General features: G+C 61.0%; 52 protein-coding genes (2 of these 52 cut by a window edge). 27 read left to right on the forward strand and 25 right to left on the reverse strand.

Translation table 11 applies throughout. The annotated features are described in order from the left end of the window. The 3 genes from hrpB to ACQY1L_RS14780 form a co-directional block, all read left to right on the forward strand. Window positions 1-2447, forward strand: partial view of an ATP-dependent helicase HrpB gene (gene hrpB, locus ACQY1L_RS14770; RefSeq protein WP_430241469.1) — the 3' portion only. 52 nt of this gene lie to the left of the window's left edge; only the last 2447 of its 2499 coding nucleotides appear in the window; its start codon lies off the left edge, out of view; its stop codon occupies window positions 2445-2447. 96 nt (window positions 2448-2543) lie between these two features. Further along, window positions 2544-3899: an ActS/PrrB/RegB family redox-sensitive histidine kinase gene (locus tag ACQY1L_RS14775; RefSeq protein ID WP_430241472.1), complete on the forward strand. Its 1356-nt coding sequence runs from the start codon at window positions 2544-2546 to the stop codon at window positions 3897-3899. 67 nt (window positions 3900-3966) lie between these two features. Further along, complete coding sequence (locus ACQY1L_RS14780; RefSeq protein WP_430241476.1) at window positions 3967-4542, forward strand: ActR/PrrA/RegA family redox response regulator transcription factor; 576 nt, start codon at window positions 3967-3969, stop codon at window positions 4540-4542. A gap of 10 nt (window positions 4543-4552) precedes the next feature. Here ACQY1L_RS14780 and ACQY1L_RS14785 read toward each other — a convergent pair whose 3' ends face one another. Continuing rightward, window positions 4553-5041: an MmcB family DNA repair protein gene (locus ACQY1L_RS14785; protein ID WP_113109942.1), complete on the reverse strand. Its 489-nt coding sequence runs from the start codon at window positions 5039-5041 to the stop codon at window positions 4553-4555. A 188-nt stretch (window positions 5042-5229) separates the two neighbouring features. On the opposite strand from ACQY1L_RS14785, the gene ACQY1L_RS14790 reads away from it, so the two are divergent. Then, window positions 5230-5913, forward strand: coding sequence for a L,D-transpeptidase (locus ACQY1L_RS14790; RefSeq protein ID WP_062577163.1), 684 nt, complete (start codon window positions 5230-5232; stop codon window positions 5911-5913). Window positions 5914-5989: 76 nt separating this feature from the next. Here the strand turns inward: ACQY1L_RS14790 and ACQY1L_RS14795 are convergent, their stop codons facing one another. From ACQY1L_RS14795 to hslV, 5 genes are all read right to left on the reverse strand, one after another. Beyond that, entirely contained in the window at window positions 5990-8164 is a 2175-nt protein-coding gene (locus tag ACQY1L_RS14795; protein WP_430241479.1) for a malate synthase G, read from the reverse strand. A gap of 124 nt (window positions 8165-8288) precedes the next feature. After that, window positions 8289-9692, reverse strand: a complete 1404-nt coding sequence (locus ACQY1L_RS14800) for a cytochrome P450 (protein ID WP_430241482.1) — start codon at window positions 9690-9692, stop codon at window positions 8289-8291. A 43-nt stretch (window positions 9693-9735) separates the two neighbouring features. Continuing rightward, the gene (locus ACQY1L_RS14805) at window positions 9736-10671 is read right to left on the reverse strand and encodes a DUF1402 family protein (RefSeq protein WP_062463019.1); all 936 of its coding nucleotides are present in this window, start codon (window positions 10669-10671) and stop codon (window positions 9736-9738) included. Window positions 10672-10870: 199 nt separating this feature from the next. Further along, a complete protein-coding gene (gene hslU, locus ACQY1L_RS14810; protein ID WP_430241484.1) occupies window positions 10871-12178 on the reverse strand; it encodes an ATP-dependent protease ATPase subunit HslU in 1308 nt (435 codons plus the stop codon). A 74-nt stretch (window positions 12179-12252) separates the two neighbouring features. After that, entirely contained in the window at window positions 12253-12780 is a 528-nt protein-coding gene (gene hslV, locus ACQY1L_RS14815; protein ID WP_062463013.1) for an ATP-dependent protease subunit HslV, read from the reverse strand. A gap of 213 nt (window positions 12781-12993) precedes the next feature. Between hslV and hisB the strand changes: the two genes are divergently transcribed. From hisB to coaA, 7 genes are read left to right on the forward strand one after another with little or no spacing between them, the layout of a single operon-like run. After that, a complete protein-coding gene (gene hisB / locus ACQY1L_RS14820; RefSeq protein ID WP_113110002.1) occupies window positions 12994-13602 on the forward strand; it encodes an imidazoleglycerol-phosphate dehydratase HisB in 609 nt (202 codons plus the stop codon). Between the two features lie 20 nt (window positions 13603-13622). Continuing rightward, window positions 13623-14111, forward strand: a complete 489-nt coding sequence (locus ACQY1L_RS14825) for a DUF2628 domain-containing protein (protein WP_430241486.1) — start codon at window positions 13623-13625, stop codon at window positions 14109-14111. Beyond that, on the forward strand, window positions 14111-14761 hold the full coding sequence (gene hisH / locus ACQY1L_RS14830; RefSeq protein WP_062463007.1) for an imidazole glycerol phosphate synthase subunit HisH: 651 nt from the start codon (window positions 14111-14113) through the stop codon (window positions 14759-14761). The genes ACQY1L_RS14825 and hisH overlap by 1 nt, the downstream gene beginning before the upstream one ends. Window positions 14762-14763: 2 nt before the next feature. Continuing rightward, complete coding sequence (gene hisA / locus ACQY1L_RS14835) at window positions 14764-15507, forward strand: 1-(5-phosphoribosyl)-5-[(5-phosphoribosylamino)methylideneamino]imidazole-4-carboxamide isomerase (RefSeq protein WP_430241488.1); 744 nt, start codon at window positions 14764-14766, stop codon at window positions 15505-15507. Then, window positions 15504-16280, forward strand: a complete 777-nt coding sequence (gene hisF, locus ACQY1L_RS14840) for an imidazole glycerol phosphate synthase subunit HisF (protein ID WP_430241489.1) — start codon at window positions 15504-15506, stop codon at window positions 16278-16280. Before hisA ends, hisF begins: the two co-directional genes overlap by 4 nt. Before the next feature lie 24 nt (window positions 16281-16304). Continuing rightward, window positions 16305-16628, forward strand: a complete 324-nt coding sequence (locus ACQY1L_RS14845) for a phosphoribosyl-ATP diphosphatase (RefSeq protein ID WP_062577150.1) — start codon at window positions 16305-16307, stop codon at window positions 16626-16628. Beyond that, window positions 16625-17626 (forward strand): type I pantothenate kinase, encoded by a 1002-nt coding sequence (coaA, locus tag ACQY1L_RS14850; RefSeq protein WP_062577147.1) that lies wholly within the window; start codon window positions 16625-16627, stop codon window positions 17624-17626. Before ACQY1L_RS14845 ends, coaA begins: the two co-directional genes overlap by 4 nt. A 40-nt stretch (window positions 17627-17666) precedes the next feature. Here coaA and ACQY1L_RS14855 read toward each other — a convergent pair whose 3' ends face one another. The 3 genes from ACQY1L_RS14855 to ACQY1L_RS14865 all read right to left on the reverse strand — a co-directional run bounded on the left by ACQY1L_RS14855 (window position 17667) and on the right by ACQY1L_RS14865 (window position 20456). Continuing rightward, entirely contained in the window at window positions 17667-18278 is a 612-nt protein-coding gene (locus ACQY1L_RS14855; RefSeq protein ID WP_430241491.1) for an alpha-ketoglutarate-dependent dioxygenase AlkB, read from the reverse strand. A gap of 26 nt (window positions 18279-18304) precedes the next feature. Beyond that, window positions 18305-18739, reverse strand: a complete 435-nt coding sequence (gene arfB, locus ACQY1L_RS14860) for an alternative ribosome rescue aminoacyl-tRNA hydrolase ArfB (protein ID WP_430241493.1) — start codon at window positions 18737-18739, stop codon at window positions 18305-18307. 106 nt (window positions 18740-18845) lie between these two features. Further along, complete coding sequence (locus tag ACQY1L_RS14865) at window positions 18846-20456, reverse strand: phosphoenolpyruvate carboxykinase (protein ID WP_430241495.1); 1611 nt, start codon at window positions 20454-20456, stop codon at window positions 18846-18848. A gap of 347 nt (window positions 20457-20803) precedes the next feature. On the opposite strand from ACQY1L_RS14865, the gene ACQY1L_RS14870 reads away from it, so the two are divergent. The 12 genes from ACQY1L_RS14870 (at window position 20804) to trxA (ending at window position 38532) form a co-directional block, all read left to right on the forward strand. Continuing rightward, window positions 20804-21529 (forward strand): response regulator transcription factor, encoded by a 726-nt coding sequence (locus ACQY1L_RS14870; RefSeq protein ID WP_092665285.1) that lies wholly within the window; start codon window positions 20804-20806, stop codon window positions 21527-21529. A 112-nt stretch (window positions 21530-21641) separates the two neighbouring features. Beyond that, window positions 21642-23432 carry a stimulus-sensing domain-containing protein gene (locus ACQY1L_RS14875; RefSeq protein ID WP_430241497.1) on the forward strand — a complete coding sequence of 597 codons (1791 nt, stop codon included), beginning with the start codon at window positions 21642-21644 and terminating at the stop codon, window positions 23430-23432. Continuing rightward, window positions 23429-23896: an HPr kinase/phosphorylase gene (locus ACQY1L_RS14880; protein ID WP_430241499.1), complete on the forward strand. Its 468-nt coding sequence runs from the start codon at window positions 23429-23431 to the stop codon at window positions 23894-23896. The genes ACQY1L_RS14875 and ACQY1L_RS14880 overlap by 4 nt, the downstream gene beginning before the upstream one ends. 127 nt (window positions 23897-24023) lie before the next feature. Beyond that, window positions 24024-24425: a PTS sugar transporter subunit IIA gene (locus ACQY1L_RS14885; RefSeq protein ID WP_062462977.1), complete on the forward strand. Its 402-nt coding sequence runs from the start codon at window positions 24024-24026 to the stop codon at window positions 24423-24425. Between the two features lie 17 nt (window positions 24426-24442). Then, window positions 24443-24721 carry an HPr family phosphocarrier protein gene (locus ACQY1L_RS14890; RefSeq protein WP_430241501.1) on the forward strand — a complete coding sequence of 93 codons (279 nt, stop codon included), beginning with the start codon at window positions 24443-24445 and terminating at the stop codon, window positions 24719-24721. A gap of 160 nt (window positions 24722-24881) precedes the next feature. Further along, the gene (gene ahcY, locus ACQY1L_RS14895; RefSeq protein WP_062462971.1) at window positions 24882-26282 is read left to right on the forward strand and encodes an adenosylhomocysteinase; all 1401 of its coding nucleotides are present in this window, start codon (window positions 24882-24884) and stop codon (window positions 26280-26282) included. Between the two features lie 207 nt (window positions 26283-26489). Continuing rightward, window positions 26490-29081, forward strand: a complete 2592-nt coding sequence (locus tag ACQY1L_RS14900) for an ATP-binding protein (protein WP_430241502.1) — start codon at window positions 26490-26492, stop codon at window positions 29079-29081. Continuing rightward, the gene (tsaE, locus tag ACQY1L_RS14905) at window positions 29078-30595 is read left to right on the forward strand and encodes a tRNA (adenosine(37)-N6)-threonylcarbamoyltransferase complex ATPase subunit type 1 TsaE (RefSeq protein ID WP_430241504.1); all 1518 of its coding nucleotides are present in this window, start codon (window positions 29078-29080) and stop codon (window positions 30593-30595) included. The genes ACQY1L_RS14900 and tsaE overlap by 4 nt, the downstream gene beginning before the upstream one ends. 16 nt (window positions 30596-30611) lie before the next feature. Beyond that, window positions 30612-31352 (forward strand): nucleotidyltransferase family protein, encoded by a 741-nt coding sequence (locus ACQY1L_RS14910; RefSeq protein WP_430241506.1) that lies wholly within the window; start codon window positions 30612-30614, stop codon window positions 31350-31352. A 3-nt stretch (window positions 31353-31355) separates the two neighbouring features. Then, window positions 31356-34559 (forward strand): double-strand break repair protein AddB, encoded by a 3204-nt coding sequence (gene addB, locus ACQY1L_RS14915; protein WP_430261880.1) that lies wholly within the window; start codon window positions 31356-31358, stop codon window positions 34557-34559. After that, a complete protein-coding gene (gene addA / locus ACQY1L_RS14920; protein ID WP_430241509.1) occupies window positions 34552-38142 on the forward strand; it encodes a double-strand break repair helicase AddA in 3591 nt (1196 codons plus the stop codon). Before addB ends, addA begins: the two co-directional genes overlap by 8 nt. A gap of 69 nt (window positions 38143-38211) precedes the next feature. Beyond that, a complete protein-coding gene (gene trxA / locus ACQY1L_RS14925) occupies window positions 38212-38532 on the forward strand; it encodes a thioredoxin (RefSeq protein ID WP_062462956.1) in 321 nt (106 codons plus the stop codon). An 85-nt stretch (window positions 38533-38617) separates the two neighbouring features. Here the strand turns inward: trxA and ACQY1L_RS14930 are convergent, their stop codons facing one another. Genes ACQY1L_RS14930 through ACQY1L_RS14950 form a run of 5 tightly spaced genes read right to left on the reverse strand, consistent with a single transcriptional unit; the run spans window position 38618 to window position 43678 of the window. Next, window positions 38618-39970, reverse strand: a complete 1353-nt coding sequence (locus ACQY1L_RS14930; protein WP_430241511.1) for a bifunctional folylpolyglutamate synthase/dihydrofolate synthase — start codon at window positions 39968-39970, stop codon at window positions 38618-38620. A 42-nt stretch (window positions 39971-40012) separates the two neighbouring features. Next, window positions 40013-40909: an acetyl-CoA carboxylase, carboxyltransferase subunit beta gene (gene accD, locus ACQY1L_RS14935; RefSeq protein ID WP_062462950.1), complete on the reverse strand. Its 897-nt coding sequence runs from the start codon at window positions 40907-40909 to the stop codon at window positions 40013-40015. A gap of 44 nt (window positions 40910-40953) precedes the next feature. Next, window positions 40954-41793, reverse strand: a complete 840-nt coding sequence (gene trpA, locus ACQY1L_RS14940) for a tryptophan synthase subunit alpha (RefSeq protein ID WP_062462946.1) — start codon at window positions 41791-41793, stop codon at window positions 40954-40956. 2 nt (window positions 41794-41795) lie between these two features. After that, complete coding sequence (trpB, locus tag ACQY1L_RS14945) at window positions 41796-43016, reverse strand: tryptophan synthase subunit beta (protein ID WP_092665274.1); 1221 nt, start codon at window positions 43014-43016, stop codon at window positions 41796-41798. Window positions 43017-43027: 11 nt separating this feature from the next. After that, a complete protein-coding gene (locus tag ACQY1L_RS14950) occupies window positions 43028-43678 on the reverse strand; it encodes a phosphoribosylanthranilate isomerase (protein WP_062462942.1) in 651 nt (216 codons plus the stop codon). 306 nt (window positions 43679-43984) lie between these two features. On the opposite strand from ACQY1L_RS14950, the gene ACQY1L_RS14955 reads away from it, so the two are divergent. Then, on the forward strand, window positions 43985-44962 hold the full coding sequence (locus ACQY1L_RS14955; protein WP_430241514.1) for a cell wall hydrolase: 978 nt from the start codon (window positions 43985-43987) through the stop codon (window positions 44960-44962). A 36-nt stretch (window positions 44963-44998) separates the two neighbouring features. Here ACQY1L_RS14955 and ACQY1L_RS14960 read toward each other — a convergent pair whose 3' ends face one another. The 4 genes from ACQY1L_RS14960 to ACQY1L_RS14975 all read right to left on the reverse strand — a co-directional run bounded on the left by ACQY1L_RS14960 (window position 44999) and on the right by ACQY1L_RS14975 (window position 48770). Further along, window positions 44999-45760 (reverse strand): M48 family metallopeptidase, encoded by a 762-nt coding sequence (locus ACQY1L_RS14960; RefSeq protein ID WP_430241516.1) that lies wholly within the window; start codon window positions 45758-45760, stop codon window positions 44999-45001. A 98-nt stretch (window positions 45761-45858) separates the two neighbouring features. Then, a complete protein-coding gene (locus tag ACQY1L_RS14965) occupies window positions 45859-46299 on the reverse strand; it encodes a DUF2852 domain-containing protein (protein WP_092665207.1) in 441 nt (146 codons plus the stop codon). 163 nt (window positions 46300-46462) lie between these two features. Continuing rightward, window positions 46463-47755: a polyhydroxyalkanoate depolymerase gene (locus tag ACQY1L_RS14970; RefSeq protein ID WP_430241518.1), complete on the reverse strand. Its 1293-nt coding sequence runs from the start codon at window positions 47753-47755 to the stop codon at window positions 46463-46465. A gap of 172 nt (window positions 47756-47927) precedes the next feature. Then, a complete protein-coding gene (locus ACQY1L_RS14975) occupies window positions 47928-48770 on the reverse strand; it encodes a fumarylacetoacetate hydrolase family protein (protein WP_192088318.1) in 843 nt (280 codons plus the stop codon). 140 nt (window positions 48771-48910) lie between these two features. On the opposite strand from ACQY1L_RS14975, the gene ACQY1L_RS14980 reads away from it, so the two are divergent. Beyond that, on the forward strand, window positions 48911-49510 hold the full coding sequence (locus ACQY1L_RS14980; RefSeq protein WP_092665198.1) for a nitroreductase family protein: 600 nt from the start codon (window positions 48911-48913) through the stop codon (window positions 49508-49510). A gap of 114 nt (window positions 49511-49624) precedes the next feature. On the opposite strand, the gene gyrB is transcribed toward ACQY1L_RS14980, so the two are convergent. The 5 genes from gyrB to ACQY1L_RS15005 all read right to left on the reverse strand — a co-directional run bounded on the left by gyrB (window position 49625) and on the right by ACQY1L_RS15005 (window position 54980). Then, the gene (gene gyrB / locus ACQY1L_RS14985; RefSeq protein ID WP_062577110.1) at window positions 49625-52060 is read right to left on the reverse strand and encodes a DNA topoisomerase (ATP-hydrolyzing) subunit B; all 2436 of its coding nucleotides are present in this window, start codon (window positions 52058-52060) and stop codon (window positions 49625-49627) included. 146 nt (window positions 52061-52206) lie between these two features. Continuing rightward, window positions 52207-52560 carry a helix-turn-helix domain-containing protein gene (locus ACQY1L_RS14990; protein ID WP_092665195.1) on the reverse strand — a complete coding sequence of 118 codons (354 nt, stop codon included), beginning with the start codon at window positions 52558-52560 and terminating at the stop codon, window positions 52207-52209. Continuing rightward, window positions 52557-53138, reverse strand: a complete 582-nt coding sequence (locus ACQY1L_RS14995) for a Smr/MutS family protein (RefSeq protein WP_430241521.1) — start codon at window positions 53136-53138, stop codon at window positions 52557-52559. The genes ACQY1L_RS14990 and ACQY1L_RS14995 overlap by 4 nt, the downstream gene beginning before the upstream one ends. 10 nt (window positions 53139-53148) lie before the next feature. Further along, on the reverse strand, window positions 53149-54285 hold the full coding sequence (mltA, locus tag ACQY1L_RS15000; protein WP_430241523.1) for a murein transglycosylase A: 1137 nt from the start codon (window positions 54283-54285) through the stop codon (window positions 53149-53151). Further along, complete coding sequence (locus ACQY1L_RS15005; protein WP_062462907.1) at window positions 54282-54980, reverse strand: Tim44/TimA family putative adaptor protein; 699 nt, start codon at window positions 54978-54980, stop codon at window positions 54282-54284. Before ACQY1L_RS15005 ends, mltA begins: the two co-directional genes overlap by 4 nt. A gap of 123 nt (window positions 54981-55103) precedes the next feature. Here ACQY1L_RS15005 and ACQY1L_RS15010 point away from each other — a divergent pair, with 123 nt between their 5' ends. Continuing rightward, window positions 55104-55643 (forward strand): FxsA family protein, encoded by a 540-nt coding sequence (locus tag ACQY1L_RS15010; protein WP_430241525.1) that lies wholly within the window; start codon window positions 55104-55106, stop codon window positions 55641-55643. 92 nt (window positions 55644-55735) lie between these two features. Further along, the gene (secB, locus tag ACQY1L_RS15015; protein WP_062462904.1) at window positions 55736-56212 is read left to right on the forward strand and encodes a protein-export chaperone SecB; all 477 of its coding nucleotides are present in this window, start codon (window positions 55736-55738) and stop codon (window positions 56210-56212) included. Between the two features lie 71 nt (window positions 56213-56283). On the opposite strand, the gene dnaQ is transcribed toward secB, so the two are convergent. Together dnaQ and coaE are read right to left on the reverse strand one after the other, a co-directional pair. Next, window positions 56284-56988, reverse strand: coding sequence for a DNA polymerase III subunit epsilon (gene dnaQ / locus ACQY1L_RS15020; protein WP_174197317.1), 705 nt, complete (start codon window positions 56986-56988; stop codon window positions 56284-56286). Then, window positions 56981-57468, reverse strand: partial view of a dephospho-CoA kinase gene (coaE, locus tag ACQY1L_RS15025; RefSeq protein WP_430241527.1) — the 3' portion only. Its footprint extends 121 nt past the window's final position; 488 of the gene's 609 nt are visible here — the last part of the coding sequence; its start codon lies off the right edge, out of view; it ends in the stop codon at window positions 56981-56983. Before coaE ends, dnaQ begins: the two co-directional genes overlap by 8 nt.

Raw genomic sequence — 57468 nt, forward strand, 5'->3', positions numbered from 1 at the left:
TGCCGAAGCTTCCGGTCTCGGATGTGCTTCCTCAGATCCTGTCGGCGCTGCGTGACGGCAACCGGGCCGTGATTTCCGCGCCACCCGGCGCCGGCAAGACGACACTGGTGCCGCTCGCACTTCTCTTTGAACCGTGGTGCGGGGGCAAGATCATCCTGCTAGAACCGCGGCGGCTTGCGGCGCGCGCCGCAGCAGCGCGGATGGCGTCTCTTATAGGAGAAGACGTGGGCTCGCGGGTCGGCTACCGGATGCGTCTCGACAACCGGGTTTCCGCGACAACCCGGATCGAGGTGGTCACCGAAGGCGTGTTCGCGCGCATGGTGCTCGACGATCCCGAACTTGCTGGCGTCTCCGCTGTCATCTTCGACGAATTCCACGAACGGTCGCTGGATGCGGATTTTGGTCTGGCTCTGGCGCTCGATGTCCAGTCGGCGCTGCGGGAAGACCTTCGTATTCTCGTGATGTCGGCGACGCTCGATGTCGAGCGCGTTGCCGGACTGCTTTCCGATCCGCCTGTTATCGTCAGCGAGGGACGAGGCCATCCGATCGAGATACGCCATCAAGACAGGCCGGCGGGCGAGCGGATCGAGGATACGGTCTCGCGCGCGATCATTGAAGCGCACCGATCGGAAACCGGCTCCATCCTTGTCTTTCTGCCGGGCCAAGGGGAAATCCTGCGCACGGCTGAGCGGCTGCAGGGTCGTTTCGGCCCGGAAACGCTGGTCGTGCCGCTCTACGGCAATCTTTCGCAGCGGGATCAGGATCTGGCGATCCGGCCCTGCCCGGCCGGTCAGCGCAAGATCGTTCTCGCGACCTCGATCGCCGAGACGTCGATCACCATCGACGGCGTGCGGATCGTGATCGACAGCGGTTTGCAGCGGCTTCCGGTGTTCGAGCCCTCGACCGGGATTACCCGACTGGAAACCGTGCGGGCCTCGCGCGCCTCGGCGGATCAGCGGGCCGGACGCGCCGGGCGAACCGAACCGGGTATCGCCATTCGTCTGTGGCATCCCGGCCAGACGGCGGCCCTGCCGGCATTCACGCCACCGCAGATCCTTGCGAGCGATCTCTCTAGCCTCGTCCTCGACCTTGCCCATTGGGGCGTGGAGCATCCGGCATCGCTGGCGTTTCTCGATCCGCCGCCCGCCGCTGCCTTCAAGGAGGCGAAAAGCCTTCTCACCCAGCTCGGCGCCTTCAATGAGCAGGGGCGGCTGACAGCGCGGGGCAAGACCATGCGCGACATGGCGCTGCCGCCGCGTCTTGCGGCGATGACGATTTCGGCGGCGGACGACGGCCACGGAAGGCAGGCCTGTCTGCTGGCCGTATTGCTGACCGAACAGGGACTGGGCGGATCGGATGTGGATCTCGACGAGAGGCTGAGACGGTTTCGCAATGAGAAAGGCGAGCGCGCCGACGCCGCAAGGCGGCTTGCGGAGCGGATCGCCTCAGGCCTGCCCCGCAAGACGCAACCGGGTTTGCCAGCGACAGCCGGCCAGCTTCTGCTGCATGCCTATCCGGACCGGGTGGCGATCCAGCGGGGCGGGCGCGGGCGGTTCGTGATGGCGAACGGCCGCGGGGCGGAACTGCCTGAAACCGATCGGCTTGCCGGTGCATCCATGCTTGTTATTGCCGATCTTTCCGGGCGGGCCGTCAAAGCCCGGATCCTTGCGGCAGCAGAAACCAGTCGTGCCGAGATCGAGGCCGAGCTCGACGATCTGATCATCCGCCAGGATGAGACGGTGTTCGACCGCCAGAGCCTGAAGCTGCGGGCTCGCAAGGTGACGCGGCTTGGCGCGATCGTGTTCGAGGAAAAGCCCCTGCCCCGCAAGACGGGCGAAGCCGCTGCCCTGGCACTTGCCGAGGGCGTGCGGGAGCTGGGCCTTCAGGTTCTGCCGTTTTCCAAGGATGGCGCGCAGCTGCGCGAGAGGCTGGGCTTTCTCTACCGGACGATCGGTGCGCCGTGGCCTGACATGGATGATGCAGCACTGCTCGATCGGCTTGCCGAATGGTTCGTTCCGTTTCAGGGCCAGGCCTCCGGCATCGATGCGATCCAGTCCGGCAGTCTTTCCGAAGGGCTGCGCTCGCTTGTTCCCTACGACATCCTGCAGGATCTGGGACGTCTGGCGCCGACGCATTTCGAGGCGCCGACCGGGCAGCGGCATCCGATACGCTACGACGGCGACGAGCCGACCCTGTCGATCCGGGTGCAGGAACTGTTCGGGCTGAAGACCCACCCTGCCGTGGCCGGCGGGCGCCTGCCGCTGCTGCTCGAACTGACATCGCCGGCGCACCGGCCGATCCAGACGACAAGAGACCTGCCCGGTTTCTGGTCCGGATCGTGGAAGGATGTGCGCGCCGACATGCGCGGACGCTATCCGAAACATCCCTGGCCGGAGGATCCGGCAGAGGCTCTGCCCACAGCGCGGGCGAAACCGCGCGGGACATGATAGGCAGACGTGACAGAATGCCGCCTGCGACCAGGAGCTGCGGCGCGCTATGAAAAGTGTCGTGACAGTCGAAGCGGAAAGCGGGACATAGAAGATATGGCGACCAGAGACATGTCCGGCGACGAGTTGGCGACCAGCGAGAACGACGTGATCGCTCTTTCCGATGCGGTGCGCAGCCGATCCAGCCGACGGATGCGCCTGCAGACGCTGGTGCGGCTGCGCTGGCTTGCGGTCGCCGGACAGACGGCGACGGTGGTGATCGTCGCGTTAGTGCTGCAGTTCCCGCTGCCCCTGATGGAGGCGGCAATCCTGATCGCGGCGCTTGCCGTGGCGAACCTTACCCTCTCGGCCTGGTTTCCAGCGACGCATCGGCTGGGACCGCGGTCCGTCATTGCGCTTCTGGGCTTCGATCTTCTGCAGATGGCCTCGCTGCTGTTTATCACCGGTGGCCTTGCCAATCCCTTCGCGCCGCTGATCTGCGTGCCGGTGATCATTTCGTTTGCCTCGCAACCCTTGCGCCATTCGATCATGCTGATCGTGTTTGCCCTGATCTGCACCACCACCATCGCCTTTTCGCCCTTCGACGTGCCCTGGTATGCGGGCCAGACGCTGGAGACGCAGCCGGTGATGCAGATCGGCGTCTGGTGCGCGATCGCCTCGATGATGATGTTTGCCGCCTTTTATGCCTACCGCGTCTCGAGCGAGGCGGCGCTTCTGGCGGATGCGCTGGCCGCAACCGAACTGGTGCTGGAGCGGGAAAAGCACCTGTCGCAGCTCGACGGACTGGCGGCCGCGGCCGCGCACGAGCTTGGAACGCCGCTTGCCACGATCAGCGTCGTTGCCAAGGAAATGCTGCGCGACCTGCGCGAAGACGACCGGTTTCGCGAAGACGTGCTTTTGCTGCGCAGCCAGAGCGAACGCTGCCGCGATATCCTGCGCCGGCTGACATCGCTGTCGACCGAGAGCGAGGAGCATATGCGCCGTCTGCCGCTGTCGTCGCTGATCGAGGAGGTGATTGCGCCGCATCGGCAATTCGGCATCGATGTGGAACTCGTCGAAAAAAGCGACATTGCCGGCGAGCCGGTCGGCAATCGCAACCCGGCAATTCTCTATGGTCTCGGCAACCTTGTCGAGAATGCCGTCGATTATGCCAGAGAGAAGGTCACGGTGACCACCGAACACACCGCGTCGCGGGTCGCCATCACGATCGAGGATGACGGGCCGGGTTATGCGCCGGATATACTCGCCCATATCGGCGAGCCCTATATGACCACGCGGTCTCGCGAAGACGAAAGCGCGGGTGGGCTCGGGCTCGGGCTCTTCATCGCCAAGACGCTGCTGGAGCGATCGGGGGCATCGCTCAAGTTCGGCAACCGCGATGCCGGCAAGGCAGGCGCCCGGATCCGGATCGAATGGCCGCGCAGCCTGATGGACCGGCCGGCGATAAAATGAGTGGCCGCTTTGCCAACGCGACCCATATTGAAGTGCAGCAACGGACCGTTGTCCGTGGAGACAGACGATGGATACGAATTCTGAAAACATGCCCGCCCTCGACGATGCCCAGCTCGGAGACGATCCTTTCCTGCTGCTCGTCGATGACGATGGCCCGTTCCTGCGGCGTCTGGCGCGCGCCATGGAAAGCCGCGGCTTTATCGTGGATGCAGCGGAATCGGTCGCCGAAGGGATCGCCAAGGCCGAAGCCCGGCCGCCGAAATATGCCGTGGTCGATTTGCGGCTGGGTGACGGCAACGGTCTCGACGTGATCGAAGCCATCCAGAAGTCCGGTTCGGACACCAAGATCGTGGTGCTGACCGGCTACGGCAATATCGCGACCGCGGTGACGGCTGTTAAGCTTGGAGCGCTCGACTATCTGTCCAAGCCTGCGGATGCGGACGATGTGTTCAACGCCTTGATGCAGCGCCCGGGCGAAAAGGCGGATGTGCCCGAGAACCCGATGTCTGCCGATCGGGTGCGCTGGGAACATATCCAGCGCGTCTACGAGGCATGCGATCGCAATGTTTCGGAAACCGCAAGGCGGCTGAACATGCACCGGCGCACGCTGCAGCGGATACTTGCCAAGCGCGCACCGAAGTAAGTCTCGCCGGTCAGATGTCGTCGAAGCTTTTGCCGGTCGCCCATTCGGCCAGCATCAGCCTTCGCGCGGCGAGACGGGAGAAATTCAGCATGATCGATTTGCGCGATGCGGGCGCCAGCTTGTGTTCCGGTGCCTCGCGCATCTGGTGGGCGCCGTAGCCATCGGACAGGAACAGGCCGCAATCCTCCGGGAAGATATCGAGCGGAACGTCCTTGTGGGTGGCGAAGAACAGCCGGTCGCAGGAGGCGCGGTAATCTGGCCATTTGCGATCGACCCGGAAGTCCTCGATGGACGTCTTGATCTCGATGATCCAGATCTCGCCCTTCTCCGACACTGTAATCAGATCGGCGCGGCGACCATTTGAAAGCGCCATTTCCGGAAGAATGGCATGCCGCATGTCATGGAGCAGGATCTGCATGCCCCGGCGGACCATCATGGCCCGCGACGACTGACGGCCGTCGACCAGCGGGTTATTATTGGCAATATTCAATATCGTCATGCACTTGACCTGTCACAGCCCCTCCGGGGGGTTACGGATGTTGCAAAAAGGACATTGCCTTTTGCATTCGTGGAAGCGCGATCCCCTGGCTCACTGCTATCGCTTGCCAAGCGCTGCGCTATGGAAAATAACGGGTCCGAAGGCGCCTGAGCGCCCATTTCAATCGATTCGTACATCAAGAGACATCCATGCGCTTTCGCAACAGCATGCTCGCACTCGGCCTGTTGGCAACCTCTGCCCTGGCCGGCTGCTCCACCACGTCCGACACACCCCGGACGGTCGCCCAGGCCGATGCTCCGGTCCGTATCGAGACGGCGCAGATCTTTACCGATTCGTATGGGTCGATCACCGATGCAGGTTACACCCTGCCGGCGATCCCGATCAACCGGGTGAAGCCTCAGTTCGTTCGCCAGGTCGTCAATTACGAGACGAACGAACGCCCGGGCACGGTCATCGTCAATACCCGCGAACGTCATCTCTATTTCATCCTGCCGGGTGGTCGTGCGATGCGCTATGGTATCGGCGTCGGGAAGCAGGGCTTTGCATGGTCGGGCACAGCCTATGTTGCCTGGAAGCAGGAATGGCCGAACTGGCATCCGCCGAAGGAAATGGCAGTGCGCAAGCCGGACATCGCCCGTTATGTCGAAAACGGCATGGGCCCCGGTCTGTCGAACCCGCTTGGTGCACGCGCCATGTATCTGTTCAACGAAAAGGGCCAGGACACACTGTTCCGCCTGCATGGAACGCCGGAATGGGCCTCGATTGGCACCGCCGCTTCGTCGGGCTGCATCCGTCTGATGAACCAGGACGTGATCGACCTCTACAGCCGCGTCCGTCCGGGCCGCAACACCAAGGTCGTCGTGATCCAGTAAGGGTTCAACGCCTGAAAATGCAAAAGCCGCCGAGGATTTCCCGGCGGCTTTTTTGTTGTCTGAGCGACGGGCCGGATTAACCGGCCTTTGCCTTGAGTTCCAGCCGGCGGCGATGCAGGACCGGTTCGGTATAGCCGTTCGGCTGTTCGCGACCCTTGAGCACCAGTTCGAGCGCTGCCTGAAAGGCGACCGAGGCTTCGAAGTTAGCTGCCATCGGCGTATAGAGCGGATCGCCTTCGTTCTGGCCATCGACCACAGCCGCCATCCGCTTCAGCGTCTCGACGATCTGCTCTTCGGTGACGAGCTTGTGGTGCAGCCAGTTGGCCATATGCTGCGACGAGATACGCAATGTCGCCCGGTCTTCCATCAGCGCGATGTCGTTGATATCGGGGACCTTGGAGCAACCGACGCCCTGGTCGATCCAGCGCACGACGTAGCCCAGAATGCCCTGCGCGTTGTTGTCGAGTTCGCGCTGGATTTCTTCCGGCGTCCAATTCGGCCGCGAGGCGACGGGCACCGACAGGATATCGGAGAGTTTAGCACGGGTGCGAGTCTTCAGCCCCTTCTGGACTTCGGCGACATCGACTGTGTGATAGTGGGTGGCATGCAAAGTGGCGGCCGTCGGTGACGGGACCCAGGCGGTGTTCGCGCCCGCTTTCGGGTGACCGATCTTCTGCTCCAGCATCGCCGCCATCAGATCCGGCATCGCCCACATGCCCTTGCCGATCTGTGCATGGCCGGACAGCCCGCAGGCGAGACCGATATCGACATTCCAGTTCTCATAGGCCGCAATCCAAGCCGCCTGCTTCATGTCGCCCTTGCGGATCATCGGGCCGGCTTCCATCGAGGTGTGGATCTCGTCGCCGGTGCGGTCGAGGAAGCCGGTGTTGATAAACACGACGCGCTCCTTTGCGGCGCGGATCGCCTCCTTGAGGTTGATCGTGGTGCGGCGTTCCTCGTCCATGATACCCATCTTCATGGCATTGTCGGCGAGACCGAGCGCCTGTTCGACGCGCGTGAAGATCTCGGCTGCGAAGGCCACTTCTTCCGGCCCGTGCATCTTCGGCTTGACCACATACATGGAGCCGAGCTTCGAATTCTTGCGGCGGCCGGTGATGCCGCCATCCTTGCGACCGATGTCGTGGATGGCGATCAGCGCCGTGACGACAGCATCCATGATGCCTTCGGGCACTTCATGGCTGTCGCGATCGAGGATGGCCGGGTTGGTCATGAGGTGGCCGACATTGCGGATCAGCATCAGCGAGCGGGCCTTCACCTCGACGGTTGCGCCATTGGGCGCCGTATAGTCGAAATCCGGGTTGAGCGTGCGCAGGAAGCTCTTGCCGCCCTTTGCAACCTCCTCCGAGAGATCGCCCTTCATCAGGCCGAGCCAGTTGCGATAAACGGCGACCTTATCCTCGGCGTCGACAGCCGCGACCGAATCTTCGCAGTCCATGATCGTGGTGATCGCCGATTCGATTCGCACATCGGAAATATGGGCCGGATCGTCCTTGCCGATGGCCGTTGCCGGATCGATGACGATTTCGACATGGAGGTTGTTTCTGACGAGCAGGATCCGGTTCGGCTCGCCCAGATAGCCGGCAAGCTGCGTCGGATCGGTCAGGCCTGTCACCTCGCCGTTCGACAGCGTCACGAACAGGGCCGAATCTTCCACCTTGAAGGAGGCTGCATCCTTCCAGCTGGCGCCGGAAAGCGGAGCCGACTGATCGAGGAAGTCGCGCACCCAGGCAATCACCTGTTTGCCGCGGACCGGATTGTAGCCCTTGCCCTTATCGGCACCATTGGCTTCCGGGATGGCGTCCGTGCCATAAAGCGCATCATAGAGCGAACCCCAGCGGGCATTGGCGGCGTTCAATGCATAGCGTGCATTCATCACGGGGACGACGAGCTGCGGGCCGGCGATGCCGGCAATTTCCGGATCGACGTTTTCCGTCGAGACCTGGAAATCGGGTCCTTCGGGAAGAAGATAGCCGATCTCGCGCAGGAATTCCTCGTAGGCAGCCAGGTCGTTCGGTGCACCGTGCTTGCGGTACCACTCGTCGATCTCGAGCTGAAACGCATCGCGCCTGGACAGAAGCGCCCGGTTCTTCGGCGCAAGGTCGTGAACGATCGCGGAAAACTCGGCGAAGAAATGGTCGGCATCAATACCGGTCTCGGGAAGCGCTTCCGTAACCAGAAAGTCGTGCAGCTTCTGATCGATCTGCAGTCCGTTTTTTTCGATGCGAGTCATGCCGCGCCTCCCGTATGATTTTTTGGTGACATGCAGATTGCCCGCAAGACTTTGTCTGTCAATCGCCGACGATGCCATCGACCATGAAATCATGGGCCGATATGGACCACCCTCAAGAGGTGTTTCACGTGGAGCGCCGACGGACCACCTTCATGGGTATTCCGTCCTGCGGCTGGGTGGTGAGCTTCTGCACCGGCCAGACTTTGGTGCCCGGCACCACATCGAACCGGTAGCGCTTCATCAACACGGCAAGCGCGATCACCGCCTCCTGCATGGCAAAGACGGCACCGATGCAAGTGCGCGGGCCCGCTCCGAACGGCAGGTACTGGAAGCGATTGATATTGCCACGGTTTTCCGGAAGGAAGCGTTCGGGCATAAAGGCGCGCGGCTTTTCCCAGTAGAGTTCATGCCGATGCAGTGTCCATGGCATGACGAGAACCGTGACGCCCGCATCGATGGTCACGGTCTCGCCTGTCGGGCTGGTCCAGCGATCGCCACGGATTGCCGCGCGGTTGATGGAGGGCGCCGGCGGATAGAGCCGCAGCGCTTCCTCGAAAGCGGCCCTCACCCAGGGCATTCTCTCCAGCCAGTCGACCGGTTCGGCCCCTTCGCCCAAGACCTGATCGATCTCCGTTTCCATCGCATCGCGCACATGCGGCGACTGGCCAACGCAATACAGCGTCCAGGCGAGCGCCCTCGCCGTCGTTTCGTGGCCGGCGCCGATGAAGGTCAGGATATTGTCTTCGATTTCGGCCATCGTCAGGCCGTCGGGCCCTTCGAGCTGCAGCAGCAATGTCAGAAAATCCTGCGGTACGGCATCCGGCGTCTCGCGGATCCGCTTCTGGCGCTGGATCATGGTATCGGCGACGACCTTGCGGAACTTGTCCAGCACGCGCTGGCCACCGATCCGCGTCACGCGCGGTACCCAAGGAGGGGCGCGCAGAAGATCCATCGGATCGACACGGCCCATGCGATGCAGCAGGCTGTCGACGTCATCGGAAAATTTCTCGCTCTCGGTGACGATCTCGCCGGAAAACAGTGTCTCGGAAAGGATGGCGAACGCAAGTTCCGTCATGTCGACCGAGATGTCGTGGACCGCGCCCGAAGGATGGTCGGCCGCATACTTCTCGACATACTCCTCCGACTTCGCCAGCATCTGGCCGGCAAAACCGCGGGAGTGGCGCGGCGTGAACACCGGTGCCATCGCCTTGCGCGAGCGCTTCCACACGGGCCCTTCCGCCGTCAGCAACCCGTCACGCAGGATCGGCCGCAGGATGAGCTGACGGATCTCCGACATCTCGTAATTGGCGGAATTATCGACAAGAATGTGCCGGATAAGGCCCGGATCGTTGACGATGAGGGTGCGTTCTTTCAGGAACTTCGTCTCGATCCAGGGAAGCGTGTAGGACGGCTTTCCCCACAGTTCGAGCGGATTGCGCATCACGGTGCGGATGACTTCCAGCCGCGACGGCGGGACGGTGCGCGGCTCCGGTGCCGGTGGCACGAAAGGTTCGGGGCGCATGTCCATATGAAGGGTCCTCATCTTTAAGAGATGAAGAACATATCAGAACTCAGAAGAGCGATTTCAACTCGGCGATCTTATCGTTGACCAGCCAGCCGTAATAATTCTCTTCCGGCAAACCGCCGCGCGCCCTCAAGGCTGCCGCCCGTTGTGCCGAGCCGCCGGTGTTATAAAGCGTGGCAGTGATGCCGGGATTGCGGGAGATATCGACATTCGCAATCGTCTTGTAGTCGTCGATCGAACGGCGGATGTTCGCCGCCATGTAGGCGAGCGACTTGTCCGGGTCCATGATCGCGTCATAGACTTCCGATGCCTTGTTCTCGTCCAGCTTCGGGTAACCGGAAACGCGGGCGACGGTGTCTGAAAACATCATCGCCGTCAGCGGATTGAGCTGGCCGAGGCCGAAGGTCTGGCCGGCATAGAAGGGCTGGAAGAAGACCGCGCTGAAACGATTGTCCGGAAACGCCTTGCCATCGACCTTGCGTCCCCGGAAAGCGTCTTCCCAGACATTTTCCCGGCAGGTCCAGAGACGGTAGGAGTCGAGCCCCGTGCTGCATTTTGCAAATTGCGGGCGGTCGAGAAAATCCTTGATCGATTCGTCGTCGTAGCCGAAGCGGAAACTGTTGCCGGCATAGGCGGCGGCCTTGATGTAATAGGTCTGCAACCGGTCATAGGCATCGACATTATAGGTGTGCTCGCCAACGATCGCGCCGACGATATGGATCGGATCGAAGCCGTAGGCCGCTGCCGCAGATCTGATCTTGCCGATCAGTTTCTTGTCGGTTGCGAGCAGATCGCGGATCTTTTCATACTTGTCGTCGAACGTGGTGCGGCCGGCGCGGGTTCGGCGCACGGAGGCACCCGGCACTTTCGGCTGCACCGTATTGCGGTTGCCTTCCGGCACGATGGTCACCGCGGCCGCGTAGGTCGTGGAAGCGGCCGTCCATGCGACGGTCATCAGAAATGCAAGCAGGAGGCGTTTCAAAATTGTCGTGTCCCAATTACGGTCTGCACTGATAACGCTCCAGACGCCGAAACAGTCAGGCGGGGGAGAGCGGCGCATCACGAAAGCGCGTCACCCTTACGTGAAGAGATGCTGTAATGTCGAGAGAGTGGCATTCAAAATAGCGTCACTGCCAAGGCGAGCAGCAGCCGGTCGTTGCCCGGCTGCCACGAATTCAAGGTCAGAGGATGTAACGCGACAGGTCGGTATCGTTGGCGAGATCGCCGACATGCTTGCGGACATATTCGGCATCGATCGTGATCGCCGTGCCGCCCTGATCGGGCGCGGTGAAGGAAATCTCGTCCAGCACGCGCTCCATCACCGTCTGCAACCGGCGAGCACCGATATTCTCGACGGTGGAGTTGAGATGCACCGCGACATCGGCCAGCGCGTCGAGCGCGTCATCGGTAAAGTCGAGCGCCAGATCTTCCGTGCCCATCAGCGCCTTGTACTGCCGGATCAGGCTTGCCTCGGTTTCCGTCAGGATGCGGCGGAAGTCTTCCTTGGTCAGCGGCTTCAGCTCGACGCGGATCGGCAGGCGGCCCTGCAGTTCCGGCAAAAGGTCCGATGGCTTCGACACATGGAAGGCACCGGAGGCGATGAACAGGATATGATCGGTCTTTACCGGTCCGTATTTGGTCGAGACCGTGGTGCCTTCGACGAGCGGCAACAGGTCGCGCTGCACGCCTTCACGTGAAACACCGGCACCCATGCCGCCGTCGCGGGCAGCGATCTTGTCGATCTCGTCGAGGAACACGATGCCATCATTCTCGACCGAACGCACCGCTTCGCGCTGAATCACCTCGTTGTCGATCAGCTTGTCGGATTCGTCGCGCACCAGTTCGCCGTAGGACTTGGCAACGGTGGTTTTCACCTTCTTGGTGCGCCCACCCATCGCCTTGCCGAACATGTCGGAGAGGTTGAGAACGCCGATATTGCCGCCCGGCATGCCGGGAATGTCAAAGCCGGGCATGCCCGAGCTGGTGTCGGCCACCTCGATCTCGATTTCCTTGTCGTCAAGCTCGCCGCTGCGCAGGCGCTTGCGGAAACTGTCGCGGGTGGCGGGAGAGGCCGTCGATCCGACGAGCGCATCGAGCACGCGCTCCTCGGCGCTTGCCTGCGCCTTTGCCTGCACTTCGGTGCGTTTCTTTTCGCGGATCAGGCCGATGCCGATCTCGACGAGATCGCGGATGATCTGTTCAACGTCACGCCCGACATAGCCGACCTCGGTGAACTTGGTGGCTTCGACCTTGATGAAGGGAGCGCCCGCAAGCTTTGCCACGCGACGGGAGATTTCCGTCTTGCCGACGCCGGTCGGTCCGATCATCAGGATGTTCTTCGGCATGACTTCGTCACGCAGGCTTTCGTCCAGCTGGTGACGGCGCCAGCGGTTTCGAAGCGCGATGGCAACGGCGCGCTTGGCATCGTGCTGGCCGATGATGTGGCGATCGAGCTCGGAAACGATTTCCCGGGGAGAAAAATTTGTCATGAGTTCCTCTTGGCGTCCCGCTTCGACCGTCCTTTGAGGCCCGGCCCTTGAGAGATCCTTTGGCTGGAATTGGGTTATTCGGCGTCGAGCGTTTCGACGACGAGATTGTGATTGGTGTAGACGCAGATATCGGCCGCGATATCGAGCCCCTTGCGGGCAACCTCTTCGGCCGACATGTCCGTGTCCATCAGCGCGCGGGCCGCCGCATAGGCATAGTTTCCGCCAGAACCGATGGCGATCGTCCCGTGTTCGGGCTCCAGCACATCGCCGTTGCCGGTGACGGCGAGCGTGATCGACTTGTCGGCCACCAGCATCATCGCTTCGAGATTGCGCAGATACTTGTCGGTGCGCCAGTCCTTGGCAAGTTCGACGGCGGCGCGCATCAGCTGGCCGGGATACTGTTCGAGTTTCTTTTCGAGGCGGTCGAGAAGTGTGAAGGCATCGGCCGTGGCGCCGGCGAAACCGGCAATCACATCGCCGGTCTTGCCGATGCGGCGCACCTTGCGGGCATTGCCCTTCATCACTGTCTGGCCGAGGCTCACCTGACCGTCACCGGCCATCACCACCTTGCCGCCCTTTCGGACCGTAATAATCGTTGTCATTTCATCTACCTCTAAAAGCCCCTGGAGGGCGCCTTCGATTGCGAGCCCCAGCGACGTTCATGGCGGCTCCGTTGTGACCTATGTAAGTGGGCATCCGCCGAATACAATCTTGCCGAAACAGCACAGCGTACCGGCCGCGCTTCGGCCGTGCTTTTGCTGGATATTTGATCTGCCGCCTGATATGGAGCGCGCAGAATAAGCATGGGTGACATGATGGTCGATACGACAGCCACACGCACGGGAAGCGTTTCCCGCAAGACCAACGAGACTTCCGTTTCGGTTTCCGTCAATCTTGACGGCACCGGCACGTCAAAGATTTCGACGGGCGTCGGGTTTTTCGACCATATGCTGGACCAGCTGTCGCGCCATTCGTTGATCGACATGGAGATCGACGTGAAGGGCGACCTGCATGTCGACGATCACCATACGGTGGAAGATACAGGCATCGCGATTGGCCAGGCCATTTCCAAGGCGCTCGGCGACAGGCGCGGCATTGCCCGCTATGCCTCGCTCGATCTCGCCATGGACGAAACGATGACGAAGGCTGCGGTCGACGTATCGGGCCGGCCTTTCCTGGTCTGGAACGTCTCGTTCTCGGCTCCGAAGATCGGCACGTTCGATACGGAACTGGTGCGGGAATTCTTCAACGCGCTGGCCCAGAATGCCGGGATCACGCTGCATATCCTCAACCATTACGGCGCCAACAACCATCATATCGCCGAGACCTGCTTCAAATCCGTGGCGCGCGTGTTGCGCATCGCGACAGAAATCGATCCGCGGCAGGCCAATCGCGTTCCTTCGACCAAGGGTACGCTTGCCTGACGCTTCCAGGAGTTTCATCCTTGAGAAGCTATCTCGTTCTGACGCCGAAAAATGGCCCCGACAGGGAGCACCGTACCACCATCATCATGACGGACGGATTTTCCTGGCCGGCATTTCTGCTCTCTTGGATCTGGCTGTTCTGGCACCGGATGTGGATTGCGGGCGCGATTGCACTCGCGATCCAGATCGGCAGCGGCGTTCTTTCGACCATGCCGGGCTTTGCGATCGGTGGCTGGCTGCTCGGCTTTGCAATGAACCTGATCGTTGCGCTGGAAGGCCGGCATCTCTATTCGCAGTCGCTGCAGCGCCGGGGCTACACGCTCGAAACCGTCGTGTTTGCGCAGGACAGAAGCACGGCCGAGGAGATGTATTTCTCCAATCTGCCGAAGCCTGAACCGAGCGCAATGCCTACTCTTTCCGAATGGGCGCCACAGACGAACACCCCTTCCCCCGCCGCTGCCGGATGGCAGAGTTCCGGCGCCGGACTTTTCGATCACGGAGCACGCTGATGCGCGTCGCAATCATCGACTACGGATCGGGCAATCTCCGATCCGCCACCAAGGCTTTCGAACGCGCCGCCCGCGAGGCCGGCATCGACGCTGAAATCGACCTTACCGACAAGCCTGACGCCGTCGCCTCGGCTGACCGCGTCGTTCTTCCAGGCGTTGGCGCCTATGCCGATTGCCGGGCGGGGCTTGATGCCGTTTCGGGGATGCACGAGGCGCTGATCGAAGCCGTCGAGACAAAGGCGCGGCCCTTCCTCGGGGTCTGCGTCGGCATGCAGTTGATGTCCTCGCGCGGGCTCGAAAAGACCACCAGCGAAGGGTTCGGCTGGATCAAGGGCGACGTCGTCGAGATGACGCCGTCCGATCCCGGCTTGAAGATCCCGCAGATCGGCTGGAACACGCTGGAGCTCGTCAACCCGCATCCTCTGTTCGATGGCATTCCGACCGGACCGGACGGGCTGCACGCCTATTTCGTGCACTCCTACCATCTGGCCGCCGCCAACCCTTCCGACGTGATTGCCACAACCGAATACGGTGGCGCGATGACGGCATTCGTCGGACGCGACAACATGGTGGGGGCGCAATTCCATCCGGAAAAGAGCCAGACACTTGGCCTCGCCCTGATTTCCAACTTCCTGCGCTGGAAGCCCTGAACATGATTCTTTTCCCGGCTATCGATCTCAAGGACGGCCAGTGCGTGCGCCTCAAGCTTGGCGACATGGAGCAGGCAACCGTCTACAATCCGGACCCTGCGGACCAGGCCAAGGCCTTTGAGGACCAGGGTTTCGAGTGGCTGCACGTAGTGGACCTCAACGGCGCCTTTGCCGGCGAAAGCGTCAATGGCGCGGCCGTCGATGCGATCCTGAAGGCAACGAAGAACCCGGTGCAGCTCGGCGGCGGCATCCGGACGCTCGAGCATATCGAAGCGTGGCTTAGCCGCGGATTGGCGCGTGTCATTCTCGGCACTGTTGCGGTGCGCGATCCTGCCCTCGTCATCGAGGCATGCGAGAAGTTTCCGGGCCAGGTCGCCGTCGGCATCGATGCCAAGGGTGGCAAAGTGGCGGTGGAAGGCTGGGCTGAAGCGTCCGAGCTTGGCGTCATCGAGCTTGCGAAGAAATTCGAAGGCGCGGGTGTTTCGGCAATCATTTATACCGATATCGACCGCGACGGGATCCTGGCCGGCATCAACTGGGCATCGACGCTGGAACTGGCGGATGCAGTTTCCATTCCCGTCATCGCGTCGGGCGGTCTTGCCTCGATGGACGATATCCACCGCATGCTGCAGGCGGACGCGACCCGTCTCGAAGGCGCGATTTCCGGGCGGGCGCTCTATGACGGCCGTATCGATCCTGACGAAGCGCTGTCGCTGATTCGCGCCGCGAGAGGAGAAGCCGCATGACGCTCAAAGCCCGTGTCATTCCCTGTCTCGACGTGAAGGACGGCCGCGTCGTCAAGGGCGTCAACTTCATCGACCTGATCGATGCCGGCGATCCGGTCGAGGCCGCAAAGGCCTATGATGCCGCCGGTGCCGACGAGCTCTGTTTCCTCGACATCACCGCTTCGTCAGACAATCGCGACACGATCTTCGACGTCGTCGCCCGCACCGCCGAACACTGTTTCATGCCGCTTACCGTCGGCGGCGGCGTTCGCGCCATTGCCGATATTCGCAAGCTGCTGCTGGCCGGGGCCGACAAGGTGTCGATCAACTCCGCTGCCGTGAACAATCCCGATTTCGTCTACGAAGCTGCCAACAAGTTTGGCAACCAGTGCATCGTCGTGTCGATCGATGCGAAGCGGGTGTCCTCCGCCGGCGAGAGCGACCGCTGGGAGATCTTCACCCATGGCGGCCGCACCGCGACCGGCATCGATGCCGTCGAGTTTGCGCGAAAGATGGTCGAGCGCGGCGCCGGCGAGTTGCTCGTGACCTCAATGGACCGCGACGGCACGAAGATCGGCTACGATCTGGCGCTGACCCGCACGATTGCCGATTCGGTTCGCGTTCCCGTCATCGCGTCGGGCGGCGTCGGCACGCTGGACGATCTCGTCGCGGGCGTGAAAGAGGGCCATGCAACCGCCGTTCTTGCCGCTTCGATTTTCCACTTCGGGACCTATTCGATTGGCGAGGCAAAGCGCTATATGGCCGACCATGGCATCGCCATGCGGCTCGACTAATATTCGGGACGGGAGGAGACGGTTTTGAGTGAATTCACCCTCGGCGATCTCGAGAGGATCGTTGCGCAGCGCGCGAAAGCCCCGCCTGAGGAATCCTGGACCGCCAAGCTCGTGGCGGCCGGGCAGACCAAGGCTGCCAAGAAGCTAGGCGAAGAGGCGGTGGAAACCGTGATCGCCGCGGTGGCGCAGGACCGGCACGATCTCGTGTCTGAAAGTGCGGACCTTCTCTATCATCTTATGGTCGTATTGAACATTGCCGACATCCCGTTGCAGGATGTGCTCGCCGAACTTCAGCGCAGGACAGGCCAGACAGGCCTGCAGGAAAAGGCGAGCCGAGCTCCTTCATGAACATCGTTTCGACGCCTGAAAAGCATGATGTGGATATCCCGGAGAGCGGTGTGAACGCGGAATACTACTCGCCCTACCACCACTTCACCGCCGAGGAATGGGCGAAGTTTCGGGCCGACACGCCACTGACGCTGAAGGCCGAGGAAATCGCCCGGCTGCGCTCGCTGGACGATCCGATCAACATCGACGAGGTCCGGCGCATCTATCTGTCGCTGTCGCGCCTTCTTTCGACCCATGTCGAGGCCTCGCAACGGCTTTACCGGCAGCGCAACCGCTTTTTGACCCTTCCGGATGTGTCAAAGACCCCGTTCATCATCGGCGTTGCCGGCTCGGTCGCGGTCGGCAAGTCGACCACCGCACGCGTGCTGAAGGAACTGCTTGCGCGCTGGCCGGCAAGTCCGAAGGTCGATCTCATCACGACCGACGGATTTCTTTATCCCAACGCGGTTCTCCAACGTGAAAACCTGATGCAGCGCAAGGGTTTTCCGGAGAGCTACGATATCGGCCAGATCCTGCGGTTTCTTTCGGCGATCAAGGCCGGCGAGAAAAACGTCAAGGCGCCGCGCTACTCGCATCTGACCTATGACGTGCTGCCCGGCGAATATACGCTGGTCGACCGTCCCGACATCCTAATCTTCGAAGGCATCAATGTGCTGCAGTCGCGCGCATTGCCTGTTGACGGCAAGATCGTGCCGATCGTGTCTGACTTCTTCGACTTCTCGATCTATATCGACGCCGACGAGGAGCAGATCCACCAGTGGTATGTCCAGCGGTTCATGAAACTGCGGCAGACGGCCTTTCGTGAGCCGACATCCTTCTTCAACAAGTATGCGGCGATCAGCGAAGCGGAGGCGATGGCCGTCGCAGAAGGGCTTTGGGAAAACATCAACCTCAAGAACCTGCGCCAGAACATCATCCCGACGCGGCCGCGTGCGGATATCATTCTTCGCAAGGGTCGCGACCACTTCATCGAGACGGTGGCTTTGAGAAAACTGTAGGCTGTCGATCGATACCCATCACGCGATGGATCTTCGATCGTCAGCTATTGACCCTTCGCAGTGTCAGATTGATGCGACCACCGTTCTTGAGAAGCGTCGACGTGCCGGGATAGATCCGGTCGACCCCGTGAAACGCCAGCCGCCCTTCCCCACCCAGCACCACGATATCGCCGCTTGAGAGCTTGAAGGAGCCCGTCGGATCCTTCCGGTCGACCCCGCCGACCCGGAACAGGCAGGTATTGCCGAGCGAGATGGAAAGGACCGGCGCCTTCAGGTCTGATTCGTCCTTGTCCTGATGCAGGCCCATTTTTGCGTCGTCTGAATAGAAATTGACCAGGCATGCCTCCGGCGGCTTGTCGTAGCCGGCGAGGTTTTCCCAGAGGTCCGCCAGTTCCGAGGGAATGGCGGGCCATGGACGGCCGGTCTGCGGATGGGTCTCCTGGTAGCGGTAGCCACGCTCCTTGTCCGTCACCCAGCCAAGCGCGCCGCAATTGGTCATCCGGACCGACATGGGTTTTCCGGTGCCGGGCATGGCCGGGACGTAGAGCGGGGCCTCGGCGACGATGCCGCGGATGACCTCGACCAGACGTTCCTGGGCGGCACGGTTCAGATGGTCAGGCAGATGCCGGATACCGTTTGCCAAAGTCGCCATATCGATCCTCCATTGGGCCTGCGCGGTCAGTCGCCGCTGGGCTTACCACGCATCTTCTTCACATCGGAGCGGCCGGATTTTGCCTTGAGCCGCCGCTCGACCGAGCCTTTGGTGGGCTTGGTCTTGCGGCGCGGCGGTGGTGGCGGTTCGGCGGCCTTGAGGATGAGTTCCTTCAGCCGGTGGCGCGCATCCTCGCGGTTGCGCTCTTGGCTGCGAAACCGGTTGGCCTCGATCATCAGCACGCCGTCCTTGGATACCTTTCGACCGGCAAGCTTGATCGCGGCTTCCTTAATCCGCTCGGGCAGCGACGGGGAATTGACGAGATCGAAGAACAGCTGGACCGCCGTCGAGACCTTGTTGACGTTCTGGCCGCCCGGACCGCCCGCCAGCACGAACTGCTCGGTGAGCTCCCATCCGGCGATGGTGATGCGGGTGTTGATCTCGAGAGGATTGCTGGCCATGGCCGTATTTCCCACAAACCGGAGCAAAAGAAAACCGCCGGCTCAAGGAGAGCCGACGGCTATAATGTTCCACGTGAATCCTTAAGGTCCAGCTGGGACCAAAGGATTACTCGGCGGCGATCTTCAGGCCAGGTGCTGCGTCGCGGACCTTGCTATCGACATGGTCTTCGAACTTCTCAAAGCTCTTGATGAACATCGAGACAAGCTTGGCTGCCTGGTTGTCGTAGGCCAGTCCATCGGACCAGGTCGAACGCGGATCTAGAATGGACGTTTCGACGCCATCGACGGAAACCGGAACGGCAAAGCCGAAATTGGCATCCGTGCGGAACTCGACATCCTTGAGGCTGCCGTTCAGGGCTGCGGCCAGAAGCGCGCGGGTGGCCTTGATCGGCATACGACGACCGGTGCCGTAGGCGCCGCCCGTCCAGCCGGTGTTGACCAGCCAGCAATCGACGCCATGCTTGGCGATCAGGTCCTTCAGGAGGTTGCCGTATTCAGCTGGATGGCGGGGCATGAATGGCGCGCCAAAGCAGGTCGAGAACGTCGCTTCGGGCTCCGTCACACCCTTTTCCGTACCGGCCACCTTGGCGGTGTAACCGGACAGGAAGTGGTACATGGCCTGTTCCGGGGTCAGCCTGGCAATCGGCGGCATCACGCCGAACGCATCTGCCGTCAGCATGATGATCGTCTTCGGGTGCGGCGCGAGACCGGTTTCCGATGCGTTCGGAATGAAATGCAGCGGATAGGCACTGCGGGTGTTTTCCGTCAGCGAATTGTCGTCGAAATCGGGAACGCGGTTGTCGTCGAGCACGACGTTTTCCAGGACCGTGCCGAAACGGCGGGTTGCCGCGTAGATTTCGGGCTCGGCTTCGGCGGAAAGCTTGATCGCCTTGGCGTAACAGCCGCCTTCGAAGTTGAAGACGCCGTTTTCGCCCCAGCCATGCTCGTCGTCACCGATCAGCGTGCGGGTCGGGTCGGCCGAAAGCGTGGTCTTGCCGGTGCCCGAGAGACCGAAGAACACGGCGGTATCGCCCTCGCTGCCAACATTGGCGGAGCAATGCATCGGCATCACGCCCTTGGCCGGCAGGAGATAGTTGAGAACGGTAAAGACCGACTTCTTGTTTTCGCCGGCATAGGACGTGCCGCCGATCAGCACGAGACCGTTTTCCAGATCGCAGGCGATCACGGTTTCGGAGCGGCAGCCGTGACGGACCGGATCGGCCTTGAAGCTCGGCAGATTGATGATCGTCAGCTTCTGTTCGAAACCTTCCAACGTATCGCGCTTGGGGCGGATGAGGAGGTTGCGGATGAACAGCGCATGCCAGGCAAGCTCTGTGACGACGCGGGTCGGAAGCGCGTTTGCTTCATCGGCGCCGCCGATCAGATCCTGGACGAACAGGGTCTTGCCGCTGGCATGGGCCAGCATGTCAGCCTTCAGCACGGCAAAGTGCTCGGGCGACATCGGCTTGTTGTTGTCCCACCAGATCTTGTCTTCGGTACCCGCGTCGCGGACGACGAATTTGTCCTTGGGCGACCGGCCGGTATGCTGTCCGGTGCGAGCCCTCAACGCGCCGTCGATCGTCAGATCGGCTTCGCCCCGGCGAATCGCTTCTTCGTAAAGCTCGACTTCGCTGAGATTGTAATTCACACGCGATGCATTGCCGAGACCGATGTCTGCGAGCCCGTTCGATGGGTTGTGAAGTCCAAACTGCTCCATACGCGCGCTCCTTTTTGTGGATTGAACCTGCGCGGAACCTAGAGCGGGTTTTTAAAAAGGGCAAGATAATTCTGAAATAGCGTAATAATATCAGTTATTTAATCGATTTAAAAAATTTTATTCTCGATTAAATCGGTTTACGAGGGTTTTCTGTTCGCCGTTTCTGGGGGTCTTTCACGACCTGCAGACTGTGTTTGGATCATTGGGACAAAGGTCCCTACCGACCGTGCGCCTCTTGGCGTTGCCACAATTTGTTCCACCTTTATACTGAAGAAGCGCATGGCTTTCGCCAATTCTGGCTGGGGACATCCAGGAGATGCGCCTATATGACGATGGAGACGGAGAGAATGCAGACAATCGCGCTCGTAGATGACGACCGCAATATCCTGACTTCAGTGTCGATTGCACTGGAAGCCGAAGGGTATAAGGTCGAAACCTATACCGATGGCGCCTCCGCGCTCGACGGGCTGATCGCCCGCCCCCCGCACCTGGCCATCTTCGATATCAAAATGCCGCGCATGGACGGAATGGAGCTGTTGCGACGCCTGCGACAGAAATCCGATCTGCCTGTGATCTTCCTCACCTCCAAGGATGAAGAGATCGACGAGCTGTTCGGGCTCAAGATGGGCGCAGACGATTTCATCACCAAGCCGTTCTCGCAGCGATTGCTGGTCGAGCGCGTAAAGGCGATCCTGCGCCGTTCCAGCGCACGCGAAGCCCAGCAGGCAAGTGGTGGCGTCAAGCCGACCCCGGACCAGTTGGCGGCCCGCACACTGGAACGCGGCCAGCTGGCGATGGACCAGGAACGCCACACCTGCACCTGGAAGGGCGAAGCGGTAACCCTGACGGTCACGGAATTCCTGATCCTGCATTCGCTGGCGCAGCGCCCGGGCGTGGTGAAAAGCCGCGACGCGCTGATGGATGCCGCCTATGACGAACAGGTCTATGTGGACGACCGCACCATCGACAGCCACATCAAACGCCTGCGCAAGAAGTTCAAGATGGTTGACACGGATTTCGACATGATCGAGACGCTGTACGGCGTTGGCTACCGATTCCGCGAGGCTGCGTAACGGTTGCCAGCTCCGAGACCCGGGAGCCTCTAAAAATTCGATCGTGCGGATGCGTAACTTGAAGCCACCGCGGCACAGGGCTTAGACTGTAAGCTCTCTGGAAGGACTGCACGTGGCAGACCGATTGCATGAAACCGGAACGACCAGACCCGCGAGTGCCGGAATACGCCGCGCCTCACGGCGCTTCTGGTCGCGACCGTTCACGCTCATTCGCCGGGTGTTCGGCCACGCGGTGTTTTCCAGCCTCACCCGCCGCATTCTGTTCTTCAACATCGCGGCGACCGTCGTTCTCGTCGCCGGCATCCTCTATCTCAACCAGTTTCGCGAGGGGTTGATCGATGCCCGCGTCGAGAGCCTGCTGACCCAGGGCGAAATCATTGCCGGCGCGATCTCCGCATCCGCCTCCGTCGATACCAATTCGATCACCATCGATCCGCAGAAGCTTCTCGAACTGCAGGCGGGCCAGAGCATCACGCCGGTGCCGAACGACGAGGACCTCGATTTCCCGATCGACCCCGAACGCGTGGCGCCCGTGCTGCGGCGGCTGATCTCGCCGACCCGCACCCGTGCCCGGCTATTCGATGCGGACGCAAATCTGCTGCTGGATTCCCGCCACCTCTATTCGCGCGGCCAGGTGCTGCGCTTCGATCTGCCGCCGGTTGAAGACCAGTCGCAGACCTGGAGCGAATGGGTTGCCGGCCTGTTCAACCGCATGCTGCAGCCCGGCAACCTGCCGACCTACAAGGAAGCGCCCGGCGGTGACGGCTCGATCTATCCGGAAGTGATGAACGCGCTGACCGGCGTGCGCGGGGCCGTGGTGCGCATTACCGATCGCGGCGAACTGATCGTGTCCGTCGCGGTTCCTGTCCAGAGGTTCCGCGCCGTGCTGGGCGTCCTGCTTCTCTCGACCCAGGCCGGCGACATCGACAAGATCGTGCATGCGGAGCGGCTGGCGATCATGCGCGTCTTCGGCGTGGCGACCCTCGTCAACATTCTGCTATCGCTGCTTCTGTCGTCCACAATCGCCAATCCGCTGCGCCGGCTCGCTGCCGCTGCCGTTCGGGTGCGTCGCGGCGCCAAGCAGCGTGAAGAGATCCCGGACTTCTCCTACCGCCAAGACGAGATCGGCAACCTTTCGATCGCGGTGCGCGACATGACCAACGCGCTCTACGACCGCATCGACGCGATCGAAAGCTTCGCGGCCGACGTGAGCCACGAGCTGAAGAACCCGCTGACCTCGCTGCGCAGCGCCGTCGAGACGCTGCCGCTCGCCAAGTCCGAAGCCTCGAAACAGAAACTGACCGATATCATTTTCCACGACGTCCGCCGCCTCGACCGGCTGATCAGCGATATCTCCGATGCATCCCGGCTCGACGCGGAGCTTGCCCGGACCGATTCGGCACCTGTCGGCATGGATACGCTGCTCGGCAACCTCGTCGATATTTCCAGACAGATCCGCACCGGCCGCAAACCGGTCGAGATCGATCTGGTCATCGATGCGAAGGGCGGGCAGAAACCAAACTACCTCGTCAACGGCCACGATCTGCGGCTTGGCCAGATCATCACCAACCTTATCGAAAATGCCCGCTCCTTCGTGCCGGAAAAAGGCGGTCGCATTGCCATCCGCCTCGCCCGGGTCAAGGACAAGGTGGTCGTCACCGTGGATGACAACGGTCCGGGCATTCAGGCCGAAAACATCGATCGCATCTTCGAGCGGTTCTACACCGATCGCCCCGATGGCGAGAGCTTCGGCCAGAATTCGGGCCTAGGACTGTCGATCAGCCGTCAGATCGCCGTGGCGCATGGCGGCTCCCTGCAGGCGGAAAACCTTGTCGATCCGCAGACGGAGACGCTTAAGGGCGCGCGCTTCATGCTGTCGCTTCCTTCAGGCGAAGAGCCATGAGCGACACGCAACGGGTCAATATCCATGCCACGGCGATCGTCGTCGGGACCCGCGGCATCCTCTTCACCGGTCCTTCCGGCAGCGGCAAATCCATGCTGGCGTTTGCCTGTCTGAGTGCCGCCAGACGCCAGGGCGTCTTTTCGGCGCTGGTGGCCGACGACCAAGTGTTTGTCTCGCGCGAGAATGATCGCCTCGTCGCACGCCGGCCGCAGACGATCGCCGGCCTCATCGAATTGCGCGGCAGTGGCATTATCGAAGTAGACTCCGCCCCGTCAGCTGCCCTCGATCTTGCCGTGCGCGTCCTGTCGTCTCCGAACGACGAACGGTATCCGCCGGACAACGAACGCTTCGCGCTTTCGGGTCTCGGAGACATTCCACTGGTGAGATTATGGTCGCTCTTTCCGGAGCCACTTTCCGCGCTTTCCGGCCTTTTCCCGGCATTTCGAGGGGAGCGACCCTTCTGACCCGATCCGGCTCGCGATTTTTTAACTTGAACTTGATGCGGACATGGCGAAGATGGCTCCCCACCGCTGGACGCCTGTATTGCGTTGCGATATTGGCCGCAAGTTTCCATAGCAGGGGGCAGTTTTCATGATCGGAATTGTGCTTGTCACTCATGGCAAGCTGGCTGAGGAATTTCGACAGGCCGTCGAGCACGTCGTCGGACCTCAGAAATTCATCGAAACCATTTGCATCGGCCCCGAAGACGATATGGACCAGCGGAGGCAGGATATCGTCGATGCGGTCGCCAAGGCCGATGACGGATACGGCGTCATCATCCTCACCGACATGTTCGGCGGTACGCCGTCGAACCTTTCGATCTCAGTGATGGAAAGCGGCAAGACGGAGGTCATCGCCGGCATGAACCTGCCGATGCTGATCAAGCTTGCCGGCGTCCGAAGCGACAACAACATGGAGCGCTCGCTGGTCGAGTCCTCCGAGGCCGGCCGCAAATATATCAACGTCGCAAGCCGCGTGCTCAGCGGAAAATAAGAAAGCACTGCAAACGTATGTCTCCCCTTGCCCCACGGCATTTCACAATCGTCAACAAGCGTGGTCTCCACGCGCGAGCATCGGCCAAGTTCGTGCAGATGGTGGAAAGTTTCAAAGCCGATGTGAGGGTTTCAAGGGATGGATCGACAGTCGGCGGCAATTCCATCATGGGCCTGATGATGCTGGCCGCCAGCACCGGCTGTTCGATCGAGGTTTCCGCAAGCGGCCCGCAGGCTGTTGAAGCGCTCGACGCTCTGGAGGCGCTCGTTGCCAACAAGTTCGGCGAAGAAGCTTGATAACCATAGCAACTGAACGGACATAAACATATAAAGACGTCTTTATGTGTTAGTTGCAAGTCAGCCCCAAGCCTGTTACACCGCTGGCGAGATTTTTCGTCGACGCCCGGATGAACGGAAATCCGTTCCCCTGCCTTCGACACACCACGCGGAGAGCTTTATGAGCACTGACAAGGATTACATCGTCGCGGATATCGAACTTGCTGCCTACGGCCGCAAGGAGCTCGACATCGCCGAAACCGAAATGCCGGGCCTGATGTCGTGCCGCGAGGAATTCGGTGCATCGCAGCCGCTCAAGGGCGCCCGCATCTCCGGTTCGCTGCACATGACGATCCAGACGGCGGTTCTGATCGAGACGCTGAAGGAACTCGGCGCCGACATTCGCTGGGCCTCCTGCAACATCTTCTCGACCCAGGATCATGCCGCTGCTGCAATTGCAGCGTCCGGCATCCCGGTATTTGCCGTGAAGGGTGAATCGCTCACCGAGTACTGGGAATACACCGACAAGATCTTTCAGTGGACCGATGGCGGCTTCTCCAACATGATCCTCGATGATGGTGGCGACGCCACCATGTACATCCTGCTCGGCGCCCGCGCCGAAGCCGGTGAGGACGTTCTTTCCGTGCCCACATCGGAAGAAGAAGAGATCCTGTTCGCGCAGATCAAGAAGCGTCTTGCCGCTTCGCCAGGCTGGTTCACCAAGCAGCGCGATGCGATCAAGGGTGTGACCGAAGAGACCACAACAGGCGTTCACCGCCTCTATGATCTTTCCAAGAAGGGCCTGCTGCCCTTCCCGGCCATCAACGTCAACGACTCCGTCACCAAGTCGAAGTTCGACAACAAGTACGGCTGCAAGGAATCGCTGGTCGACGGCATTCGCCGCGGCACCGACGTGATGATGGCCGGCAAGGTCGCCGTCGTCTGCGGTTACGGCGATGTCGGGAAGGGTTCGGCTGCTTCGCTCCAGGGCGCTGGCGCCCGCGTCAAGGTCACTGAAGTCGATCCGATCTGCGCCCTGCAGGCTGCCATGGACGGGTTTGAAGTCGTCGTGCTCGAAGACGTCGTCGCCTCGGCCGATATCTTTATCACCACTACCGGCAACAAGGACGTCATCCGCATCGAGCATATGCGCGAGATGAAGGATATGGCGATCGTCGGCAATATCGGCCATTTCGATAACGAGATCCAGGTTGCCGCGCTGAAGAACCTGAAGTGGACCAACGTGAAGCCGCAGGTCGACATGATCGAGTTCCCGAAGGGCAACCGGATGATCCTTCTGTCGGAGGGTCGCCTTCTCAACCTCGGAAATGCCACCGGCCATCCGTCCTTCGTCATGTCCGCCTCGTTCACCAACCAGACGCTGGCCCAGATCGAGCTGTTCACGAAGCAGGGCGAGTACAAGAACGAGGTCTATATCCTGCCCAAGCACCTCGACGAAAAAGTTGCCCGTCTTCACCTCGGAAGGCTCGGCGTGACGCTGACCAAACTTTCTGACGAACAGGCTGCTTATATCGGCGTCTCGTCGCAGGGTCCGTTCAAGGCTGAACACTACCGCTACTGATCCGTAGCCGAACAATCCACAACATCTTGTGGCCGCAGCCTTGACAAAGGCTGCGGCTTCTTTTTTGGCCCCGCGCCTTCCCGCTCTCTGCCGCGGCAGGTATTGTTACGGCTCTTGATTCGTACTCGTTCGAGCCTCCGGCTTCGGGCAAGGTGCGATGTGGTATGTCTTGTCGATAAGCGGCAATTGGACGGAGACAGACCGGTCATGTCGGTAAGAAAAACGAGCCTGCGAAAGCAGGCCGATCTCATTTGTGGCGTGGCGATGAGCTGCGGCCTGGACGCTTGTAAAGAGGCGGCAAATGGGCGGTGGAAGAAAGACCTTGCCCGGCTTGCGCCGGTGAGCTTGGCACGTCCAGCTGCAGCGTTCCTGGCGGGGACGGTGCTCTCAGGCGTGGCTGGGATGGCGCATGCACAGGAGGCCGGCACGGTCGGCCCGCACATGTTCTCGTCGACCCAGGTGATCTGGTCGTCGCTGGTGCTTGGCGCGCTGGGGGCTGCCCTGCTGTCGGCCGTCTGGCTGGTTCGCCAGCGCGGCAACATGGAAGCCGAAACCCAGGATATGCGCAGCGCGCTGTCGGATGCGCAGCAGCGGATTTCCAAGTACGAAGCGCTGATCGCCGACAAGAACCGCCGCATCGTGGTGTGGGAAAGCGGCTACTCCAAACCTGAGTTCCTGGGCCAGTTGCCGGCTGAAACCGGTGCGCCGCAGCAGGATCGCGATTTTCTAGCCTTCGGCCGCTGGCTGCGCTCTTCCTCGGCAATCGAGCTTGAAAAGGCGATCGACGCTCTGCGCGGCGAAGCCCGCAGCTTCGATCTGGTTCTTGAAACCAACCGCGACGAAATCCTTGAGGTGCAGGGCCGCGTTTCGGGCGGAAAGGCGTTTGTCCGCTTTATCGCGCTCAACAACCTGCGCGCCGAGCTTGCCGAACTGAAGATCGAACGCGAACGGCTGACCCACTCCATCTCGCTTTTCCACTCGCTGCTCGACACGATCGAACAGCCGGTCTGGCAGCGCGACGCACAGGGCAGGCTTGCCTGGGTCAACCACGCCTATAGCGATGCCGTCGAAGCCAAGGTTCCGACGCAGGCCGTTGACGAAAGCCGCGAATTCCTGGGCACGATCGCGCGTGAGAAAATCCGTGCCGTCGCAACAGCCAACTCGCCTTTCCACGACCGCATCTCCACTGTCGTGCGCGGCAATCGTACCGTGTTCGACGTTGTCGATGTCGTAGCAACGAACGGTTCCGTCGGCATTGCGATCGATGTGTCGGAAGCCGAATCGGTGCGCGAAGAGCTGAAGCGGACGCTCAACAGCCACGCCGAAACGCTGGACCATCTCGCGACACCCGTCGCGATCTTCGACGGCGAACGGCGGCTGCAATTCTACAACCAGGCTTTCGTCCAGCTGTGGGGCCTTTCCCTGCCCTTCCTCGAATCGCGGCCGGATAATTCCGAACTGCTCGACAAGCTGCGCGCCAACGGCAAGCTGCCGGAAGAGCTCAGCTGGCGCAACTGGAAGGAATCGGCGCTGTCGATCTACCAGGCGCTCGATACCAAGACCGATACCTGGCATCTGCCGAACGGCCAGACGCTGCGCGTCATCGCCACCGCGCACCCTCGCGGCGGCGCCACCTGGGTGTTCGAAAACCTCACCGAACAGGTCGATCTCGAAACCCGTTACAACACGCTGGTCAAGGTTCAGGGCGAAACGATCGACCACCTTGCAGAAGGCGTGGCCGTGTTCGGCCCGGACGGCCGAATCACACTGTCCAACCCCGCTTTCCGTGCGCTCTGGGGCGTGACCGCCGACGAGACCAAGCCGGGCACCCATATCAAGGCGATCGAGAAAGCCTGCGCGCCATCCTATGACGAGCCGGACGGCTGGCGTCATTTCGGGCAGATGCTGACCAATTTCGATGACGAACGGGCCTCGATTCAGGGAACGTTCGAGCTCTATTCCGGCCTGATCCTTGATTATGCCGCGACGCCTTTGCCGAATGCCCAGACGATGTTCACCTTCGTCGACATGACGGCCAGCGCGCGTGCCGAGCGGGCACTCAAAGAAAAGAACGAGGCGCTGCAGAAGGCAGACGAGCTGAAGAACGATTTCGTCCAGCACGTTTCCTACGAGTTGCGGTCGCCGCTGACCAACATCATTGGCTTCACGGATCTCCTGAAGACGCCCGGCATGGGCGAATTGAACGAGCGGCAGGCGGAGTATATCGACCATATTTCCACCTCGTCGTCGGTGCTTCTCACCATCGTCAACGACATTCTCGATCTTGCGACCGTCGATGCCGGCATCATGCAGCTGAACTATTCGCAGCTGGCCGTGGACGAGCTTCTGGACGACGTGGCGATGCAGATCGCCGACCGGCTGCACGAAAATACCGTGACGCTGGAGATCATCGCGCCGAAGGCACTCGGAACCGTGTTTGCCGACGAGCAGCGGCTGAAGCAGATCCTGATCAAGCTTCTGATGAACGCCACCAATTTTGCGCCCGAGGGGTCCGCAATCTCGCTGAATTGCTGGCGCGACGAGAGCAACGTGTTCTTCTCGGTAACTGACAGAGGCCCCGGCATTCCTCCTGACATGCTGAAAACGGTGTTCGACCGGTTCAGGGCGAACGCCAAGGGCGGCAAGCGCAGCGGTGCTGGCCTTGGTCTTTCGATCGTCGAAAGCTTCGTTACCCTTCACAACGGGGACGTCTCGATCGACAGCCGGGCCGGACAGGGAACGGTGGTTACCTGTCGCATTCCGGTTGGAGCGCGGACCCGTTCGGTCGCGGCCGAATGATCGCTGCGCCTGGCGATAGCATTGTCGTGGCACTGACCGACGAGGCCGAGACAATTCTGTTCGGCGAGGATCTGGTGCTGGCGCTGAAGGCTGGCGACTGCCTGGCTCTTTCGGGCGATCTCGGCGCCGGCAAATCGACGCTGGCGCGTGCCTTTCTTCGGGCCATGGCGGACCAGGACGATCTGGAAGTGCCAAGCCCCACTTTCACGCTGGTCCAGATCTATGAACTGCGCATTCCCGTGGCGCATTTCGATCTCTATCGGCTGGCCGATCCGTCTGAGCTCGACGAACTCGGTTTCGACGAAGCGCTTTCTTCCGGTATCTGCCTTGTCGAATGGCCGGAAATGGGCGGCGACCTCCTGCCCGCGGATCGCATCACGCTGACGCTCGAGCATGAGACGAGCGGCCGACGGGCGACGATTACGGCACCGGAAGCAGCCCTTGCCCGCATTCGCCGGGTGATCGCCATCCGCGAGTTTCTGCGCACTCACGGTCATGCCGATGGCCGACGCCGGTTCCTGACCGGCGATGCCTCGATGCGGGCCTATGAAACCGTTCTGACCGAATCAGCCGAAAAGGTGATCCTGATGGACTGGCCGAAGCGGCCAGAGGGTCCGCCGGTTCTCGACGGCAAGCCCTATCCAAAAGTGGCGCATATCGCCGAGGACGCCTATCCCTTCGTGGCGATCTCCGACTATCTACGCGGCATAGGTCTTTGCGCCCCTGAAGTGCTTGCCGTGGATTATGACCAGGGCATTCTCCTCATCGAAAACCTCGGCCAGGACGGCGTGCTTAACGGGGACGGACAGCCGATCGGCGAACGTTACCGCGAAAGCGTCGTAGCGCTCGCCTATCTGCATGGCCATGAGATCCGCCAGGATCTTCCCGTCGACGGCTCCCAAACGCATCACATTCCGGATTTCGATCCGGTCGCGATGAAGATGGAAGCGCGGCTGCTTCTTGACTGGTACCTGCCGTGGAAGCGCGGTGGACAGCCTGGAGAGGACGAGCGCGAGGACTATCTCTCGATCTGGGACGGGCTGATCGCAGAGCTCGGCAGCGCGGAGAAGAACCTGCTCCTGCGCGATTTCCATTCGCCGAACATCATCTGGCGTTCACAGGCATCCGGCGTGCACCAGGTGGGCCTGATCGATTTCCAGGATGCGATGATCGGCCCGACGGCCTATGACCTCGCGTCACTGGTTCAGGACGCCCGCGTCGATATTCCCAAGGTTCTGGCCGATCAGATGATGATCGACTACCTGACGCTGCGCCGCGCACTGGGCGGATTTGACGAAGCGGGTTTCCTCAAATCCTGGGCGATCATGGCGGCACAGCGCAACTGCAAGCTTGCCGGGCTCTGGGTTCGACTGCGCGAACGCGACGGCAAGCCGCAATATATGAAGCATATGCCGCGAACATTGCGCCATCTTTCGACGGCACTCGCGCATGAAGCACTCGCGCCCTTGCGCGATTGGTGCCACAGGGCTGGTATAGAGCTTCCCGAATCATAAATACGGTTGCATGGACATGACCAACGCCCCGATCACGCAGGCTATGGTGCTGGCGGCAGGGCTCGGTACCCGGCTTCGCCCGATCACCGATACGATGCCGAAGCCACTGGTATCCGTTTCCGGAAAGCCGATGATCGATTACGGGCTCGATGCCCTGGCAGACGTCGGCGTGACGCATGCGGTCGTCAACGTCCATCACTTCGCCGACCGGATGGAAGCGCATCTCGCCGCCTATCCGCGCCTTGAGATCATCGTGTCCGACGAGCGGGCGCAGCTGATGAACTCGGGTGGCGGCTTGAAGCAGGGTCTGTCCCTGCTTCAACCAGGCTTTGTCTTCGTCATGAACGCCGACCTGTTCTGGATCGGCGAAAAGCCTGACGAGCCCACCAATCTTGAGCGCCTGGCCGGGTTTTTCGATCCGCAACGCATGGATATGGCGCTGCTCTGCGTGCCGCTGGAGCGCACCACGGGACACAACGGCAAGAAGGATTTCCAGCTGTCGTCCGACGGACGGCTCTCGCGTTACGTCGAGGGCAACGACAACCCGGTCGTCTATGCGGGTGCGATCGTCATGCACACGTCGCTTCTCGACGACGCACCTGACGATGCCTTCAACCTCAACATCTATTTCGACCGTGCGATCCAGAACGATCGGCTGTTCGGCCTTGTGATGGATGGCGAGTGGATCACTGTCGGCACGCCGGAAGCGCTGCCGGAAGCCGAAGCCGTGATCGCCCGCCACAAAGCGGGGGCCTGATCGATGTCGGATGTACGGCCGAACCGCCTCTTCTCCATCCCGTCAGGCGCGCCCTTTTTGAAGACGCTAGCCGCAGCACTCTGCGACGGGCGGCTGAACGAGACGTTTCGCTACGATCCCCAAAATCCGCTGTCGCTGGCTGACGTCACCATTTTTGTGCCGACGCGCCGTTCGGCGCGTGTGCTGCGCTCGGAATTCGTCGATCTTCTCGGCGGCCGCGTCGCGATCCTGCCAGTCATCCGGCCACTTGGCGAAACCGACGACGATCAGGGCTTTTTCGATCTCGTGGCGCCCGAGGAAATGGATCTGGCCCTGCCGATCGGCGGCACGGCGCGACTTCTCGAACTCGGACGGCTGATCCTTGCCTGGCGCAACCAGCTGCCGAAGATCGTGCTGGACGTGCATTCGGAATCGCCGCTGGTCGCGCCCGCAAGCCCGGCGGACGCGATCTGGCTTGCCCGGGCGCTGGCGGAACTGATTGATGCGATCGAGACCGAGGAACGCGACTGGAAGGATCTCGACAATCTCCAGACCGGCGAACATGCGCTCTGGTGGCAGCTCACCGCCGAATTCCTGAAGATCGCCAGCGGTTTCTGGCCGACGCGACTTGAGGAGTTGAAACGCTCTTCGCCGGCAAAGCATCGTGCTTCAATCCTGCGCGGAGAGGCGCGTCGGATTACCGAGCGGGAGCACAAGGGGCCCGTGATTGTTGCAGGATCCACAGGCTCTGTTCCGGCAGCGGCCGAGCTGATCGCGGCGATCTCCAGGCTTGCCGAAGGCACGGTTGTCCTGCCGGGCCTCGACATGATGATGCCGCAGGACCAGTGGGACATGGTGGGCGAGGAAACCTTCGACGGCAAGCCCGACCCTTCGAGCCGCAGCCATCCGCAGTTCGGTTTGTCCCGCCTGTTGAAGAAGATCGGTGCGACACGTGAGGATGTCACTGTCATCGGCGAGACGCAGGCCGATCTCGCCTTCCGCGCTGAGGCGATCTCGCAGGCGCTGGTGCCCGCCAAGGCGACCGATCGCTGGAGTACATGGCGCCAGGAGGCCGATCCGGAAAAGCTGCGCGCGGCCTTTGCCGATGTCGCGCTGATCGAAGCCGCTAACGAGCGCGAGGAAGCGGTGGCAATTGCCATCGCCTTGCGGCTCGCGCTGGAGAAACCTGGACGCAACGGTGGCGAAGCACAGGCAGCGCTAATCACGCCCGACCGCGCGCTTGGCCGCCGCGTCACCGCAGAGCTTGCCCGTTTCGGCATCCTCGCCGATGATTCGGCCGGTTCGGCGCTTTCGGGCACGCCGCAGGGCACGTTGACCCAGCTTCTGCTGGAAGCGACGCTTCGGCCAGGCGATCCGGTGGCGATCGTCGGCCTGTTGAAACACCCACTGATACGGCTTGGCCTTCCGCCGGACGAGCTACGCGCCGCAATCGATGCGCTGGAAGTGCTGGCACTCCGCGGTGGCGTCGGCGACATGGATATTTCAGCACTTGAGCCGCTTCTCGATGCGCAGCTGACCGCGATCCTCGAAGACCGGCACATGCCGCATTGGCGCAGCTCGTTGCCTGAGGGGGCTGTGGGTCAGGCAAAGGATATCGCAAAGCGTATATCGGCGGCGGTGGAACCGCTGGTCAGCGCCTTTATCCGCCGCCGTCCCGATGGACGCGGGTTGACGGCAAGACTGACGCTGTCCGATTGGGCGACCCGCACCGGGCGTGCGCTTGAGGCGCTGTGCATCGATGAGCGCGGTGATCTCTCGGCACTCTGGTCGGGCGAGCCGGGCGAACGTCTTTCGGGTCTGCTCGGTGAAGTGATCGAGACGGAAGGCCAGATCGAGGCCGACGGGCCGCAGTGGATCGACATCGTCATGGCGCTGACGACAGGCGAAGCGGTCAAGCCGCGTTCGCTGGCACATCCACGCGTCTTCATCTTCGGCACGCTGGAAGCGCGTCTGCAAAGCGTCGATACGATGATCCTCGGCGGGCTGAACGAAGGCTCCTGGCCCGGGCAGACGGTCAACAATCCGTTCCTGTCGCGCTCGATGAAGACCGATATGGGGCTGGAACCGCCCGAGCGGCGGATCGGCCAGCTGGCGCATGATTTCGAAATGGCCTGCGGCACCCGCAACCTGATCTTTTCCCGCTCCACACGACAGGGATCGACGCCGACGGTTGCTTCCCGCTGGCTGCAGAGATTGTTGGCGCTGGGCGGCAAAAGCTTTGCCGACGAATTGAAGGCGCGCGGCAGGGATGTCCTTAACTGGGCATCACTGATCGATCGCGGCGACAACCAGCAGCCGGCCAGGCGCCCTGCCCCCAAACCGCCGGCGGAGCTGCAGCCGGTCAAATATTCGTTCAGCGAAGTCGGACGGCTGCGTCGCGACCCCTATTCGATCTATGCACGGCGTATCCTCAAACTCGATCCGCTGGCGCCGTTCAACGAAGATCCGGGTGCGGCACAGCGCGGCACGCTCTACCACGCCATTATCGACCGCTATACGCGCGAAAGCCACAAGCCCGGCACGCCGGTTTCACGTGAAGCAATGCAGCGCATCACGCGGGAGCTGTTCGACGCCGAACAGCTCCCGCCGCATATCGACCGGGTCTGGCGGCCGCGCTTCGTCGAGGTCGCGCGGGCGTTTCTCGACTGGGAAGAGCGTCGCGCACCGGAAGTCCGCAGCAGCGTTACGGAAGCCGGTGCCGGTTTCGAGGTTGAGAGTGCCGGCATCCGTGTCACCGGCATTGCGGACCGGATCGACATCAAGCGCTCCGGCGAGGCTGACATCATCGACTACAAGACCGGCCTCAACCCTTCCGTCCTACAGGCGCGGTCGCTGCTCGACCCGCAACTTGCCTTGGAGGCAGCGGCGCTGCAGGCAGGCGCCTTCAAGACGATGGGCATCCAGCGGCCCGGCGATCTTCTTTATGTCCGGCTTCGCCCCGGCGACCGGTTCAAGGAAGACCGGATCAACAATGAGGGCGCAACCGCAAATGCCAAGCGCCAGCCGAAATCGGCGATCGATCTCGCGCAGGAATCGATCGACCAGCTGGCCAAGTTCGTCATCAAGCTGCGTCAGGGCGATGCGGGGTTCGCCTCGCGGCTGGTGCCGTTCGCGCAAGGGGATTTCGGCGGCGAATACGATCACCTCGCCCGCGTTGCCGAGTGGTCGACGGCCGATGACGATGGAGAGGCGGACGCCGATGAGTGATCTTTTCACCGAGTTGCCGGATAACCCGGCTTCGGACCTGCCGGATGGTGACGACCCGATCCACTGGATCGATTGGACCACGGTTCAGCAATCGCGTGCCTCGGACCCGGCCAGTTCCGCCTGGGTGTCGGCCAATGCCGGCTCCGGCAAGACGCATGTGCTAACCCAGCGGGTAATCCGGCTTCTGCTTGCCGGCTGCCGTCCCTCAGCCATCCTATGCCTCACTTATACAAAGGCCGCGGCATCGGAAATGTCGAACCGTGTGTTTCAGCGGTTGTCCGAGTGGACGGTTCTGTCCGACGCGGAGTTGCGGGCAAGGATTGCGGCTATCGAAGGTCGTGAGCCGGATTCCTCGACGATTTCCGAGGCGCGGCGCCTGTTTGCGAAGGCGCTGGAAACGCCGGGTGGTCTCAAAATCCAGACGATCCACGCCTTCTGCGAAGCTCTGCTGCACCAGTTTCCGCTGGAGGCCAATGTGGCAGGCCATTTTTCCGTGCTCGACGACCGCGCTGCCACCGCCCTTCTCTCCGAAGCGCGTCGTTCGCTGCTGACGGCCACATCCGCCGAAGATGATCCGGATCTGGCGGAAGCCTTTGCGCATGTTCTCGATCTCGGCGACGAGTTCGGGCTGGAAGCGCTGCTGTCCGACATCGTTGCAAGACGCACGGCGATCCGCAAATTTACGGCGCAGGCGGAGAAGAACGGCGGCATCGGCCCGGAACTGAAGCGGGTCCTGGGGCTCGATCCTGCCGATAGCGAAGACAGCATTGCCGCCACCTATTGGCCGCTGCCCCAGCTTTCCGGCATCACGCTCGATCTCTATCTGTCGCTTGCCGATCAGAAGGGCGGCTCGACCGTCCATGAGGTGGCCTATGGTTTGCGTCTGGTCGCCAAGGAGACGGATGTCTTCAAGCGTGCCGCTTATCTCGACTCCATCTTCCTGACGGCTAAGGGAACGGTAAAGTCGGATCGCAGCCTGATCGCCAGCGCCATGACCAAGATCGCACCGGAGCTTGCCGGCGCGATCGATGCGGCGCGAGAGCATGTTCTGAGCTGCCGGAACCGGTTGCGGCTGTTTCGCCTGTTTGCGGCCACCAAGGCGGCGCTGACACTCGCCGCACGCCTGACCGACGACTACGAGGACCTGAAACGGGGCCGCAGCCTGCTCGATTTCGAGGATCTGATCGCTCGTACCGCCGATCTTCTGACCCGCGACGGCGTGGGTGCCTGGGTGCATTACAAGCTCGACCAAGGCATCGACCACATTCTGGTCGACGAGGCGCAGGATACCAGCCCGATCCAGTGGACCGTGATCAAGTCGCTGGCGGAGGACTTTTATTCCGGCAACAGCGCGCGCGATACGCGCCGGACGATGTTTGCGGTCGGTGACGAGAAACAGTCGATCTATTCATTCCAGGGCGCGCGGCCGGAGCGGTTTGCCGAGGAACGCAGCGCGACGCAGAGGCAGGTTGCGGCCAGCGGCCAGCCGTTTCACGCGATCCGCCTGCCGCTGTCCTTCCGGTCGACAGCCGACATCCTTTCCGCCGTCGATCAGGTGTTCTCAATCGAGGAAAATGCCAAGGGCCTGTCGGCGATCGGCGATCCGGTGCAGCACCGTTCCAACCGCATGGGTCATCCCGGCGCGGTCGATCTGTGGGACGTGGTGGCGCCCGAAGTGTCCGAACAGGAAGACGACTGGACCGCGCCGTTCGATTCGACCCCGGACAAGGCACCGGCCGCTATCCTTGCGTCGCGCATTGCCGCCCGGATCGGCGAGATGATCGGCCGCGAGACGGTCATCGAAAAGGGCGTGGAACGGCCGATCGAGCCGGGCGACATTCTCGTTCTCGTAAGAAAACGCGACGCCTTCGTCAACGCGCTGACGCGGGCGCTGAAACGCCGCGACAACATTCCCGTCGCCGGTGCCGACCGGTTGAAGCTGACGAGCCATATCGCGGTGCAGGATCTGCTGGCGCTCGGTCGTTTCCTGCTCCTACCGCAGGATGACTTGTCGCTCGCAGCGCTTCTCAAAAGCCCGCTGTTCGATCTGTCCGAAGAGGACGTGTTCGAGGTTGCTGCGCTCAGAGCCGAAAATGACAGCGCCTGGACGCAACTCAAGCGCCTTGCCGAAGAACAGCCGCTGCGGTTTCGTGATGCAGCCGAGCGCCTGCAGCATCTGCTGACGCTGTCGCGCCTGCTCAGCCCGCATGATCTCTATGCCCGTATTCTCGGACAGCACGGCGGACGGCGGAAGTTTCTCGGACGGCTCGGCACCGAGGCGGGCGATATTCTCGATGAATTGCTGACCTTCGCGCTCGATCACGAGACATCCGGCCTGCCCGGCCTGCAGGCTTTCGTATCCACGCTGGAGTTGGAAAGCCCCGAGGTGAAGCGCGAACAGGATGGTGGCCGCAACGAGGTGCGGATCATGACCGTGCACGCCTCCAAGGGTCTGGAAGCGCCGGTCGTGTTCCTGGTCGACAGCAATTCGAAATCCTTCATCCCGTCACATGTGCCGAAATTCCGGCTGCTGAAGACTGTCCATGGTGACGTTCCGGCCTGGCTTGCGGGCAAGACGCTGTCCAACCCGCTGACGGCAGCGGACGACGACCGGCTGAAGACCTCTGCCGAAGAAGAGTACCGGCGGCTTCTCTATGTGGGCATGACCCGCGCTGCGGATCACCTGGTAATCTGCGGCTATCGCGGCAGCCGCGACAATCCTGATAGCTGGCAGGCGATGATCGCGCGTGCCCTGTCGGCGAGCGGTCAGCATTGCAGCCCTGCCACATTCTCAGGCCCCGAGGGCGAGTGGAGCGGCCTGTCGTGGCGTCTGCCCGCGGCACCAGGCAAGGCTGCTGCCAAAGCGGACCACACGGCTGCCGGCGGCTCGGAACGGGAGGCTTCCGCCCCTACCCTGCCCACTGTGCTTTCACGGCCGTTGCCGCCCCGCAAGATTCTGCCGCGGCCACTCAGCCCGTCTGGTGCCGGCACGATGATCGATGATGATGCGGATGATCTGATCGTTACATCGCCGCTGTTCGGCGACAAGGCGACCGGTAGCCTGGCGCTGCAAAAGGGCAAACTCGTGCATCGGATGCTGCAGATGCTGACCGACTTCCCGGACGGTGAACGCGAGGGTGCAGCCCGGCGTTATGCCGACCGCGCCGCCCGCTTCTGGCCGCCGAGCGAACGCCAGAGCCTGGTTGCGAGTGTCATGTCCGTTCTGTCCCTTCCCGAGCTCGCGCCGGTATTTTCTGCGCGCAGCCAGTCGGAAGTGTCGATCATGGGGACGCTGACGCTGGAGGGGCAGGACTATGCGATTTCCGGCCGGATCGACCGGCTGGTCGAGATGGAGGACCGCGTCATCATCCTCGATTACAAGACGAACCGCTTTCCGCCGGGCACTGCGGAAGACGTGCCATTGACCCACAGGGCACAGCTCTCCATCTACCGCGAAATCCTCACGCCTCTTTATCCGGGCAAAGCGATCGACTGCGTGCTCGTCTACACCGAGACGGCAAAGGTAATCCCGCTGGGTGTGGAGCTGATGTCCCGTTCGCTTGCAGAACTTAAGACAAAGTGACATGACGGACATTGAAAATAGTGAGTGCCGATCTCACATCTGGGTCAACAAGAATCGAAGGAGAGCCCAATGGCTACCGTGAAAGTCGATACAAACAATTTTCAGGCTGAAGTTCTGGACGCCGTAGAGCCGGTCGTCGTCGATTTCTGGGCCGAATGGTGCGGCCCGTGCAAGATGATCGCTCCGAGCCTTGAAGAGATTTCGACGGAACTCGCCGGCAAGGTGAAAGTCGTCAAGCTGAACATCGATGAGAACCCGGAACTGGCTGCCCAGTTCGGCGTGCGCTCGATCCCGACGCTCGCCATGTTCAAGGGCGGCGAAGTGGCCGACATCAAGGTTGGCGCTGCGCCGAAGACGGCTCTTGCAGCCTGGATCTCCAGCGCCGCTTAAGCGTCTGTTTCACGTGAATCCAAAAACCCGGCTGATCGCTCAGCCGGGTTTTTTGTTGTCTGTTGGTGATAGATCCTGTCCGTCATCAGACCGGTGGCGTGCCATTGTCGGCGAGTACATTGCCGGCGAAATAGAGCGAGCCACCGATCAGGATACGGGGCGGCGGACTTCCCGGAAGCTGGCGCCGGGTGATTTCCTGCAAGGCTTCGATGGTGGAACCAGCGGGTTCGGCGACCAGGCCAGCGTCGAACGCAGCATTGGCCAGCACAACCGGATCAAGGCCTGCCTCGCTATCGCGGATGCGGACGGTAAAGACGTGTTCGCCGAGATCCGCAAAGGCCCGGAAATAGCCGACGGGATCCTTTGTATTGATCATGCCGGTGACGAGGTAGAGCGGCCGGGGCTGGCGTTCCTCGAAGGCGGCCATGGCTTCGGCAATCACTTCGCCTCCGGCCGGGTTGTGCCCGCCGTCCAGCCAGATTTCCGAACCCGGGGGCGCGAATTCGAGCAGTTTGCCTTCGACCAGCTTTTGCAGGCGGGCCGGCCATTCAACCATGCCCATCGCCTTTTCCATGGTCGCATCCGTTACCGTGAAACCGGCGGCCTTGACGGCGCGGATGGCAGCAGCGGCGTTGGCGAACTGGTGGCGGCCCGGAAGGCGCGGCAGCGGCAGGTCCTGCAGGCCGTCTTCGTCCTGGTAGATCAGCCGGCCGAACTCCTCGTGAGCTGAGAAATCCTGGCCATAGATGGAGAGCGGACAGCCCAGCCGTTCGGCAGTCGCAACAAGAACCTCGTGGGCCGCGTCGAATTCCTGGGCGCCGACCACGACCGGGCAGCGGCGTTTCATGATGCCGGCTTTTTCCGCTGCGATCAGTTCGACCTTGTCGCCCAGATAAGCTTGGTGATCGAGCGCGATCGGCATGATCACCGAGACGGCGGGGTCGGTGATGACGTTGGTCGCATCGAAGCGACCGCCTAAGCCCACTTCCAGCACTACGGCATCGGCGGGCTGCTCGGAAAAGATCAGGAAGGTTGCCGCTGTCAGGATCTCGAACACGGTGATCATCTGGCCGGCATTGGCATCGCCGACGCGGCGAAGCGCATCCGCCAGCTGCGCATCGTCGACAAGCTGGCCGCGGCCGCCCTTCACGCCGATGCGAAAGCGTTCGTGCCAGCGCACCAGATGCGGCGATGTGTGGACGTGCACGGCATAGCCACCCGCTTCGAGAAGCGCGCGGCAAAAGGCGGTGCAGGACCCCTTGCCGTTGGTGCCGGCCACATGAATGACCGGCGGCAGTTTCAGATGTGGATTGCCGAGCACCTCAAGGAGGCGGGTAATGCGCTCGAGCGACAGATCGAAACCCTTCGGGTGAAGGGTCATCAGCCGCTCGATTTCCTGCTCGGCCGCACTTGCCACGGGCTGGTTCATCGTCGTCATCCCGAAGCTCCGGCTCCGATCACGTTAGGTCAGAACCGATGTTCAGGCGCTGACGGCGACAGGGGCGGGCAGGAATTCCTGATCAGGCTGTCTCATCAGCATCTTCAGGATCCGCGCCAGCGTTGCCGGGATATCGTGGCGCTTGACGACCATATCCACCATGCCATGCTCAAGCAGGTATTCTGCGGTCTGGAAGCCTTCCGGCAGCTTTTCGCGCAGGGTCTGTTCGATCACGCGCTTGCCGGCAAAGCCGATCTCGGCGCCCGGCTCGGCGATATGGACATCACCCAGCATGGCATAGGAAGCGGTCACGCCGCCGGTGGTGGGGTTGGTCAGCACGCAGATATAGGGAAGGCCTGCTTCCTTCAGCATGTCGACCGCAACCGTGGTGCGGGGCAGCTGCATCAGTGACAGGATGCCTTCCTGCATGCGGGCGCCGCCAGACGCCGGGAAGATGACCAGCGGGCACTTTTCCTTCAGGGCGCGCTCGGCTGCCTTGACGATCGCTTCGCCGGCCGCCATGCCGAGCGACCCGCCGATGAAGTTGAATTCGTGCACGACGGCGACAAGCTTGACGCCATGGACGGAACCGAGACCGGCGAGGATCGTGTCCTCCTGATCGGTCTTGATACGGCTGTCCTTCAGACGGTCAGCATATTTCTTGGAGTCGCGAAACTTGAGCGGATCCTGGGCGACCTTCGGCTGCACCAGCGATTCGAACTCGCCGTCGTCGAACATGTCTCTCAGGCGCGCCTTGGCCGGCATCTTCATGTGGAAGCCGGAGGCGGGAATGACCCACTTGTTCTCTTCGAGATCCTTGTGGAAGACCATTTCCCCGGTTTCCGGGCATTTGATCCAGAGATTTTCCGGAACGTCCCGATCGGGACGGCCGAGCATGGAGTTGATGCGCGGCCGGACGTAATTGGTGATCCAGTTCACTGGGCGTACTCCGAGTTTGGACTTGTCAGGCCTATCTGGGCCAGTTATTCGGCGGCAACAAGGCGAGCGGAACGCACGCCGGTGGCCAGGCCGCGGACGAAGGTGGAAACGGCAGATACCGTATCTGGTGTCGCAGCGCCATCCTTGGTGAGGCTGCCGGCGACCTGCGCAACGATCGCGCTGCCGACGACGACACCGTCAGCCGCAGCGCCGATGGCTTGTGCATGGTCGGCAGTCTTGACGCCGAAGCCGACGCAGACCGGCAGGTCGGTATGACCCTTGATGCGGGAGACAGCGCCCGAGATCAGCGACAGATCCGGCAGAGCGGATCCGGTAATGCCGTTCATCGAGACGTAATAGACGAAGCCGGACGTGTTGTGCAAAACCGTCGGAAGGCGCTTTTCGTCCGTGGTCGGCGTGGTCAGACGGATGAAGTTGAGCCCCTTGGCGATCGCCGGGATGCAAAGCTCGTCATCCATTTCAGGCGGCAGGTCGACGATGATCAGGCCGTCGATTCCGGCTTCCAGCGCGTCATCAACAAACCTGTCGACGCCGTAGATATAGATCGGATTGTAGTAGCCCATCATGACGATCGGCGTCGCGGCATCGGTCTTGCGGAATTCGCGGGCGAGATCCAGCGTCTTGGCAAGTGTCTGGCCGCCTTTCAGCGCGCGCTGCCCGGCCATCTGGATTGCCGGACCGTCGGCCATCGGATCGGAAAAGGGCATGCCGAGTTCGATCACGTCGGCGCCGGCATCCGGCAGGGCCTTCATGATGGCCAGCGACGTGGCAAAATCGGGATCGCCGCCCATGAAGTAGGTGATCAGTGCCGGGCGGCCTTCGGCCTTCAGATCGGCAAAACGCTTGTCCATCCGTGCGGTCATGTTCAGAGCCCCATTCCAAGGATTTTGCCGACAGTGAAGATGTCCTTGTCGCCGCGACCGCACAGGTTCATGACGATGATTTCGTCCTTGGACATCTTTGGTGCGCGCTTCATGACTTCGGCCAGTGCGTGCGAGGGTTCGAGCGCGGGGATGATGCCCTCGGTGCGCGTCAGGAACTGGAAGGCTTCGAGCGCTTCGGTATCCATGATCGGGACGTATTCGACACGTCCCATGTCTTTCAGCCAGGAATGCTCCGGGCCGATGCCGGGATAGTCGAGACCGGCCGAGATCGAATGACCTTCCTTGATCTGGCCATCGCCATCCTGCAGCAGATAGGTGCGGTTGCCATGCAGAACGCCAGGCGAGCCTGCCGTCAGCGAGGCGCAGTGCTCCTCGCCGTTGAGGCCCTTGCCGCCGGCTTCGACGCCGACGATCCTTACGCTGTCATCATCGAGGAACGGATGGAACAGGCCGATCGCATTCGATCCACCGCCAACGGCTGCTACCAGCATGTCGGGCAGACGTCCCTCGGCTTCCAGCATCTGTTCCTTGGTTTCGCGACCGATGACCGACTGGAAGTCGCGGACCATTTCCGGATAGGGATGCGGACCGGCAGCGGTGCCGATCATGTAATAGGTGTCATCGACATTGGTGACCCAGTCGCGCAATGCCTCGTTCATGGCATCCTTGAGCGTGCCGTGGCCTGACGTGACCGGGATCACCTCGGCGCCCAAAAGCTTCATGCGGAAGACATTGGGTGCCTGGCGCTCGACATCTGTCGCGCCCATGTAGACGACGCAGGGCAGGCCGAAGCGGGCAGCGACCGTGGCCGAAGCGACGCCATGCTGGCCAGCACCGGTTTCAGCGATGATGCGGGTCTTGCCCATGCGCTTGGCAAGCAGGATCTGGCCAATGCAGTTGTTGATCTTGTGGGAGCCGGTATGATTGAGCTCGTCGCGCTTGAAATAGATCTTGGCGCCGCCGAGTTCTGCCGTCATGCGCTCGGCGAAATAGAGCGGGCTGGGCCGGCCGACATAGTGTTTGCCGAGATCGGTAAGCTGCTTTTGAAATGCGGGATCGGTCTTCGCCTTTTCCCATTCGCCCTGCAGATCGAGGATCAGGGGCATCAGGGTTTCCGCGACAAAGCGGCCGCCGAAAATACCGAAGAGGCCGTCCTCGTCGGGACCGGAACGGAACGAATTCAGTTTTGGGGTCTCGTTCACTTTCAACTCCTTCAGCGTTTCGTAGCGGCGTCTGCCGCATCGAAGAACGCATCGATCATGCCCAGATCCTTGGCGCCTGGCGCGCTTTCGACACCGGACGATACATCTATGCCGCTTGCCCGCGTCGATGAGAGCGCAGTCGCGACATTATCCTTGTTCAGGCCCCCGGAAAGCATGTAATCCACGCTCTGGTCAAGCGACGCCATGGCCTTCCAGTCGAAGGAAATGCCGTTGCCGCCCGGAAGATCGGAGCCCGCCGGTGCCTTCGCGTCGAACAGAAAACGGTCAGCTACACCTATATAGGCATCGACCCCTGCAAGATCATCCGCGGACTTGACAGAAAACGCCTTCATGACAGGCAGACCGTAGAGCGCCTTGACGTGCAAAATCCGTTCCGGGCTCTCGTGACCGTGGAGCTGAAGCATGTCCGGGCGAAGCAGCGAGACGATATCGTCCAGTTCCTCGTCATCGGCATCCACCGTGACCGCAACGATCTTAGCTCTGCCACGCACCCGGTCCGCCAGTTCGCCGGCGATCTCGGGCGCGATGTTACGCGGGCTCTTGGGGAAGAAGATAAAGCCGATATGGGTTGCGCCGCGCGTCACCGCACGATCGACCGCTTCTTCAGTCTTGAGGCCGCAGATCTTGATATCCGGTTTCATGTGCGCGGATTGGCACGAAACGCGCCCGGAGTCGAGCCCTTCAGCGGTTTGGTGGCGTGACAGTTCGGCACGGACTCCTCTTCTCAAGACCTCAGGCAATCTTCCGGGGTGTGATTCGGTTCTCCACCACGATCCTGCACGCGCAAGGACATGCTCGCCGACATCATCACAACCAGAACCTCGGGCAAAAGAGCAGGTTTTTCCGGAAAAATAGACGTTCTCGATTCAGGTTTGATTTATTAGGGTTTTGCCAGTAACTTATTCCACAGCAAATTGTTTCTTGAAATGTTTTCGCAGGGGGTAGTCATGGCGGCAAGAGGTGCGAACTTTGTGCGCGCTGCAATGTGCCTTGCCGCGGTGAGCGCTCTTTCAGCCTGCACTCAGACGACTGCGTCGCTCGATTCCAAGTCTTCGAAGACACGAACTGCCCAGGTCAATGTGGGTTCGGCAAAGCAGGTCTACACCTATTCGTCCAGCGACCGCGAATGCCTCAAGCGCGCGATGTATTTCGAATCAAGGCGCAGCAGCCCCGATGGTTTCATGGCTGTCGGCAGCGTCATCATGAATCGCCTGACCTCAGGTCTTTACCCTGAGACGATCTGTGGTGTCGTGGGGCAGGAAAAGCAGTTTGCGCCGGGTGTGATGACCCGCAAGATGGACGAAAACACTGCGCCGCAGCTGAATGAAGCAGCGGAAGCCGTGCTGAAGGGCAAGCGCCACCCCGATGTGAAGGAAGCGATGTTCTTCCACACGAAGGGCCTGCGCTTCCCCTACAAGAACATGCATTACGTGGCTGATGCCGGCGGCAACGTGTTTTACGAAAAGCGCGACGAGGACGGCAACTTGCAGACGCCAGAGCCGAAGCCTGCCGGGGCCTATGTCATGATGGCTGAAGGGACGATTGTGCCAACGCCGGGAGCGATGAGCATGATCGCACGGGCCGAGCCTGTTCGTGAACAGACACCAAGCCCCGTTGCCGTTGCGTCTGCAGCAACGCAGCAGCCCTTGCCGGGCGTTGCCTCTGTCACAACGGTTGCCGACACATCTTCCGCCACGGTCGCAACAGTGCAGCCTGTTTCCCATTCGCCCAGCATGATGCAGGCCTACCAGGCAGGCGCTGGCATGGATGCGGCAAGTGCCGCCATTCTTTCGACTGAAGCCTTGCCCAATAGCGGGCCTCTGCCGAAACGGCGCCCGGCGGGTGCCAAGACCGACACAGCCGGCGACATGGTAATGGTCGCGCCGACTCCGCGTCAGTTCCCGGCTCGCACAGCTACACCTTGATCTCTTCGTCCAGTTTCCGTTTGTTTTAGCTGGGCTTCAGCTGAAATCCAGCGCGTGAAGCTGCGAGCCATTCTGCTTCAGCCATTTGCGCGCCTCTTCCATCCTCGGGCAAAGCTGGTGGCAGAGAGCCCAGAACTTTGGCCCGTGGTTCATTTCCTTCAGATGCGCCACTTCGTGGGCTGCGAGGTAATCGATCACCAGCGGCGGCGCCATGACGATGCGCCAGGAAAAGCTCAGGTTTCCATCCCAGGAACAGGATCCCCACCGGCTTCTCGTGTCTTTCAGCGTGACTGATGCGACCGGCTTGCGGATCGATGCGGCATGGCGAAAGGCCAGCAGCTCCATATCTCGACGTGCTTCTTTTTTCAGAAATGTCGCGACCCGACGGCCGAGATGATCCTCCAGCCCGCTTACCCTTACCACCGGCACGCCATCGACCATGGCGATTTCCGTCAGGCCGCGAAGCGTTCCGGTATGGTCGATGCGGTGCTGAACGCCGCGAATCGGCACGAAGCCGCCTGAGCGGATGGGATTGTCGGTGGAGAATTTCGAGAGCTTCGTGAGCAGCCAACCCTGATGGCGCTCGAGAAATTCCTCGATCTCGCTGTTTCGAAGGCCTGCCGGCACAGTGAGATTAAGCGCGCGGCCGCCGGGCTCGATGCGCAGCGTGATACGAGTGGCGCGACTGTTTTCCTTGATCGTCAGCGGCAAAGCGCGGTTTCCGACTTCAAGCGTGCGCTTCACGGTTTCGAGCGGTTTCGAGCGGGCGCGAAGGGGCTTTTTGAGGAGCGCGAACATGTAGCCTTTCTAGCCGATTCGAGAGAACCGTTCTCATGAAAAAGCCGGCGTCGCAAGGACGCCGGCTCGTTACGCTTTCAGAAGATCCGTTTAACCGATCAGACGTCGACGACCGGGTTCTGGCCGGAAGCGTTGCTGTTGCGGCGCTCGCGCATGAAACGATCGAACTCTTCCTGATCCTTGGCACGGCGAAGCTCGCGGGAGTAGTTGTCGAACTCGTCGCGCATCTCGTCGAGCTTGCGGCGTTCTTCATCCATGCGGTTGAGTTCGGCCTTGCGCCAATCGTCGAAGGCAACGTTGCCTGTCGAGAAATGCGTGTTGTAGCCAGCGGCGCGGCTTCTGGAAAACCATCGGCTGGTCTTGCCGGCCCATTCGTCGGCACGATTATTGGCATCGCGCTTGAAGCCGCGAAGCCGATCCCCGAAGATGATATAGGCAAGCATAGCCAAGCCAAGCGGCCAGAAGACCACGAAACCGAGCACCATTAAACCAATGGTGGCCGGCGTCCATTCCGGACGAATCAATGCAGACTGGTTCATGGGTTACACCCTTCAATTCAATGCGGAGTGGCCTGATGCCAGCCCGATGATATCCGATTTGGTGAGCCTCAGACCCGCCTTCAAGAAGACAGGTCGCTAAATCCAAGAACATGCTGAAATACCTTGGAGAAATCCAGCTACCGGCATCGAACCGGATCTGCTCTCAGGTCGGCGAATCACCCTTGGTACTGCGCTTCCGGGATGCGGGCTTGGCAGCTTTGGTATCGGCCATGGCATGCTTGCGGGTGAATTCGATAATGCGGGGGGCGATTTCGCTGCGGAAACGCGAGCCGTTGAAGACGCCGTAATGCCCGACATCGGGCTGCATGTAATGCTGGCGCTTGTCATCCGGGATATTCGGACAAATCGTGTGCGCCGCCTTTGTCTGGCCGACGCCGGAAATATCGTCGTTTTCGCCTTCTACCGTCAGAAGAGCAACGGAACGGATCGCCTTCGTATCTACAGGCATCGCGCGATGCATCATCTCGCCCTTGGGCAGGGAATGACGGATAAACACGGCATCGACGGTCTGCAGATAGAATTCTTCCGTCAGATCCATCACCGCGAGATATTCGTCGTAGAATTCGCGGTGTTTTTCGGCAGGCTCGCCATCGTTCTTGACGAGGTGCTCGTAGAACTCCTTGTGAGCGGTGACGTGGCGGTCAAGGTTCATCGACATGAAGCCTGACAGCTGCAGGAAGCCCGGATAGACGCGCCGCATGAAGCCCGGCTGCGGAAACGGCACGCTCATGATGACATTGTCGCGAAACCATTCGAGTGGGTGATCTCCGGCAAGTTTGTTGACGGCTGTCGGATTGCTGCGGGTATCGATCGGTCCGCCCATCAGCGTCATCGAGGCGGGCGCCATCCGATCACCGCGGGTTTCCATCACCGCAACGGCGGCAAGCACAGGCACCGACGGCTGGCAGACGCCGACCACGTGGGTGCCGGGACCGATCTGATGCAGCATCTCGATCAGGTAGTCGATGTAATCGTCGAGATCGAAGCTGCCCTCGGTGACCGGAACCATGCGGGCATCGATCCAGTCGGTGATGTAGAGATCCGCATGGGGTAGAAGTGCTTCGACCGTGCCACGCAGCAAGGTGGCATAGTGACCCGACATCGGCGCGACGAGCAGGAACTTCTGGTCGGGCGGGCGAGCGGCGGGCAGATCTCGACGAAAATGCAGGAGATTGCAAAAGGGCTTTGCCCAGACGATCTCTTCGGTGACCATGATCGGCTTACCGTCGACCACCGTTTCCGGAAGATTGAAGCTCGGCTTTCCATAGCGTCGCGTCATCCGCTCGAACACTTCGAGACTGGCCGACATGGAGCGGCCAAGTGCTGTCTGGGCGAAAGGGTTCATCGGATTGTCGGACATGAAGCGCATGGCATCCGCGGCGGCCCGGAACGGCGCCATGGCGGCATGGTTCAACTCATAGAGCTGGTAGAACATGAAATCGGGCTCTCCTCATCCCTGGTCCGATATCCGTCAAAGCGGTGGCGGGCAAAACGTTCCGCCATCGGAATGCAGCAAGGCTAGCACTTGTGGAGGGAGTTATGAAAGGGCGGCGGTTTACCACCGTCCTTCCCTCGCTGCAGCACGCCTTGCCGATGCCAGCGATCGATCAGATATCGGCGACGAATGTCTGTTTCTGGGTGCCGAGACCATCGATGCCGAGTTCGACAACGTCGCCGGCTTTCAGGAAGCGCGGGGGCTTGAGGCCAAGGCCGACGCCCGGAGGCGTACCCGTGGAGATGACGTCTCCCGGATGCAGCGACATGAACTGGCTGAGATAGGAGACGAGGAAGGCGACGCCGTAAACCATCGTCTTGGATGAGCCGTTCTGCATCTTTTCGCCGTTGACCGTCAGCCACATTCCAAGGTTCTGCGGATCCGCGACCTCGTCCTTGGTGACAAGCCATGGGCCAATCGGTCCGAACGTGTCGCAGGACTTGCCCTTGGTCCACTGGCCCGCGCGTTCTGTCTGGAAGGCGCGCTCGGAGACGTCGTTGGTGAGGCAGTAACCGGCAACGTATTCCAGCGCCTCGGCTTCCGACACGTATTTCGCGGTCTTTCCAATCACGACACCGAGTTCAACTTCCCAGTCGGTCTTTTCCGATGTGCGCGGAATGACGACGTCGTCGTTGGGTCCGACGATGGCGGAGGTGGCCTTCATGAAGATGATCGGTTCCGGCGGCACGGTGGCGCCGGTTTCGGCCGCGTGGTCGGAATAGTTGAGGCCGATGCAGATGAACTTGCCGGTGCCCGTCACGCAGGCGCCGATCCGATCGGCAGACAGTTCCGGCAATGTCGACGCGTCGATCGCGGCAATCTTCGTCAAACCCTCGGGCGAAATCGCCTCCCCGCCGATATCCGCGACATGGCCAGACAGATCACGGATCTTGCCATCCTGATCGAGCAATGCCGGCTTCTCCTGGCCCACAGGTCCTACACGCATCAATTTCAAGGTCTTATTCCTCCAGTTGTCAGACAAGTGTTTATGCAAAAAAGAGGCGCGATTGTCACCCCTCTTTCTGCCATCTGCGGTTCATTGCAAAGCAGCCCTAACTGCCTAGATTGGGTAAGACCCAAACTTGAGAGGACACTATGACGACCAGCAACAGCCGGACTTCGGAATTTCCAATCGACGCTTTCTTTCTCGATCGCTGGTCGCCGCGGGCCTTCGAGAAGGAAGCCATCGATCGGGAAACGATGCTGACCATTCTGGATGCCGCGCATTGGGCGCCCTCTTCCGGCAATAGCCAGCCTTGGCGCTTTGTCTACGCTTTACATGGTACCGAGGATTTCACCAGACTTGCGGATCTACTCGTTCCGGGCAATCGGCGCTGGGCAGAAAACGCGGGCGCGCTGGTCTTCTTCGTGTCGAAAACCTATCGCGTTTCCAAGGATGGCGAACGTCGCGAGGGCTATACGCATTCTTTCGACACGGGCGCCGCGTGGTTCTCAATCATCTGCCAGGCGATGAAGCTTGGGTATCATGCGCATGGCATGGAAGGGTTCGACAAGGAAAAGGCTGTTGGCGAACTTGGATTGCCTGAGGGTTTCAGGGTGGAAGCCGCAGCGGCGATCGGGCGCATGGCAGCCAAGGACACGCTGCCGGAGGACTTGCGCGAGCGTGAGGTTCCAAGCCAGCGCAAGCCTGTATCGGAAGTCGCTTTCGAGGGAAGGTTTGCCGGCGAAGAATAATTGTTTCACGTGAATCGTCCGTCCACAGGATGGATTCACGTGAAACAGATTTGTGCTGGACAAACAAAAACGGCGGCCGAGAGGCCGCCGTTTTTGCGTTGAGTAGATAATCTCTCAGATATCGAGGTTGGCGACGTTCAGCGCGTTCTCTTGAATGAACTCGCGCCGGGGCTCGACCTCGTCGCCCATCAGACGCGAGAACAAACCGTCTGCATCCGTCGCATCGGGAACCTTGACCTGAAGCAGCGAGCGAACGTTGGGATCAAGCGTTGTTTCCCACAGCTGCTCGGCATTCATTTCACCAAGTCCCTTATAGCGCTGCATGGACAGTCCCTTGCGTCCCGCCGCAAAGATCGTGTCGAGAAGGGCGCGTGGACCTGAAATATCCTGCTCGCTATCCTTGCGAGCGAGGACTGGCGACGTGCTGTAGATCTCCTGCAGACGCGACGACATCTGGTCGATATGGCGGGCATCGGCAGAGCCGATCAGGGCCACATCGATCACGGCGACTTCCTTGACGCCACGAACCATCCGCTCAAAGCGCATGCCGCCTTCATCGGTGACGTGACCCGACCAGCCACGCTCGGTTTCCTCGGCGATCATATCGAGACGCTTGGCGACTTCGTTAGCCGTCTGCTGGGCCCGTTCGGGATTATCCGTCAGATCTGGATGAAGCGCGCCGGCAATGGCTGCCTGCTCGATGATCGAGCGGTTGTAGCGAGAATGCAGTCCCTCGATGATCGAGCGGATGCGCAATGCATCCTGGATGACTTCGCGCATATCCTGGCCGGCACGGACTTCACCGGAGCCGAGGGTCAGGGTCGTATCTTCCAGCCCCATGCCGATCAGATACTCTTCCAGAGCCTGCTCGTTCTTCAGGTACTGGATCGACTTGCCTCGCGTCACCTTATAAAGCGGCGGCTGGGCAATGTAGATGTGGCCACGCTCGATCAGTTCCGGCATCTGACGGAAGAAGAAGGTCAGCAGCAGGGTTCTGATATGGGCGCCATCGACATCGGCGTCCGTCATGATGATGATCTTGTGATAACGCAGCTTGTCTGCGTTGAACTCATCCTTGCCGATCGATGTGCCCAGAGCGGTAATCAGCGTGCCGATTTCCTGGCTGGACAGCATCTTGTCGAAACGGGCGCGCTCGACGTTCAGGATCTTGCCGCGGAGCGGTAGGATCGCCTGGGTATCACGCGAACGGCCCTGCTTGGCGGAACCACCAGCGGAGTCACCCTCAACGAGGAAGACTTCGGACTTGGCCGGATCACGCTCGGAGCAATCGGCGAGCTTGCCGGGCAGCGAGGCAATATCGAGCACGCCCTTGCGGCGGGTGAGTTCACGAGCCTTGCGGGCCGCTTCGCGTGCAACAGCAGCTTCCACCACCTTGCCGACAAGGATCTTCGCTTCAGCCGGATGTTCTTCGAGCCAGGAGCTCAGCGCTTCGTTGACGAGGCTTTCGACAACCGGGCGCACTTCCGAGGACACGAGTTTATCCTTGGTCTGCGACGAGAACTTCGGATCCGGCACCTTCACGGAAAGAACCGCGGTCAGGCCTTCTCGGCAGTCGTCACCGGTGAGCGAAACCTTTTCCTTTTTCATGATGCCGGACGAATCCGCATAGGATGTGATCTGGCGAGTCAGCGCACCACGGAAGCCCGCCATATGCGTGCCGCCATCGCGCTGCGGAATGTTGTTGGTGAAGCAGAGAACGTTCTCGTGGTAGCTGTCATTCCACCACATCGCGACTTCCACCGTCATGCCATCCTTCTCGCCCTTGATGGCGACAGGCTTTTCGACGAGCGGCTTCTTGGAACGATCAAGATATTTGACGAAAGCCTCGAGGCCGCCGTCATACAGCATTTCCTCTTCCTTCACGTCCGGCTTGCGCCGATCCGTGAGCCGGATTCGAACGCCGGAGTTGAGGAAGGCGAGTTCGCGAAGGCGGTGCTCGAGTGTGCCGTAATCGAACTCGGTCATAGTGAAGGTTTCGGTGCTGGCGAGGAAGGTAACTTCCGTGCCGGAGCGACCTTCATAATCCCCGATGACCTTCAGCGGCGCATCGGCGACGCCGTGCGTGAACGAGATCTCGTGAACCTTGCCTGAGCGACGGATCTTCAGCTTGAGCCAGACCGAAAGCGCATTGACGACCGAGACGCCAACGCCGTGCAGGCCGCCCGAGACCTTGTAGGAATTCTGGTCGAACTTACCGCCGGCGTGGAGCTGGGTCATGATGACCTCGGCTGCCGAGACGCCTTCGCCGGTATGGATATCCGTCGGAATGCCGCGACCGTTGTCGGTGACGCTGACCGAGCCATCCGCATTGAGCGTGACCGTGACGATATCTGCATGGCCGGCCAAGGCTTCGTCGATCGCGTTGTCGACGACTTCGTAGACCATGTGATGCAGACCCGAGCCGTCGTCTGTGTCGCCGATATACATGCCTGGGCGCTTTCGCACCGCATCCAGGCCTTTTAGAACCTTGATGGAATCGGCACCGTATTCGGCACTCGCGCCGTGATCGCTGACGGGTGTGTCGGTCATTCAGTCTCTTCCAGTTGGTTAAAATACCGGCGAGCGAATCACCGGAGTCTCCGCCTTGAATATAGGGAATTCAGGGCGGTTTCTAAAGGTTGGGGCCTCGCGAAATGCCTGGAAAGGCGTGGATGCGCAGAGATTTCCAGGGCAATTCAAGCCTTTTGCAGAAGTCTTCGCATTTCCTCTAGCACGTCCGGCGGCAAAGAGCGAATCCGTGCCGCCAAGGCGTTGGCAAATGCGGTGTATGCAGGCGCCAGGCCTGTCGTGTCGAGGACCACTTTCGGGCGCGAGGCTTCTGCAACTCGAAACAATTCTTCCGCTTCATCCCAGATGATGTTGAAGTAGCCGGTGATACGCTGGAGCAGCTCGAATGTGGGCCGGCCCCGTTTGCCATGTTCCAAGGCCGACAGATAGGCAGGCGTAACCCCGATCGCCTCTGCCAGTTGCCTCTGGGTAACTCCCTTTTTGGCGCGCAGCTGTCGAAGCGCTTCACCAAAGGGCGTCACAGGACCGATCCCCGATAATCCGCACGGCTCTTTGAAAGCCGCACGTACATGGCGCCCTCGCCACCATGGTTTTGGGCTGCCCATTCGTAGGACGAGATCAGGAAACGAAATTCGGCCTTCGAGAACCACAGCGGCACCGCACGGCGCAGAACCCCCTCGCCGCCCACCGAGCGGCCCTTGCCGGTGATGACAAGAACATGGCGCAGACCGCGATCATGGGCACTGTAGAGAAAATCGAGCAGCAGATCGTGGGCGGCGTCCTGGTAGAGACCATGGAGATCGAGCCGAGCATCGATCGCCAAGCGACCCTTGGCGAGCTTCTTCCGGGTGGGTTTTTCCAGCGGATGATGAATGCCGGCAGGCTTTTTTACCTTCGGCGCGACTGCCGCGAAGGCATCGCTGACACGCTGGGTTAGCGGTACCGGCGGCTTGGAGACTTCATCCTCTGCCGCCAGTCGTGCCGCCATTTCCTCTTCGAAGGCAGCGATCTCTTTCATGCGCCCAGGCAGAGCACGGGCGGATTTCGCCACCTTGCCCCAAAGGATGCGTTCATCTGAACTGAGTTTTCGATCCTTCATGCGCCATATCCTACCCGGCATAACGGCCGGCGGCCGCGTTTGGAACGAGGATATAGAAATCCGCATCGTTTCGCACCGTGCCGGCAAGCTCGCCTGCGTGATAGCCGGAACCGGTGAAGATATCGCCCCTTGCAGGCCCAATAATGGCTGAACCCGTATCGAGCGCCAGCATCAGCCGCGCGAACGGCTTGCCGTCGTCGAGATGTGTCAGCCGTTCCGCATGGATGAAAAAGGGGTAGCCGAATGTGTGAATGGAGCGATCCACGGCGAGCGAGCGTCCCGCGATCAGCGGCACCTTGGCGGCAGCGATAGGACCGAGGTCAGGGTCGCTGACATCGGCCTCACGGAAGAAGATGTAGGACTTGTTGTGCCATAAGACTTCATCAACCTTAGCCGGATTCGACACCAGAGCTTCGGCAAGCCACGTCCGAATGCTCTGCATGGAAATGTCTTCGCGAGCGATTTCGCCACGATCGATCAGAAGCTTGCCGATCGGCGAAAACGGATGGCCTGCCTTTGCCGCGTAGGTGATGCGACGGACGCGGCCATCGGGGTAGACCAGCCGAGCTGCGCCCTGAACATGGGCAAAGAAGACGTCGATCCGCGACCGTGCGAAGGCTATCTCCAGCCCCCGGCCGTCGAGACAGCCGCGATCGATTTCACCGCGATCCGGATAAGCGACGATACCATCCGGCGTCTGACGGCCGAACATGTAGCCGGAGTCGAGATCCGCAGGGCGATTGCTTTCGTCGAGATCGACGAGATCGTCAGGCCGGAAATAGAAGGGATGGGTGAAAAGACCTTCGCTCACATCGGAGACGTCGACTTCCGGTTCGTAGAAGGCGGTGACGAATCCTTGTTCGTCATTGTGCTTCAGGATCCGGAAGGGTGTGCAGCGTTGTTCGAAGAAGGTGCGAGCTGCAGAGGCATCGGCAAATGGTGCGGCCTGCTCGAAGAGGTCCGCCAGTTCCCTGGCCTCCAGGCCGAGAGAACCCTTGCGATAGGGCTTAACGTTGCGGATATGGGCCGCGCAAGCATGCATCGCCTCATACAGCGGGCTCGGATCGTCGGCAGCCCAACCGGGGAGATCCGCGAAGTCGACCCTCTCGAGGCGGAAGTCAGAGAGGGTCGGAGACGCGGAAATCATTGTTCGGATTCGGTGGCGACCAGCTTCCAGTTCGGGTCGCGGGAGCCGATGTCGCGGGCAAAGGTCCAGATGTCGATGACGTCGGCTACGGTTTCCTGATCGCCGTCGATCAGCGTGCCGGCCTTGTCGAAGGTTGCGGAGATCAACTGGCTGACAATGCGGACGGTAACCTGAGATTCGCCGTCCTTGATCGAAACCTGTGTCATGTCGCATTTGTCGATGCCGACAAAGGTGGACTTGATCACCTCGCCCTTGGCCTCGCGCTCGGCGATCGCCGCTTCGAAGCCGTCATAGACCTCATTGGAGAGAAGCCCCTTCAAGGTCTTCCGATCACCGTCGGCAAAAGCCATGACGATCATTTCGTACGCCATCCGCACGCCGTTGAGGAATTCCTTCGGGCGGAACGACGGATCTTCCTTCACGAGGGCACGAAGCGATGCGTTGAGCGGCGTATCAGGCTTCGCGACGGCGTCGATATCGGCATTGCGTTGTTCCTCATCGACATTGTCGCGGCGAGGAAGCGTCACTACCTTGCTATCGTCCTCGACGGGACCGCGGGCAACATCGCGAGGGCTGACTGTCTCAGTCGGCGGCTTCTCATGTCCCGTGCGCCGGCCGAGGACGCTGCGCAATTGCAGGAATATCAGCACTGCTGCGACGAGGAAAAACAGTGTTATCAAGTCGTTCGAGCCCATTTTATCCCGCAATTGTCGTTTAAAAGTTCTATGCAGCTTTTCATATAGTCTCCTACCGCCCATCTTCAAATAGCAACGGCGTGAGATGAACCCATATCCGCCAATTAGATACAGGCAATGATTATGCGCTTACCATTCCTTCCGGTTGTTCTCCTGGCATGGCCGCTGGCCGAAATCGCTGGTTTTGTTCTGGTCGGAAGAGCGATCGGACTTTGGGGAACGCTTGGCCTCGTCCTCGGAACGGGCCTCCTGGGCGCATTGATGATCCGCGGCCAGGGGATGACTATGCTGCGGCGGCTTTCGACAGAAGGGCGCGAAGGTCGGATGCCTGCAGCCGAACTGGTAAGCGGAGCGATGGTCGTGGTGGCTGGCATCCTGCTGATGCTGCCGGGGTTTCTGACCGACATCATTGGTCTCGCGCTGCTTGTGCCCTTTATCCGCAAGCTGATCTGGTCGGCCATCGGCAGCCGCGTGGTTGTCGTGAATTCGGGCGAGCGAAGAAGCCCGGGCGGTTTTCGCACCGGTCCCGGCCCTGGCCCCGGTCCTGCGCCTGTTCATCCGGTTGGATCCGGCCCGGTGGTCGATCTCGATGACGACGATTATCGCCGCGAACCGAACCCGTCCTCGCCCTGGGCGGACAAGGATAAGCGGATCGAACCTTAAGGCTAAGATCTCGCAGGGTTGTAAGCCCCGGAGCGAAATGTTAAGTGCCCCCAACGCTTTTCAGCCACCCTTTCCAGCCTTGAGGAATTTTTATGGCAGACGATAACGAACAGGCTTCCGCACCCTCGCTCAATATCCTGGCGCAGTACACCAAGGATCTTTCGTTCGAAAATCCCGGCGCGCCACGCTCGCTGCAGTCGCGCGACAAGGCTCCAGCGATCAATATCAGCGTCAACGTCAACGCCAATCCGCTTTCGGAAAACGACTTCGACGTCGTTCTATCGCTGAGTGCCGAAGCCCGCGAAGACGACAAGATCGTGTTTGCGGCCGAGCTGGTATACGGCGGCGTTTTCCGCATCACCGGTTTCCCGCAGGAGCACATGCTGCCGCTTCTGTTTATCGAATGCCCGCGTCTTCTCTTCCCGTTCGCACGCCAGATCATTTCCGACGTGACCCGCAACGGTGGCTTCCCGCCGCTGATGATCGATCCGATCGATTTCGGTCAGATGTTCTCGCAGCGTATGGCCGAAGAACAGACCAAGTCGCAGGTTCAGCCGCTCAACAGCTGAGCGAGCAACGGATAGGATATAAAAAGCCCGGTCACAGCCGGGCTTTTTTCATGTCTGGACTTCAGCAGAAATCAGTCGGCTGCATATTTCAGCCAGACGGCCTTATCCTTCAGTCCACTTACCATTGCGGCATGGGCGGCGATGTCGTCTTCGCTGATGCGCGGCGGCAAAGGGCGCGGCCGTGCTGCAATCGCCGTTACCACCACATCATCGATCTCGATGACGTTTCTCGGCTGATCAGCACCGACCAGACCGAGAGCCGCCTGCCGGCCGCCGGTCATCTCGATATAGACTTCCGCCAGGAGTTCGGAGTCGAGCAGCGCGCCGTGCTTGGTGCGATGGCCATTGTCGATGCCGTAGCGACGGCACAGTGCGTCGAGGGAGTTAGGACCCATAGGATGCTTTCGGCGGGCCATCGAAAGCGTATCGACCACGTTTTCCGGTGGGACCGGCGGCAGGCCTATGCGTTCAAATTCGGCATTGATAAAGCCGATATCGAAATTGGCATTGTGGGCGATCCACCGGGCGCCATCGAAGAAGTCGATGATCTGTTGCGCCACCTGGGCGAAGGGCGGCTTGTCTTTCAGCGACTCATCGGTAATGCCATGGACGGCCAGCGCATCCGGATGAACCTTGCGATCGCCCGGGTTGATATAGAGGTGCAACGTTCTCCCCGTCGGGAAGTTGTTGATGAGCTCTATGCCGCCGATTTCGATAATCCGGTCGGCCTTGGATTCAAGGCCCGTGGTTTCGGTATCGAAGATGATTTCACGCATGGGTATTTCCGTTCCTGCTGCCGGCTTTCAGCGTGGCGATGATGTCGCGCACGCTTGATCTGGCTGTCTCCAGTCCGGCGCCGGTGTCGATGACGAAATCGGCACGCGCCCGCTTTTCGGCATCCGGAACCTGCCGGGCCAAGATCACCGACAACTTCTCCTCTGTCATGCCGGGACGCGCAAGTACCCTCTGGCGCTGGACCTGTGGATCGCAGCTGACGACGACGACAAAATCGACCCTTTTCTCGCCGCCGGTCTCGAACAGCAAGGGAATGTCGAGCACGACGAGCGCCGCGCCGGCGCTTTTGTGTTTATCGAGAAATTCTGCTTCGCGTTTGCGCACCAGCGGGTGGACGATGGATTCCAGCAGTTTGAATTTTTCAGGTGCTGCCGAAAGCTGGCGCGACAGTTCCTGTCGGTCGACGACACCGTCTCTGACCGCATTCGGGAACGCCTCCGCGATCGGATCGACCGCTTCAC

It is taken from the genome of Neorhizobium sp. DAR64862/K0K3 (genome assembly GCF_050500185.1).
GTDB lineage: Bacteria > Pseudomonadota > Alphaproteobacteria > Rhizobiales > Rhizobiaceae > Neorhizobium > Neorhizobium soli.

Coding starts and splice junctions, on each gene's coding strand:
- ACQY1L_RS14775 (WP_430241472.1), top strand. CDS start 2,544: ATGGCGACCAGAGACATGTCCGGCGACGAGTTGGCGACCAGCGAGAAC.
- ACQY1L_RS14780 (WP_430241476.1), top strand. CDS start 3,967: ATGGATACGAATTCTGAAAACATGCCCGCCCTCGACGATGCCCAGCTC.
- ACQY1L_RS14785 (WP_113109942.1), bottom strand. CDS start 5,041: ATGACGATATTGAATATTGCCAATAATAACCCGCTGGTCGACGGCCGT.
- ACQY1L_RS14790 (WP_062577163.1), top strand. CDS start 5,230: ATGCGCTTTCGCAACAGCATGCTCGCACTCGGCCTGTTGGCAACCTCT.
- ACQY1L_RS14795 (WP_430241479.1), bottom strand. CDS start 8,164: ATGACTCGCATCGAAAAAAACGGACTGCAGATCGATCAGAAGCTGCAC.
- ACQY1L_RS14800 (WP_430241482.1), bottom strand. CDS start 9,692: ATGGACATGCGCCCCGAACCTTTCGTGCCACCGGCACCGGAGCCGCGC.
- hslU (WP_430241484.1), bottom strand. CDS start 12,178: ATGACAAATTTTTCTCCCCGGGAAATCGTTTCCGAGCTCGATCGCCAC.
- hslV (WP_062463013.1), bottom strand. CDS start 12,780: ATGACAACGATTATTACGGTCCGAAAGGGCGGCAAGGTGGTGATGGCC.
- hisB (WP_113110002.1), top strand. CDS start 12,994: ATGGTCGATACGACAGCCACACGCACGGGAAGCGTTTCCCGCAAGACC.
- hisH (WP_062463007.1), top strand. CDS start 14,111: ATGCGCGTCGCAATCATCGACTACGGATCGGGCAATCTCCGATCCGCC.
- hisA (WP_430241488.1), top strand. CDS start 14,764: ATGATTCTTTTCCCGGCTATCGATCTCAAGGACGGCCAGTGCGTGCGC.
- hisF (WP_430241489.1), top strand. CDS start 15,504: ATGACGCTCAAAGCCCGTGTCATTCCCTGTCTCGACGTGAAGGACGGC.
- coaA (WP_062577147.1), top strand. CDS start 16,625: ATGAACATCGTTTCGACGCCTGAAAAGCATGATGTGGATATCCCGGAG.
- ACQY1L_RS14855 (WP_430241491.1), bottom strand. CDS start 18,278: ATGGCGACTTTGGCAAACGGTATCCGGCATCTGCCTGACCATCTGAAC.
- arfB (WP_430241493.1), bottom strand. CDS start 18,739: ATGGCCAGCAATCCTCTCGAGATCAACACCCGCATCACCATCGCCGGA.
- ACQY1L_RS14865 (WP_430241495.1), bottom strand. CDS start 20,456: ATGGAGCAGTTTGGACTTCACAACCCATCGAACGGGCTCGCAGACATC.
- ACQY1L_RS14870 (WP_092665285.1), top strand. CDS start 20,804: ATGCAGACAATCGCGCTCGTAGATGACGACCGCAATATCCTGACTTCA.
- ACQY1L_RS14880 (WP_430241499.1), top strand. CDS start 23,429: ATGAGCGACACGCAACGGGTCAATATCCATGCCACGGCGATCGTCGTC.
- ACQY1L_RS14885 (WP_062462977.1), top strand. CDS start 24,024: ATGATCGGAATTGTGCTTGTCACTCATGGCAAGCTGGCTGAGGAATTT.
- ACQY1L_RS14890 (WP_430241501.1), top strand. CDS start 24,443: ATGTCTCCCCTTGCCCCACGGCATTTCACAATCGTCAACAAGCGTGGT.
- ahcY (WP_062462971.1), top strand. CDS start 24,882: ATGAGCACTGACAAGGATTACATCGTCGCGGATATCGAACTTGCTGCC.
- ACQY1L_RS14900 (WP_430241502.1), top strand. CDS start 26,490: ATGTCGGTAAGAAAAACGAGCCTGCGAAAGCAGGCCGATCTCATTTGT.
- tsaE (WP_430241504.1), top strand. CDS start 29,078: ATGATCGCTGCGCCTGGCGATAGCATTGTCGTGGCACTGACCGACGAG.
- ACQY1L_RS14910 (WP_430241506.1), top strand. CDS start 30,612: ATGACCAACGCCCCGATCACGCAGGCTATGGTGCTGGCGGCAGGGCTC.
- addB (WP_430261880.1), top strand. CDS start 31,356: ATGTCGGATGTACGGCCGAACCGCCTCTTCTCCATCCCGTCAGGCGCG.
- addA (WP_430241509.1), top strand. CDS start 34,552: ATGAGTGATCTTTTCACCGAGTTGCCGGATAACCCGGCTTCGGACCTG.
- trxA (WP_062462956.1), top strand. CDS start 38,212: ATGGCTACCGTGAAAGTCGATACAAACAATTTTCAGGCTGAAGTTCTG.
- ACQY1L_RS14930 (WP_430241511.1), bottom strand. CDS start 39,970: ATGACGACGATGAACCAGCCCGTGGCAAGTGCGGCCGAGCAGGAAATC.
- trpA (WP_062462946.1), bottom strand. CDS start 41,793: ATGACCGCACGGATGGACAAGCGTTTTGCCGATCTGAAGGCCGAAGGC.
- ACQY1L_RS14950 (WP_062462942.1), bottom strand. CDS start 43,678: ATGAAACCGGATATCAAGATCTGCGGCCTCAAGACTGAAGAAGCGGTC.
- ACQY1L_RS14955 (WP_430241514.1), top strand. CDS start 43,985: ATGGCGGCAAGAGGTGCGAACTTTGTGCGCGCTGCAATGTGCCTTGCC.
- ACQY1L_RS14960 (WP_430241516.1), bottom strand. CDS start 45,760: ATGTTCGCGCTCCTCAAAAAGCCCCTTCGCGCCCGCTCGAAACCGCTC.
- ACQY1L_RS14965 (WP_092665207.1), bottom strand. CDS start 46,299: ATGAACCAGTCTGCATTGATTCGTCCGGAATGGACGCCGGCCACCATT.
- ACQY1L_RS14970 (WP_430241518.1), bottom strand. CDS start 47,755: ATGTTCTACCAGCTCTATGAGTTGAACCATGCCGCCATGGCGCCGTTC.
- ACQY1L_RS14980 (WP_092665198.1), top strand. CDS start 48,911: ATGACGACCAGCAACAGCCGGACTTCGGAATTTCCAATCGACGCTTTC.
- gyrB (WP_062577110.1), bottom strand. CDS start 52,060: ATGACCGACACACCCGTCAGCGATCACGGCGCGAGTGCCGAATACGGT.
- ACQY1L_RS14995 (WP_430241521.1), bottom strand. CDS start 53,138: ATGAAGGATCGAAAACTCAGTTCAGATGAACGCATCCTTTGGGGCAAG.
- mltA (WP_430241523.1), bottom strand. CDS start 54,285: ATGATTTCCGCGTCTCCGACCCTCTCTGACTTCCGCCTCGAGAGGGTC.
- ACQY1L_RS15005 (WP_062462907.1), bottom strand. CDS start 54,980: ATGGGCTCGAACGACTTGATAACACTGTTTTTCCTCGTCGCAGCAGTG.
- ACQY1L_RS15010 (WP_430241525.1), top strand. CDS start 55,104: ATGCGCTTACCATTCCTTCCGGTTGTTCTCCTGGCATGGCCGCTGGCC.
- secB (WP_062462904.1), top strand. CDS start 55,736: ATGGCAGACGATAACGAACAGGCTTCCGCACCCTCGCTCAATATCCTG.
- dnaQ (WP_174197317.1), bottom strand. CDS start 56,988: ATGCGTGAAATCATCTTCGATACCGAAACCACGGGCCTTGAATCCAAG.